The organism is Neorhizobium sp. NCHU2750 (assembly GCF_003597675.1).
Classification (GTDB): Bacteria; Pseudomonadota; Alphaproteobacteria; order Rhizobiales; family Rhizobiaceae; genus Neorhizobium.
On the sequence record NZ_CP030827.1, the window covers coordinates 3905344 to 3962792 of the forward strand.

A 57449-nucleotide genomic window follows, 5' to 3' on the forward strand; every position below is an offset into this window, starting at 1 on the left:
CGGATCGGACCTTCCACCGTGTCGCCGGTCTTCAGCGAGAAGCGGCGGATCTGCGAGGGAGAAATATAGATGTCGTCCGGGCCCGGAAGGTAGTTCGCGTTGGCCGAACGAAGGAAGCCGAAACCGTCCTGCAGAACTTCGACGACGCCCTCGCCAATGATCTCCACATCCTGACTTGCCAGAACCTTCAGGATTGCAAACATCAGCTCCTGCTTGCGCATCGTGCTGGCGTTTTCGACCTCCAGCGACTCTGCGAAGGTCAGCAAATCAGTCGGAGATTTGCTCTTGAGTTCTTGAAGCTTCATTTCAGCCATGAAGGGGAGACCACTTAAGAAAAATAAAGGGAAAGATGGGCGTGTGGGTGAGAAGTTCGCTACCGCGGAGACATATCCGGGGACAACGACAGGTTACACGCATGCCACGAGATGGAGGTGGCGAGAAAATAGCGATTCCCCAATCAGCCCGCAAGGGGCATCTGAATAAAAAGCGCAATACCTCTCAGAACGGCTTCACGATGACGAGGATGACGATGACAATCATCAGGATCGTCGGCACCTCGTTCCATATTCTCCAATAGCTTGCCGCCCCGCGCGGGCGGTCTGCGGCAAAATCGCGGACTGCACGGCTGAAGAACATATGCACCGCTGTCAGCCCCACCACCATAGCAATCTTGAGATGCAGCCAACCGCCTTGGAAACCGTAGATGTCCCACGCGAGATAGAGCCCCAGAACCCAGCTGACCATCATGGCGGGGTTCATGATCACCTTCAGGAGCCGCCGTTCCATCATCTTGAAGGTTTCCGACCGGTCCGATCCTATCTCCGCATCGGTGTGATAGATGAACAGTCGCGGCAGATACAGCAGCCCCGCCATCCAGGACATCACCGCAATCACGTGAAACGCCTTCACGTAGAGGAAGAAATCGTCCGGCTGAAGCACATAGGTGCCCCCAAGGATCAGCAGGAATACCGCAAGCGCAATGAAAGCCCGCGTCTTCGCCTTCGCGCCGGCATCCTTTGGCCCCGATCCGTCATGCGGTGACATCGGCCTGCCCCCTGACGCGCCTGACAAGAGCTGCAACATTCTCCGGATCCGCCTCCGGCGTGATGCCGTGGCCGAGGTTGAAGATCAGCGGACCGTGACCGAGAGCCTGAAGGATCGCATCGATGCCATCGGTCAAAGCCCGGCCGCCCGCCACAACCCGCATCGGATCGAGATTACCCTGAACCGGGCCTTCCTTCTGCAGCTCGACCGCAAAGGACAGAGGCACGCTCCAGTCGAGCCCGATCGCATCCGCGCCGGTCTTCTGCCGATAATGGCGCAGGTTCATCCCCGCGCCCTTGGCAAAGGCGATGATACGCGCCTGAGGCCGCTGGCTGCGGACGATCTCGATCATCCTGGCAACCGGCTTGATCGCGAAGTCTTCGAACTCCTCCTCTCCGAGCACGCCTGCCCACGAATCGAAGATCTGCACCGCATCGGCACCGGCGTCGATCTGGGCGATCAGATATTCGGCGGAGATTTCTGCAAGAAAAGCCAGCAGATATTCAAGTGTTGCCCGATCGCGATAGCCGAACAGACGTGCAGGCGCCTGATCCGGTGTGCCATGACCGGCAATCATATAGGTTGCTACCGTCCAGGGCGCCCCGCAGAAGCCGAGCAGCGCCGTTTCCGGAGGGAGTTCATCTCTCAAGCGCCGAACCGTCTCTATGACCGGTGACAGATGCTTCAGCGCGCCATCGTTTTTCAAGGCTCGGATACCCGCCGCGTCGATCGGGTCCATCTGAGGCCCTTCGCCGGGCGTAAAACGCACATTCCGCTTCAGTGCATCCGGTATGACCAGAATATCCGAAAACAGGATGGCCGCATCGAAACCGTAACGCCTGATCGGCTGGAGCGTAACCTCGACTGCCAGATCAGGCCTGTAACAGAGATCGAGGAAACCGCCTGCCTCTGCGCGCGTTGCCCTGTATTCCGGCAGGTAACGTCCTGCCTGCCTCATGAGCCAGAGAGGTGGCGGCGTTATCGTCTTGCCCTCGAGCACCTCAACGATCTTGCGTCGCATGGCTACCAATATCGATCCCTCATATAAAAAATCTAATTTCTAAAAGGTTTCTATTTCTTAGACTCGGTGGGTATCAAGGATTAAAGTCGGTTCACAGATTAACCAGTCGCCGTTGCGCTTCGTGGATGTGATCGCATAATCTCCAGAGCAGAGCGGGGATTATGCTTTGAGGATCGAATTTTCCTTTTGAATTCAGCCTCATAGGCGAGAGGTCGATCAACGATTTTTGATGAACAACATGTGGATAACTTTGGACGCCATGATCTTTATCCACGCAAATCACATCCGGCTCGTTCAGCAATCTGATCAAATGCTCGCTGTGGAGAACTCGGCAGTTTTCCAAGGCCCGATCCCCGGCGGACGGAACTCCGGTCGCCTGTCCCGACTTATCAACAGACGGTAAAGAATAGCGTGGAGAACCGGAAAAATTTCTTCCACTTGCACCTGGTTTCTGACTCGACAGGGGAGACCTTGATCTCGGCCGGCAGGGCCGCGGCGGCACAGTTTCAGAACAGCTATGCCCTCGAACATGTGTATCCGCTGATCAGAAACCGCAAACAGTTGGCAAAGGTGCTGGACGCGATCGATGCCGAACCCGGCATCGTCCTCTACACCATTGTCGATCAGGATCTTGCGTCGCTGATCGATTTGCGCTGCCGTGAAATGGGGGTTCCCTGTGTCAGCGTCCTTGAACCCGTGATCACGCTGTTTCAGGCCTTCCTCGGCGCGCCGTCACGCCGTCGCGTCGGTGCCCAGCATGCGCTGAACGAAGAATATTTTGCCCGCATCGAGGCGCTGAACTTCGCCATGGATCACGACGATGGCCAGATGCCGGAAACCTACGACGAAGCCGACGTGGTGCTGATCGGGATCAGTCGCACATCCAAGACGCCCACCAGCATCTATCTCGCCAATCGTGGTATCAAGACTGCGAATATCCCGATCGTACCCGGGGTCGAATTGCCTGCTTCGCTTTATCTCGCAACCCGTCCGCTGATCGTCGGCCTGATCGCCACCACCGATCGCATTTCCCAGGTACGCGAAAACCGCGAGCTCGGCAGCTCCCAGGGCCTCGATCGCAATACCTATACGGACCGGGCCAGCATCAACGAGGAATTGAAATACGCGAGATCGCTATGTGCCCGTAACAACTGGCCGATCATCGATGTATCAAGGCGCTCCATCGAGGAGACGGCAGCGGCGATTCTTGCGCTGCGTCCAAGGCTCAGATAAGCGGATCATCATCACAATCTGGAGATGGTAGCCGACGTGTCCCTTGTTCTTGCCTCGTCCAGCCCGTTTAGGCGCATGCTCATGGAAAACGCCGGCCTGAAATTCGAATGGCAGGCGGCCGAAATCGACGAGCGGACAATCGAAGCTTCGATAGAGGAAAGAAGCCCCGATAAGGTGGCTATCGTGCTGGCCGGTGCCAAGGCGCTGGATGTCTCTCGCCACTTTCCGTCTGCACTCGTCATCGGTTCAGACCAGACGATGTCGCTCGGCGATCGGGTCTATCACAAGGCGGCGGACAGGGCAGGCGCGAAGGATACGCTGATGTCGCTCTCCGGACGTACCCATCGCCTGAACAGCGCGGTGGTCATCGCCCGCGATGGACAGATTATCTGGGAACATGTGTCCCATGCGCTGTTGACTGCCCGCGTCTTCAATGAGGATTTTGTCGAACGCTATCTCGATCGCGTCGGCGACAAGGCCTTGACCAGCGTCGGTGCCTACCAGCTGGAAGGGGAGGGCATCCAGCTGTTCTCGTCCATCGACGGGGATTATTTTACAATCCTCGGCCTGCCCATGCTGCCTCTCCTGGCGGAACTGCGTAATCTGCGAGCGATCGATGCCTGACTCTCACCGTATAAATGCCCCGGCAGCCTTCGTGACCGGCTGGCCGATCAAGCATTCCCGTTCGCCGATCATTCATGGTTATTGGCTGAAACACTATGGGCTTCAGGGAAGCTACGATCCCGTTGCCGTGACGCCCGAGGATTTCGCATGCTTCATCACATCCCTGAAGGAAGGCACTTCGGGTTTTGTCGGCGGAAATGTCACGATCCCCCACAAGGAGGCCGCCTGCCTTCTCGCCGACCATCTCGACGAACTGGCCAGCGAAATTGGCGCAGCCAACACGCTATGGCGCGAGGATGGAAGGATTTACGCCACCAACACGGATGGCTACGGCTTCGTGTCCAATCTCGACCATCAGGTTCCCGGCTGGGACAAGGCGGATCGGGCGGTCATCCTTGGTGCCGGCGGTGCAAGCCGGGCAGTCGTCCAGTCGGTTCGCGACCGCGGTGTGAAAGAGATTCATATCGTCAATCGCACCATGCCGCGTGCGAGGGAACTGGCAGACCGGTTCGGCAAGAGCATCCACGCCCATGGTCTACCCGCGCTGGCCGAGGTCGTGCAGGGCGCCGGCCTGTTCATCAACACAACCTCGCTCGGCATGGACGGGCTTGAATCGATCGACATCGATTTCTCGGAAATGGCCACAGGCGCACTGGTGACGGATATCGTCTATGTGCCGCTGGAGACGCCGATCCTCAGACAGGCACGGGAGCAGGGTTATGCAACCGCCGACGGTTTGGGAATGCTTTTGCATCAGGCCGTTCCTGGGTTTGAAAAATGGTTCGGCACGCGCCCCGAGGTCGATGAAACGCTACGTCAGCTTATCGTCGACGATATCAAGGTAGAGCCATGATCCTGATTGGTCTGACCGGCTCCATAGGCATGGGCAAGTCGACCACGGCCGGCATGTTCAAGGCGCTCGGCATACCGGTCAATGATTCCGATGCCGTTGTGCACGATCTCTACCGGACCGATGCGGTTGAGCCGGTCGGCTCAGCCTTTCCGGGAACGGTCCGAGACGGCGAAATCGATCGCGCCGAACTGTCGCGCCAGCTTGTCGATCGACCGGGTGGTTTCAAGCTCTTGGAATCCATCGTCCATCCTCTGGTCCGCGAGCGCGAGAGACGGTTCATCGCGGCGCAGCGTGCCGCGGGCGCCGATATTGTCGTTCTCGACATACCGCTGCTTTTCGAGACCGGGAGCGAGGATCGCGTGGACACTATTGTCGTCGTGACCTGCGATCCACAGATACAGAGGCAGCGTGTTCTTGCCAGGCCGGGCATGAGCGAGGAAAAATTCCGGCTGATCCTCGATCGCCAGATGCCTGATTCGCAAAAGCGGGCCCGCGCAGATTTCCTGATCGACACCGGCCACGGCCTCGAAGCGGCAAAGCAGCGGGTGGAAGAGATTATCGGCCTTCTGCGGTCGGGACTACGGAGCGAGAGAAATGCGTGAAATCATTTTCGATACGGAAACCACCGGTCTTGAATCTAAGCAGGACAGGGTGATCGAAATCGGTGGTGTGGAACTGGTGAACCATTTCCCCACCGGCAGGACGCTGCATCTCTATATCAATCCTGGCGACCGCAAGATTCATCCGGACGCCTTGGCTGTGCACGGCATCACCGAGGAATTCCTCAAGGACAAACCGCCATTTGCTGCGGTTGCCCAGGAGATCATAGATTTTTTCGACGGGGCGAAGTGGGTGGCGCATAACGCCAACTTCGACATGGGCTTCATCAATGCGGAGTTTGACCGGTTGGGTCTGCCGCCGGTATCCGCCGAGCATGTGGTCGATACGCTGGCTTTGGCCCGCCGCAAGCATCCGATGGGCCCGAATTCCCTCGATGCGCTCTGCCGCCGCTACGGCATCGACAACGCACACCGTACCAAGCACGGCGCGCTTCTCGACTCCGAGCTTCTCGCGGAAGTCTATATCGAGATGAATGGCGGCCGTCAGGCCGCATTGGGCCTGGTTGGCACAGAGCAGGCTGTCGTTGAAACCGAAGCGGAAGAGGATGTGGTTGTCAGCAGCCACATTCGGCCGCGGGCATTGCCGAGCCGACTGAAGGAGGATGATCGGGCTGCCCATGCGGCGATGCTTGCCTCGATGAAGGGCAAGGCAATCTGGCAGAAATACAGGCCCGAAGACGGCTGAACCGAAGGGGCTTGATCAGCCCGCCATCGGTAGAGAACAAGAAAAAGCCCCGCGGTTTAGGCGGGGCTTTTTTCGTCTTGTCAGCTGTTGAGCGGCTGAACCTGGGCGCGGGTCTGTTCCTCGGCCATGCGCTGAGAAAACATCTGCGCGAAATCGATCGGGTCGATCATCAGCGGCGGGAAGCCGCCATTGCGGGTCACGTCTGCGACGATCTGGCGCGCGAACGGGAACAGCAGGCGCGGGCATTCGATGAACAGAACTGGCAGCATGTGTTCCTGCGGGAAACCGGTGATGCGGAACACGCCACCATAGACGAGCTCGGTGGCGAAAACCACCTTGTCGCCATCCTTGGCTTCGGCGTTCAACGACAGAACGACGTCGAAATCGTTTTCGGACAGCGGGTTGGCGTTGACGTTGACACCGATATTGATGTTCGGAGCCTTGTCACGCGCCTGCAAAGAGCGCGGTGCACCCGGATTTTCGAAGGAAAGGTCCTTGGTATATTGGGCGAGAATGTTGATCGAAGGGCTCGCCGACTGCGTGTTTTCGTCTGCCATGGAATATCCTCAGGACTTGTGCGTTGAGGCCGTCTAACATCTCGCCTATTCGCTTACAACCCGTATGGTCTTGCACGTCAGTCGCGATCTCGATCGATCCCTTTCGACCAGGGTGAGGATGGCTTGCCGTTGGACGTCCGGTGAAACTCGCCTTCATCGAGATCCACGACCTTGTCTGCGCCGCCGGATGAGCCTTTCGGTGGTTCCGACCCATTGTCCGGGCCGCGCCGGCGACCGGTGCGACTGGCCGAGCCGATTATCACGATGCGCCGGCCGATGATCGTCCAGAGAAAACGCCGGACGAATGGGACGAATAGCGCGAGGCCGATGAGATCGGTCAGGAAACCGGGCAGAAGCAACAATATTCCAGCCACCACGATCATCGCGCCATCGATCAGGGAACTCGGTGGCACCTGCCCCTGCTGGCTTTGCTGGGAAAGTGTCCTCAAAAGATGAAGGCCCTGGCTGCGCATCAGGAAGGCACCGAGCAGACTGGTGAGAATGACGAGGGCCAGCGTCCATCCGACGCCGATCACGCTGCCGACGAGAACGAAGCCGGCAATTTCGGCCAGCGGCCAGGCGAGCAATATGACAAGAGCAAAAATCGGGCGCATGATCCAATCATCGATGAACGGGGCAGCTTCTCGGTCTCACACCTTCTCTATTTGAAGATGCCTTAATGCAGACTATATGATGAAGAGCATTCAACTTTTAAACGGTAACCGCGGGTTAAGATGGGCTCCAACGACTTCATTACACTCTTTTTCCTTGTCGCCGCTGTCCTGATTTTTCTGCAACTGCGCAGTGTTCTGGGCCGGCGGACGGGAAACGAGAAACCGCCATTCGATTCCTATAGCCCGCGGGATGTGGCTAAAAGCCCCGTGCCGGCAACGGATGACGGAAAGGTCGTGACCCTGCCGCGTCGCGATACCCCGGAAGACGACCCGCGTTTTGCCGATGCCGACGCCATGGCTCAGCCGGGCAGCGATCTCAACGAATCGCTGAAGGCGTTGATCAGGTCCGACGCCTCCTTCAACCCGAAGGAATTCTTGAACGGCGCCAAGATGGCTTATGAAATGATCGTGATGGCTTTTGCCGATGGCGATCGCAAGACGCTGAAGGGCCTTCTGTCCAAGGAAGTGTTCGACGGATTCGAGGCCGCCATCCGCGAGCGTGAAACGCGGGGCGAGGTGGTCAAGTCCACTTTCGTCGGCATCGACAAGGCAGCGATCACCCAGGCCGGGCTCAAGCAGTCCGAGGCGCAGGTTACCGTTCGTATCGTCAGCCAGCTGATTTCCGCCACCTTCGACAAGGCCGGCAAGCTGATCGACGGTGACCAGGAAACGGTAGCCGAAGTGACCGACATCTGGACCTTTGCGCGCGATGTCCGCTCGAAGGATCCGAACTGGAAACTGATCGCCACCGAATCCGAACAATGACCCCTTCGTCGCCCGGTTGCCGCCTGCATCAAGTATCCTTTGGCGATCTTCCGGGTTGGGAGAATGACGATCCGCGCCCGCTCTTTGCGGCGATGTCGCGATGTCTTGTCCATATCCGCGATGTGAAACCCTATAAGACTGGAGCACTGGGCCTCTCGTCCGAAGATCTCCAGGCGCTTCTGGAGCAAGCAGAAGCGAGCGCGCCAACCACCGCGGAGGAGGCCCGCGCCTTTTTCGAGGTAAGTTGCACGCCGTTCCGGATTGTCAGGACGGATGGCGGCCAGAGCATGGTCACCGCCTTTTACGAGCCGGAAGTCGATGTTGCCGCAAAGCCGGATGCTACCTTTGCGCACCCTTTCTATTTCCGGCCGGATGACCTGATCGATCTAGACGACGGCAACCGGCCGGCGGATTTGGACTCCGGCTACATGTTTGGCCGAAGCGGGCCGTCAGGGATAGAGGCCTATCCCGATCGGCGGGCGATCGACGAGGGTTATCTCGCCGGACAAGGGCTGGAAATCGCCTGGGCGCGTTCGAAAGTGGACGTCTTTTTCACCCATGTCCAAGGCGCCGCAAGGCTTCGCTATCCTGACGGAACCATCCGCAGGATCACCTATGCCGCCAAGGCAGGTCATCCGTTTTCACCCATCGGCAAGCTTTTGATCGACCGGGGCGAAATCGCACGGGAAAATATCTCGATGCAGTCCATCCGCAAATGGCTTGCTGAGAATCCGGCTAAGGTTGATGAGGTCCTTTGGCATAACCGGTCCTATATCTTCTTCCGCGATGCCGATGTTTCGGACGAAAACCTTGGCCCGGTGGCGGCTGCAAAGGTGCCGCTGGTCGCCGGCCGCTCTCTCGCGGTCGACCGCCTGATCCACACATTCGGCTATCCGTTTTTCGTCCATTCTCAGACGCTGACACATCTTGATGGCGGCGCGCCGTTTTCACGGCTGATGCTTGCTCTCGATACGGGATCTGCCATCGTCGGCCCGAGCCGCGGCGATATCTTTACCGGCTCGGGATATGAAGCCGGCGAACTGGCGGGCACGGTCAGGAACGAGGCGGAGTTCTTTCTGCTGATGCCCAAGGCGGCAGGGCGCGGGTACGGACCATGAGCGGCGGGCGAAAACTCAATCCGGAAGAAAGGATTCTGTGGGGCAAGGTTGCCAGGTCCACCCGCGCCTTTGCCGACCGAAAGCGCGACCTGTTGGAATTCGAGGTTGAGGAGGCTGAGAGCCTCGCCAAGGTTCAGTCTGCGCCGCCACCGAAGGAAGTTGCTGCAAGGCAGGCTCCGGAACAGATGCCGGCCACAAGGAAGGCGAGCGGTCTTCATCATCCTCTGGAACGGCCGACGCAGCGCAAGTTGGCGAAAGGCAAGCTGTCGATCGATGCGCGACTCGACCTGCACGGCATGTTCCAGTCCGAAGCGCATGATCTGCTGCTCGATTTCATTTACCGGGCACATGAGCGCGGCCTCCGCCACGTGCTCGTCATTACCGGCAAGGGCAGTTCCATGGGAAGCGACGGTGCCTTGCGCCGTGCCGTGCCCCTGTGGTTTTCCAAGGCCGAATTCCGCTTTCTGATCTCGTCCTATGAATGGGCAGCACGTCATCATGGCGGCGAGGGCGCGCTTTACGTACGGCTGTCGCGTGGCGAAAGGGCAGGGTTGTGACGCCCTTTGGCGAGGCGATGCGCGAGCTGCGGCGGCGCAAGGGCGTGACCCAGCGCGCGCTCGCCCAGGCGATCGGGGTGACGCCGGCCTATCTGTCGGCACTCGAACACGGACGCCGCGGACGCCCGACCTTCGAGCTTCTCCAGCGCATCGCAGGCTATTTCAACATCATCTGGGACGAGGCCGAAGACCTGTTTCGCCTTGCCGATGCGTCAGACCCGCGTGTGGTAGTGGACACGGCAGGTCTTCCTCCGGAATACACCCTGTTCGCCAACGAATTGTCCAAACGGATTCGCACTTTGGCACCGGACGTGGTAGAAGATCTCACCAAACTCTTGAAGCGCTCACAATAGCCGCATTTTTCTCGGAAACATCCACGGCTTTCGCAGCCATTTGGGCCTGCCCAACCTTTAGGGTCAGCCCGGGATTTCCTATATTCGAACCGGAAACAGCGGTGATTCGCGCGTCACTGAAAAAGAACCAACCTGGAAGAAACTGAATGACCGATCTACCCGCCAGCGAAAACGGTGCGAGTGCAGAATATGGTGCCGATTCGATCAAGGTGTTGAAGGGCCTGGATGCGGTTCGCAAACGGCCCGGCATGTATATCGGTGATACCGATGATGGTTCCGGTCTTCACCACATGGTCTATGAGGTGGTCGACAACGCCATCGACGAGGCCCTTGCCGGCCATGCCGATATCGTCACCGTCACCCTTAATCCCGATGGCTCCGTCAGCGTGACCGATAACGGTCGCGGCATCCCGACCGACATCCACAAGGAAGAGGGCGTTTCGGCGGCCGAGGTCATCATGACCCAGCTGCATGCCGGCGGCAAGTTCGACCAGAATTCCTATAAGGTTTCGGGCGGTCTCCACGGCGTCGGCGTTTCCGTCGTCAATGCGCTGTCGGTCTGGCTGAAGCTGAAGATCCGCCGCAATGGCAAGGTCCACGAAATCGACTTCACCCATGGGGTGGCTGATGCGCCGCTGAAGGTGATCGGCGATTACGAGGGCCGTTCGGGCACGGAAGTCACCTTCCTGGCCAGCCCAGAAACCTTCACCATGACCGAGTATGATTACAACACGCTCGAGCATCGCCTGCGCGAACTGGCCTTCCTGAATTCCGGCGTCAGAATCCGGCTCACGGATCGGCGCAAGCCGGACATCAAGGAAGAGGAAATGGTCTATGACGGTGGCCTCGAAGCCTTCGTCCAGTATCTCGACCGATCCAAGAAGCCGCTCGTCGAAAAGCCTGTCGCCATCAAGGGCGAGAAGGATGGCATGACGGTTGAAGTGGCGATGTGGTGGAATGACAGCTACCACGAGAATGTTCTCTGCTTTACCAACAACATCCCGCAGCGCGATGGCGGCACTCACATGGCCGGTTTTCGTGGGGCATTGACGCGTCAGATAACCTCCTATGCTGATACGTCCGGTATCATGAAGCGCGAAAAGGTCTCGCTGACCGGTGATGATTGCCGCGAAGGTCTTACTGCAGTTCTTTCGGTCAAGGTTCCCGACCCGAAATTCTCCTCGCAGACCAAGGACAAACTGGTTTCCTCGGAAGTTCGCCCGGTTGTGGAAAGCCTTGTCAATGAAGCGCTCAGCTCGTGGCTTGAAGAGCATCCGAATGAGGCAAAGGTCCTGGTCGGCAAGGTTGTCGAGGCCGCTGTCGCCCGTGAAGCGGCCCGCAAGGCGCGTGAGCTGACCCGCCGCAAGGGCGTGCTGGATATCGCATCGCTGCCCGGCAAGCTCGCCGATTGCTCCGAGCGCGATCCGTCCAAGTCCGAAGTCTTCCTCGTCGAGGGCGACTCGGCAGGCGGTTCGGCCAAGCAGGGCCGTTCGCGTGAAAACCAGGCGATCCTGCCGCTGCGCGGCAAGATCCTCAATGTCGAGCGTGCGCGCTTTGACAAGATGCTGTCCAGCCAGGAAATCGGCACGCTGATCACCGCACTCGGCACATCGATCGGCAAGGATGAGTTCAACGCCGACAAGCTGCGCTATCACAAGATCATCATCATGACGGACGCTGACGTGGACGGGGCGCATATTCGCACGCTTCTTCTCACCTTCTTCTTCCGCCAGATGCCGGAACTCATCGAACGCGGCCACATCTACATCGCCCAACCGCCGCTCTATAAGGTAGCCCGCGGCAAGTCGGTGCAGTACCTCAAGAACGAGGCGGCTCTCGAGGAATACCTGATCACCATGGGTATCGAAGAAGCGACCCTGACGCTCGGCTCCGGTGAAGTTCGTGCCGGCGAAGACATGCGCGAAGTCATCCACGATGCCCAGCGCCTTCGCTCGCTCGTCGATGGACTGCATTCGCGTTACAACCGCTCTATCATCGAACAGGCTGCCATTGCCGGTGCGCTCAATCCGGATCTGACCGACAACCGCGAGCGCGCCCAGCAGACGGCCGACGAAGTCGCGAGGCGCCTTGACATGATCGCCGAGGAGACGGAGCGCGGCTGGAGCGGCCATGTGACGGATGAAGGCGGCCTGCGTTTCGAGCGCATGGTGCGTGGCGTCCGCGAAGTGGCCTTCATCGATAACGCGCTGATCGGCTCCACCGACGCCCGCTATATCGACCAGTTGTCCGGCCGCTTGCAGGAGATCTACTCGACCTCTCCCATTCTTGCCCGCAAGGATGGCCAGCAGGAAATCTCCGGGCCGCGCGCACTTCTGGACGCTATTTTCGCAGCCGGCCGCAAGGGCTTGTCGATGCAGCGCTACAAGGGGCTCGGGGAAATGAATGCCGAGCAGCTCTGGGAAACGACGCTCGATCCGAACGTTCGCTCGCTGCTCCAGGTCAAGGTCACGGACGCGACCGATGCCGACGGCCTTTTCTCTCGCCTGATGGGCGACGAAGTCGAGCCGCGCCGCGAGTTCATCCAGGATAACGCCTTGAGCGTCGCCAACCTCGATATCTGAGGCGCCGATCCGTCATTTACCGCATGCAAAACGGGGCCATATGGCCCCGTTGTCATATCCGGCTAACGATTCACGTGAAGTCGGCCATTTCAGTCGGTTGTATCAGGCCTCGCCGCTGAATTTTCCTTCGAATGCAATCTCGGCTACTGCCTTGCGCCCACTCGGCACCTCGCGCTCACGAAGTTCCTCTGGAAGCGTTGCCTTGTCCGCCATCCGCCCGATGGCTGCCGCCGCCTCGACGCGAAATCCATCCGGCAATCCGAGAACCTCGACGGCCTTCTCCTTGTCGAACCCCTCCATTCCATGGGCGTGATAACCGAGTTTCATGGCTTGGGCGATGACCGAGAACCAGGCCGAGCCCGTATCGAAGGAATGGGTATAGGCGGGCTTGTGCTCGCCGTTGGAGGCGACTCGATAGCTTTTCGATACGATGACGATCAGTGCGGCTGAATTCCTGGCCCATCGCTGATTTCCGGCAACCAGCAGATCGAGAATGGTGTCAAAGGCGGGCGTTCCCCTCAGGCCATAGATGAAGCGCCATGGCTGGTTGTTGCCGGACGAGGGCGCCCAATGGGCGGCGTCCAATATGGTCAGCATGACGTCCCGGTCGATACGTTCATCGGTGAAGGCGCGAGGCGACCAGCGATCGAGGAAGAATGCGTCTATCGGATACTCGGATGTTCTGGAATTGCTGCTGGTCATCGCCGGCTCCTTCTTTTGTGAAGGGGAAGATAGCTCTTGAGGCGTGCTTGGCAATCGTCGTGGCGTCCGCCGTTGGTGACAAGGCAGTTTGGGTAGGTCATAGATGGCATAGGAGAGGGAGCCATGACCGATGTCGTGCCTCCCGGGAGCTTTCAATGGCAGGAGGAGAGGGCCATGAAGGGCAGCTCGATCATGTTCTATCAGCTTTACGAGTTGAACCACGCTGCGCTGGCGCCTTTTCGCGCCGGTGCGGAGGCATTGCGCTTCGTTGCCGGCAATCCGCTCAACCCGCTCTCGCAGACCGTTCTGGGCAGAACACTCACCGCCAGCCTCGAGGTCTTCGAGCGGGCAACGCGACGCTACGCAAAGCCCGCCTTCGGACTGACCGAGACGGTGGTCGACGGCGAGGAAATCGTTGTCGTAGAAGAAGTGGCCTGGTCGAAACCCTTCTGCAACCTGCTGCATTTCAAGCGCGATCTACCTGAGGGCAGACCGCTTGATCAGAGGATCCTTCTGGTCGCACCCATGTCCGGTCACTACGCGACATTGCTGCGCGGCACCGTCGAGGCCTTGCTGCCATATGCCGATATCTACATCACCGATTGGGTGGATGCGCGCATGGTACCGGTCACCGAGGGTAATTTCGATCTGGACGATTATATCGATTACGTCATTGAAATGCTGCACCAGTTGGGTGCCGGTGCGCATGTGATCGGCGTCTGCCAGCCGTCGGTGCCGGTTCTGGCGGCCATCGCGGTGATGGAAAAGCGGGGCGATCCCGCACTGCCCGCTTCCATGATCCTGATGGGCGGGCCGATCGACACGCGCAAGAATCCGACCGCTGTCAACAAGCTCGCCAAGGAACATTCGCTCGACTGGTTCAGAGACAATGTCATCATGACGGTGCCGTTCCCGCAGCCCGGATTCATGCGGCCTGTCTATCCGGGTTTCCTGCAGCTCTCGGGTTTCATGTCGATGAATCTCGACCGACACGTGGTGGCGCATCGCGAATTCTTCGAACATCTCGTCAAGCATGACGGGGAATCCGCAGAGAGGCATCGTGATTTCTACGATGAATATCTGGCCGTCATGGACCTGACGGAGGAGTTCTACCTGCAGACGGTTGATACCGTCTTCATCCGCCATGCTCTCCCCCAGGGTGAGATGCTGCATCGCGGCGTGCCGGTGAATACAGCCGCGATACGCCATGTCGCACTGATGACCGTCGAGGGAGAGAATGACGACATTTCGGGGCTCGGCCAGACAGAGGCGGCACACGCCATCTGCCCGAATGTTCCCGATGCGCTGCGCCTCCATTATGTGCAACCGGATGTAGGCCATTACGGCGTATTCAATGGCTCGCGTTTTCGTCGGGAGATTGCACCGCGGATAGTGGAGTTCACGCGGCTGCATGGCGGTGCCCGCCAGGCAGAAAAGCCGGCGGCAAAGCCGCGGCCTGCAAGGAAAAGAACCCCAAAGAAGCCAGGTTGAGCGGAATTATTCACGTCTTTTCAGTGTCTTCACCGATTTAATCTTCGATCTTCTTGAAGGGCGATCGGGGTGTCACCAAATCGATTCCGTCGGGTTGGCGTGCGGCCGCCCGCTGCAACCTTAAGGGTGACCCATGAACCAGTCTGCATTGATCCGTCCCGGTTGGACACCGGCCACCATTGCTCTCATGGTGCTCGGTTTCGTCGTATTCTGGCCTCTCGGCCTGGCAATGCTTGCCTACATCATCTTCGGTGACCGGCTGCAGGGCTTCAAGGCAGATGCTGGCGGTCCCGCTAAATGGTTTTCAAACTGCCGCAAGGCGGGCCAGAGTTACAGGACGCCGTTCTCCACCGGTAACATGGCATTCGATGAATGGCGCCGGGCCGAACTCGACCGGATCGAGGAGGAGCGGCGCAAGCTCGATCAGATGCGCGAGGACTTCGACAGCTATATGCGCGAGCTGCGCAGGGCGAAGGATCAGGAAGAGTTCGATCGTTTCATGCGCGAGCGGAAGAACAGGCCCTCGGGCGACCAGCCGGTTGTCGATCTCTGATTTTCGGCGAAATTTGATCGGAAAGGAGCTGGTGCCTTGACGGCATCGGCTTTTTTCGTGCCGGAAATCCGGGGAATCGGGTAAGGATGAAATATGTTCGCGCTCCTCAAGAAGCCTGTCCGCCGCTCCGCCAGACCACTCGAAACGGTCAAGCGCACCCTTGATGTCGGCGATCGCACCATGCCGCTGACAATCAAGGAAAACAGCCGCGCGACCCGCATCACCCTGCGGATCGAACCCGGTGGCCGGGCGCTCAATCTCACCATCCCTGTCGGGCTTCGCCACGTCGAGGTGGATGACTTTCTGGCAAGGCACGATGGCTGGCTGAAAACAAAGCTCGCCAAGTTCTCGCTCGACAATCCGATCAGGCCGGGCGGCCGCATCTGCCTGCGCGGTGTCGAGCATCGTATCGAGCATACGGGCTCCTTGCGAGGGGTGACGGAGGCCGTGGTTGTCGACGGTCAGCCGGTGCTGAGGGTGAGCGGGCTTGAGGATCACATGGGTCGGAGAATTTCGACCTTCCTCAAGAAGGAGGCCCGCCGCGAACTCGAGGCGCTCGCGCGTCGGCATGCTGCCTCGATACGCAAGCCCGTTGCCTCGGTCTCGATGAAGGATACCCGCAGCCGCTGGGGATCCTGTTCGTGGGATGGAAACCTGAGCTTTTCCTGGCGCATCGTCATGGCACCGCCCGTCGTCATCGACTATCTGGCAGCGCATGAAGTGGCGCATCTGAAGGAAATGAACCACGGACCGAAATTCTGGGCGCTCTGCAAGGAGCTTTGCCCGAGAATGGAAGAAGCGCGCCGTTGGCTGAAAACTCACGGCTCACAACTTCACGCAATAGATTTCAGCTGATCGGTCTGTTCGATCGGCGCCCGGCTCTTGCTGCCAATCGCCCTCTTACTGCCAGTCGCCGGTCCGCATCGCCCAGTTTTCCTGGCTCGGCACTGCAGCGGAATCGGCCATTGCCATTCCTGCGGCCTGGCGCTTCTGGGCGCTCACACGCGGCCGTGCAGCCGGCACGGGAATGTTCGAACCGCTTTCCAGGCTGGCCTGATAGAGATGGGCCTGCGTGTAGGAAGAGTTCTGCGGTGCCGAATAGGCGGTATCGAAAGCCTCGTCCATGCTGGCGCGCGCGATCGCTGCGGTGATGACCGGTGCAAGCGGCGGCTTGGGCGCAGTTGCAAGCGCCACGGCAGGCTGAGCCCCGACGCGACCTTCGCTTACGCCGGCAACTGTTGCGGTCTGCGCAGGTGCAGCGGTCTGGATGGAGCCGGCGGCGGCCGCAGGCGCTGCCGCAGCAACCTGAGGAGCCGCGGCGGCCATGCTGGCGGCCTCTGCGAGAACCGACGACGACAGGGCAGGGTTCTGCTCCGGATCGTTCGATGCATAGGCGAGAATGTAGCTGTTGACCGGCTTCGGTGCTGCCGTCTCAAGGTTACCGTCTTCGTCACGCTTTTCGTAGAAGACGTTACCACCGGCCGCAGCAACATAATGCATGTTGTTATAAGGGAACTTGTAGCCCTGTGTATGGAAGAACATCGCGTCTTTGACGCCGGGGTGACGTGCACCCTTCAGGACGGCATCGGCCGCCTCGTTAAGATCGGGCGCGGTTGCCTCATCCATCTTGCGGGTCATGACGCCCGGCGCGAACTGGTTCTTCTGGGCAACGACGCCACAGATGGTCGGCGCATACATGCCCGACGTCAGACGGTTCATGATCACGCTGCCGACGGCCAGAAAACCATTTTCGCTGGAGCGCTCGGATTCGAAATACATCGCGCGCTTCAGGCATTCGCGATCTTTGTTCGTATAGCTGTAGACGGTCTTCTGCGGGCCCGTATGGGCAGCAGCCAGCTTGGTCGATTTGGGCGCGGAATCGACCGACGAAACGTTCTGTGTGCTCGTGCACGCCGAGAGAAGGCCCCCAGCGGCCAGGCAAAGTGCTGCTCGCGAAACAGCCACAGTCATCCTCGTCATATTACCCCGCCAAAAAATTCCACAAATCATCGCGGCAGGGAATAAGCTACCTCAATTTGCGCCTTTGATCAATTATCTTTCGCTTGGTGCCAAACTACGGAAATTCCATTTCTTTTCCCGTTGGCTCACATAAAAACTTTCATGAGTGAAAACTCATATATCAGTCATTCACGAAGCGTGAGCGGGTCACGATTCGAACGTTACGAGCCGTTGCTGACTGGTCTGACAATCCGTATTTGAATGGTCGCTCCGACACGAAAATGCCTCGACTCCGCCGAGATTTCATGTCACTCCGCCGTCATGAAACTGGACGTCAAAATCTGTGGCTTGAGTACGGCTGAGGCCGTAGACCGCGCGGTCGCCCGCGGCGCGTCGCATATCGGCTTCATCTTTTTCGAAAAGAGCCCCCGCAACATCGCGCCCGAGATCGCCGGTGAACTGGCCGACAGGGTGCGCGGACGGGTCAAGATCGTTGCGGTAACCGTCGATGCCGGCGATGAAGAGCTTGACGATATCGTCTCGCTGCTGAGGCCGGACATATTGCAATTGCACGGGCACGAGACCCCGGAACGCATTCTTCATATCAAGGCGATTTACGGGCTGCCGGTCATGAAGGTCTTTTCGATCAGGGAGCAGGCGGATCTGGATCGTGTCGATCCCTTTATCGGTGTCGCTGACCGCTTTCTCTTCGATGCCAAGGCGCCGAAAGGATCACAATTGCCCGGCGGTAACGGCGTTTCCTTTGACTGGAGCTTGATGCGTTCGCTTGACGAAGGCGTGGATTACATGCTTTCCGGAGGGCTGAACAAGGATAATGTCGCACTTGCGCTCGCATCGACGCGGGCAACGGGTATCGATGTATCCTCCGGAGTGGAAAGCGCCCCGGGCGTAAAGGACCTTGGAATGATTGACGCGTTTTTCGATGCGGTCGCCGATGCGGCTCCGAAGAAGCGCTGAAGGAGTAGAGAGTGAACGAGACGCCTAAACCCAATTCCTTCCGCTCCGGCCCCGATGAAGATGGCCGTTTCGGCATTTTCGGCGGCCGCTTCGTTGCCGAAACGCTCATGCCGCTGATCCTCGATCTGCAGGCGGAGTGGGAAAAGGCCAAGAGCGATCCGGTCTTCCAGAAGGAAATGGCCGAGCTCGGCACGCATTATATCGGCCGCCCGAGCCCGCTCTATTACGCCGAGCGGCTGACCGAACATCTCGGCGGCGCCAAGATCTATTTCAAGCGCGAAGAGCTGAACCACACCGGTTCGCACAAGATCAACAACTGCATCGGCCAGATCCTGCTGGCCAAGCGCATGGGCAAGACCCGCATCATCGCCGAAACCGGTGCCGGCCAGCATGGCGTGGCCTCTGCCACCGTTGCCGCCCGTTTCGGCCTTCCCTGCGTCGTCTACATGGGTGCGACCGACGTCGAGCGCCAGGCGCCGAATGTCTTCCGCATGAAGCTCCTCGGTGCCGAGGTCAAGCCGGTTACGGCAGGTGCCGGCACGCTGAAGGATGCCATGAACGAGGCGCTGCGTGACTGGGTCACCAATGTCGACGACACCTATTATCTTATCGGCACCGCGGCAGGCCCGCATCCCTATCCGGAAATGGTCCGTGACTTCCAGTCCGTCATCGGCACCGAAGCCCGCGCCCAGATCCTCGAGGCGGAAGGCAAGCTGCCGGACGTGGTCATTGCAGCCGTCGGTGGCGGTTCGAATGCGATCGGCATCTTCCACCCCTTCCTCGATGACGAGAGTGTCAAGATCGTCGGCGTTGAGGCTGGCGGCCACGGCATCGACGGCAATGAACATTGCGCATCGATCACCGCCGGCTCGCCCGGCGTGCTTCATGGCAACCGCACCTATCTCCTGCAGGATGGCGACGGCCAGATCCTCGAAGGCCACTCGATCTCCGCCGGCCTCGATTATCCCGGCATCGGTCCCGAGCACAGCTGGCTGAACGATATCGGCCGTGCAGAATACGTGCCGATCATGGATAACGAAGCGCTCGAAGCCTTCCAGCTTCTGACAAGGCTCGAAGGCATCATCCCGGCGCTGGAACCGAGCCACGCAATTGCCGAAGTCATCAAGCGGGCACCCAAGATGGGCAAGGAGGAGATCATCCTCGTCAACCTGTCCGGTCGCGGCGACAAGGACATCTTCACCGTCGGCAAGATCCTCGGAATGGGGCTGTAATCATGACTTCCAGAATGGATACACGTTTCGCCAAGCTGAAGGCCGAAGGACGGCCGGCGCTGATCACCTATTTCATGGGTGGCGATCCGGATTTCGATACTTCGCTCGGCATTATGAAGGCGCTTCCGGCAGCAGGCGCGGACGTGATCGAACTGGGCATGCCCTTTTCCGATCCGATGGCCGATGGCGTTGCCATCCAGCTTGCCGGCCAACGCGCGTTGAAGGCCGGGCAGACGCTGGCCAAGACGCTGGAGCTCGCCCGCCTCTTCCGCCAGGAAGACAAGGAAACGCCGATCGTGCTGATGGGCTATTACAATCCCATCTATATCTATGGCGTCGACAAATTCCTCGACGACGCGCTCGCATGCGGGATCGATGGCTTGATCGTCGTTGATCTGCCGTCCGAAATGGATGACGAACTCTGCATTCCGGCACTTGCCAAGGGCATCAGCTTCATCCGCCTGACGACGCCGACGACCGACGAAAAGCGTCTGCCGGCGGTGATGAAGCATACGTCCGGCTTCGTCTATTATGTCTCGATGAACGGCATCACCGGGTCGGCTTTGCCGGATCCGTCGCTGATCTCGGGTGCCGTCGCGCGCATCAAGGGCCATACGGATCTTCCCGTCTGCGTCGGCTTCGGCGTCAAGACGGCCGATCATGCAAGGGCAATCGGCGCGGCCGCCGATGGCGTCGTCGTCGGCACGGCGATCGTCGTCCAGGTGGCCGGAAGCCTCACCAAGGATGGTGCGGCGACACCGGATACGATTTCCGCCGTTTCCACCTTTGTCAGCGGTCTTGCAACGGGCGTGCGGTCGGCACGCCTTGCTGCGGCCGAATAACTGGCCCACATAAGGCCCGACACTATCTTATCGGAGTACCCCAAGTGAACTGGATCACCAATTACGTTCGACCGCGCATCAACTCCATGCTGGGTCGTCGCGAAGTTCCGGAAAATCTCTGGATCAAGTGCCCGGAAACGGGCGAGATGGTCTTCCACAAGGACCTGGAAGAGAACAAATGGGTCATTCCGGCCTCCGGCTTCCACATGAAGATGCCGGCCAAGGCACGCCTGAAGGATCTCTTCGACGGCGGCGAATATGAAGCCCTGCCGCAGCCCAAGGTCGCCCAGGACCCGCTGAAATTCCGCGACAGCAAGAAATATGCTGACCGCCTCAAGGACAGCCGTCTGAAGACCGAGCAGGAAGATACGATCCTCTCGGGTCTCGGCACCGTTCACGGCGTCAAGCTCGTGGCCGTCGTGCATGAGTTCAACTTCATCGGTGGTTCGCTCGGCATGGCAGCCGGCGAGGCGATCGTGAAGGCGGCCGAACGCGCGCTCTCTGAAAAATGTGCCCTCATCATCTTCCCGGCTTCTGGCGGTGCCCGCATGCAGGAAGGCATCCTGTCGCTGATGCAGCTGCCGCGCACCACGGTTGCCGTTGACCTGCTCAAGGAAGCCGGTCTTCCCTATATCTGCGTGCTGACCAATCCGACCACCGGCGGCGTCACGGCATCCTATGCGATGCTGGGTGATGTCCATATCGCCGAGCCGGGTGCCGAAATCGGCTTTGCCGGCAAGCGCGTTATCGAGCAGACCCTGCGTGAAAAGCTGCCGGAAGGCTTCCAGACCTCTGAATACCTCCTGGAACACGGCATGGTCGATATGGTCGTCAAGCGTCACGACATTCCGGAGACACTGGCCAGGATCCTTCGCATGCTGATGAAACAGCCCGTGCAGGAAGCTTTGCCGGCACCGGTTGCCGCCATCGCCTGAAACCAGAAGACACCAGTCGGAGCTTCGGGATGTCCATCAAGAACCAGCCCGTAGCAAGCGCGGCCGAGCAGGAAATCGAGCGGCTGATGACCCTTCATCCGAAGGGCTTCGATCTATCGCTCGGCAGGATTACCCGGCTGCTCGAAGCGCTCAGAAACCCGCATCTGAAATTGCCGCCGGTCATTCATGTGGCCGGAACAAACGGGAAAGGCTCCTGCACGGCCTTCTGTCGGGCGCTTCTTGAAGCCGGCGGCTATGCGGTTCACGTTCATACCTCGCCGCATCTGGTCCATTGGCACGAGCGTTTTCGCATCGGCGTGAAGGGCGGTCGCGGCCAGCTGGTTGAAGATGCGCTTCTTGCCGACGCCCTGCGTCGCGTGGCTGCTGCCAATGACGGCCAGACCATTACTGTATTCGAGATTCTCACGGCGGCGACCTTCCTTCTGTTCTCCGAACAGCCGGCCGATGTCGTCGTGCTGGAAGTTGGGCTCGGCGGTCGTTTCGATGCCACCAATGTCATCCCCAAACCCGCCGTCTCGGTCATCATGCCCATCGCGCTCGATCACCAGGCCTATCTTGGCGACCGGGTGGAGCTGATCGCGGCCGAGAAGGCCGGCATCATGAAGCGTCGCCAACCTGTCGTCATCGGCCAGCAGGAATTCGATGCGGCCCGCGAAGTGCTGATTTCCACCGCTGACCGTCTCGATTGCCCGCTTTCCGTCTACGGCCAGGATTTTTCCGCTCACGAGGAATTCGGTCGCCTGATCTATCAGGATGAGGATGGTCTTCACGATCTGCCGCTGCCACGGCTTCCCGGCCGGCATCAATATGCCAATGCCGCGGCCGCCATCCGTGCCGTCAAGGCTGCGGGCTTCACGGTGACCGACGTGATGATGGAAAAGGCGATGATCGGTGTCGAATGGCCGGCACGCCTGCAACGATTGACCGAAGGCAGGTTGCTCGATGCGGCTCCAGCGGGAGCCGAGATCTGGCTGGATGGCGGGCACAATCCCGCCGGTGGCGAGGTCATCGCCGAGGCCATGGCCGCCTGCGAGGAACGCCAGCCGCGCCCGCTCTATCTGATCACGGGCATGATCAATACGAAGGATCCGGTCGGTTATTTCCGCGCCTTCGCCGATCTTGCCGAACATGTCTTCACCATCCGCATCCGTGACAGCGAGGCGGGGCTCGACCCTGTCGTGCTGGCGCATGCAGCCTTCGATGCCGGCCTTGTGGCGGAGCCGGCGGGCTCGGTCGTGGAGGCCCTGCAGGAGATCGATATCCGTCAGATCCCCGATCGGCCGCCACCGCGCATTCTGATTGGCGGTTCGCTCTATTTCGCCGGAAACGTTCTGGCCGACAACGAGACGCCGCCGACCTGACGGGATGATCTTCGGGCCATCTCCTACCCGCTACTCCGTCTTTGCCGAAAACCATCGCCCGCGATTCCCCCTCTGGCCTGCCGGCCATCTCCCCCACAAGGGGAAGAGGACTCGCTTCGCCCGCTTGCCTCGATTGGTCTGCAGCGGAACGGCTGGGTTAAGCCCTCTCCCTTGCGGGGGTCCGAAGGACGGGTTGAGACACGTGTCTCAACCCCGGCGTGGTGAGGTCTTGTTTCATTCGCCTCGCAGAGGGGCGTTATTGAGGAAAAAATCTCTCGCCATCTTCATCCCCGCCCTCAAAACCTGTGCCTACAATCATGCCGTTCCGCTTCGGCTACACCGGTCTGCATTGCCGGCGAGGCGGAGCCGGTGATTCGGAGAAACGCCCTTATGCAAGCGGGACGCCGGGGGCCGCGCAGAAAATGGTCTGCCTCTCCTTGAAGAACGGGGACGTGCGTGTGTCGCACACATACCGGGTCAGTGCCGCAAGGCATCAAACCCGCCGCAGACGGACCGGAGTTGCGCGGAAAAACACACCGAACGGGACACGCCGTGTGTCACTTTATAAAAATTTCATTCGAGGCACCCGATGTGTCCCGGCCGAGATTTTGAAATGCCGAAATTTCAAAACCGCCAAAGGCACCAAGGGAGGACTCTGTCCGTTATTTGGATTGGCGATTATCCCAGAGGGCAGCAAAAAACCCGGCTGGGGACCAGCCGGGTTTTCGGATTCACGTGAAACACTTTGTTAAGCGTTTAGGCAGCGCTGGAAATCCAGGCCGAGAGGGCCGTCTTCGGAGCGGCGCCAACCTTGATGTCCGCCACTTCGCCGCCCTTGAACATGGCAAGCGTCGGGATCGAGCGCACGCCGAACTGGGCGGCCAGTTCCGGGTTCTCGTCGATATTGAGCTTGGCGACCTTGACCTTGCCGGAAAGCTCGGTTGCGATCTCTTCAAGGCTCGGGGCGATCATCTTGCACGGACCGCACCATTCGGCCCAGAAGTCGACGACCACCGGCTCAGCGGAGTTCAGCACTTCGGCCTGGAAATTGTTGGTATCGACTTTCACGGTAGCCATCGGGCTCTCCTTCGATTCGTTTGTTAGTGCAAATGTGAGGACGGCATTGATCCTTTTCAATAACCGTCATGTCACTTTGTTTTGAGCTCCGCAAGCGAACGCGCCATCAGCTCGACAGGTAATGTGATGATCTTCGCCGTCTCGGTATAGACCAGTATGCAGTCGATGATCCTGCCCGGATAGAGGGGGCCAAGGATCTCGCGATAGATCGCCAGCTGCGCCCGGTGCGACAGCGGCACGGCATCCGTCTCGATCGGCGGCACCCGGTTGGTCTTATAGTCGAGGATGATCACCCGGTTGTCGGTTTCCACCAGCCGGTCGATACGTCCGGAAATGGCAAACTCCTGCCCCTCCAGCGCCAGCGTCCCCATGATCGATACTTCCGACTGGCTGCGAGCCGAAAACACCGGAGCGAGGTCCGCATGGGTCAGCACCGCCATGATGCTGGTGACCAGATCATCTCGTTCCCGTTGCGGCCAGAAACGCGCTGCGCGATCGAGATAGCGCTGCGCGGCGGCTTCTCGTTCGGCCTCGGGAAATTCCGTCAGCATCTGCATCATCCGGTGAACGAGCTTGCCCTTCTGCAAGGCAAGGCTTCCAGAGGCCTTCTCGCCGAAGAGTGGCGAGGTGACGATCAGATCATCGGCATCGTCGTCGATCATCGTGCCGGCGCCCGACGGGCTGAGCGGTCGCGGCAGGATCTTCTGCGGCGATAAAGGTTTGAACAGGGCAGGGGGCAGGCTCGGCCTCTCGGCCGCCTCGGCGGCTCCATGCTCCGCCACGGGCACGGTCTTGCCCGCCGAGACCGGCAACCGCCAGCGAAGACCACCCCATTCGCCCTCCGGTCCGCTGAAGGTCGCAGCACTGCAATGATCTTCATCGAGCATCAGGGCGCGCGAAATCAGCGCCTGCCAGCTATCGGGATTGTCCCGCACGCCGCGATAGCCGCAGACGATCAGCCAGTCGGCGGCCCGCGTCATGCCCACATAGAGCAGCCGGCGGTTCTCCTCTTCCGCCGAAATCTTCAGCCGTTCCTCGTCGGCAACCGTCAGCGTGTTGGAAAGACCCTTGCCGGCCAGCCACGCCGGCACCTCGCCGACACTCGTCTTCAGCATCCGGAACTTCGCCACATGCGACGAATTGAAGGCCTTGGAATTGCTGTCGACCAGAAACACGACCGGCGCCTCGAGGCCCTTGGAGGCATGCACGGTCATGATCCGCACCTCGTTGCGGCCGCCATCCTGCTCGCGCTTCACCTCCGGGCTCTCCAGTTCCAGCGTCGAGACGAAGGCCTGCAGGCCGGGCAGGCCCGATGTCTCGTGGTCCAGCGCAAAGGTCAGGAACTCGTCGAGAATATCCCCGGCCTCGGTCCCGAGCCGCGCCAGAAATTTTCGGCGCCCGCCATACTGTCCAAGCAGCCGGGCATAGAGATCATGTGGGCTCAGGGCGCGTGACAGGACAAGCATGTGCTGCAACCGCTCGGTCGCATCGCGGAACCGCAACGGCTGCTCTTCCGCCAGCCGGTTGAGTTCTGCCCAGGCGCTCTCCCCCTCAGGCCGAAGCGCCGCGATCTCGAACACATCCTCTTCGGACAGATTGAAGAGGGGGCTCTTCAACAGCGCCGCAAGCGACAGGTCGTCCTGAGGCAGAAGCAGAAAGCGCCCGAGCGCCAAAAGATCCTGCACGGCGATATGGCTCGTCAGCCGCAAGCGGTCGGCACCGGCCACCGGAATATTGCCGCCGCGTTTCAGCGCTCGTGTCAGCGCATTGACGAAGGCATCGCGCTTGCGCACCAGAACCAGAATGTCGCCCGGCTCGATTGCCCGCTGCTCACCCTTCTCGATGATCGTTTCACGCCCGATCATCTCGCCGATCCGCGCCGCGATCCGGCTTGCGAGGATTGCGACCGGCGCCTTGTCCGGGGTGGAATCGAAGGGGGCGGTCCAGTCCTCTTCCTGTTCGGAAACGTCAGGCGCCACCACGTCCCAGAGATCGACGGCGCCGGCATGGCCCATCCGGTTCGACCGATGCTGCACCGGATCGCCATCGGCGCTCAGCCCCTTGGCATTCTCTGCCACCGAGAAGACCTGGTCGACGGCCGAAAGCACATCGGCTGTGGAGCGGAAGGAGAGGGGAAGCCGGATCGCGTGAAATGCCTGCCCACTGTCGCGAACCTGAACTTGCGTGGCGCTACGCTCCTCGGCAAACCGTTCCGGCCTTGCGCCCTGGAAGGAATAGATCGACTGCTTCTCGTCGCCCACCGCAAAGATCGTCCGCAGCGTTTCACGCGCACTGGCACCGGAATAGAAATCCTCCGCCAGCGACTTGACCACCGTCCACTGGATCGGGCTCGTGTCCTGCGCCTCGTCGACAAGGATATGATCGATGCCCTGGTCGAGCTTGTAATGCACCCAGGCACCGACACTGTCGCGGGTCAGAAGATCGGCCGTGCGGGCAATCAGGTCCTCGAAATCGAGCAGGCTGCGCCGCCGCTTCAGCTCCTCGTAATCCTCGGTCAGACGTTCGGCGAGCGTCAGTGCCGCCTTGGTCGCGACAAACATCCGCACCAGCCGCAGACGATCCCGGCAGGCAAAGACATGGTTGCGGGCCTGATCGATCGCGCTCGCCAACTCCGGCGCGATCTTCACCATGGCGCTGGCAATCAGGCTGCGATCCGCCTTCACCGTGCCCTTGGCGGTGAGGAAGATCGATTCCAGATGCTCGGCCCTCTTGGCAGCCTCCGGCTCCTTCGCCACCACCCTCAGCCCATAGGCCACCTCATGAACGGTGGAACCGCCTTTCTGGTCGGCGAGCGACAGATAGAGATCGAGCGTGATGCCGGAGAGACCGGGAAGCGGCCAATAGCTCTCCGCCACGCTTTCCTCGGTGTCCGCTTCGCCCAAGCCGAGCAGTTGCCTGAGCCGCGGTCCGATCCCACCCTGATGGTCAGCCTCGGCCACGAAGCGGCGGATCGCGGTGCGGTTGGTGACGATATCGGAAAGCAGCGTGTCCAGCCCGAACTCATCACCGAGATCGAGCACATGGGCGAAGGCCTCGGCAAGCTCAGCGTCGCCCTCCGCCGATGTGGCGGTCAACAGAGACCGTCGCGCCTCGGCCAGGAGCGCAGACGCTGCCCGGTCGTCGAGCACGGAAAAATGCCCGGCAACATTGGCCTCTAGCGGAAACTGGTGCAGCAGCGCCTCGCAGAAGGCATGGATGGTCTGGATCTTCAGCCCGCCGGGCGTCTCCAGCGCCTTGGCAAACAGCCGCCTTGCCTCCGCAAGCTTGAACGAATCCGGCTCAGAACCTTCGATAGCCGCGATCCGCTTGCGCAACTCCTCATCGGCAAGCACCGTCCATTCGGAGAGCCGCTGGAACACCCGGTTCGACATTTCGGATGCCGCAGCCTTGGTATAGGTGAGGCAGAGAATGGAGGAGGGGCGGCAGCCCGCAAGCAGCAGACGGATCACCCGCTGGGTCAGGACATGCGTCTTGCCGGATCCGGCATTGGCCGACACCCAGGCGGAACCGGCCGGATCCGAGGCACGCGATTGCTGCACCGTCGTCCAGTCGATCCAGCTCTTCGAATCGTCACTCCTCGGCAGGTCGTCGGTTGCAAGGCCGTCGCTCAAAAGCTCACTCATCGCCATCGGCCTCCCCGTCGTCATCCGCCGTCGACCATTCGGCGACGCGGGCGAGATGATCATACTCGCCGCCGAAATCACCCTGGGCGAAGGGGATCAGCCGCGAGGCAAATCCGGCCTCACCCTTGCGCAGCTTGATGACGAACTTGGTCAGCTGCTCGATCGAATCCTGCGCCAGATCGATCGCCGATTTCGGTTGCCGCTTGGCGGTAGCCGACGATCCCTCGTTATTGACGCGGTCAGTCCGGAACCTGTCTCCCGGCCGCAGCCGCACATAGATGAGGTCACCCGGTTGCTGCACGCCCATCGTCTTGAACGCGCCGGCCTGCAATGCTGCCGCCTCCAGCGCCAGCTGCGGGTCGAGCAGGGAGCGCGCCTGCGAGGCGGTTGGGCTCAGGCCAGTCTTGTAGTCGATAATGTCTGCCTCGCCGCTGCGCTTGAGATCGATCCGATCGGCAATGCCGGTAATCCGAATACCGGCTTCTGCCACCTCGAAGCCGGCACCGGCCTCGGTCACAGTGCTGCGCAGCTCTGGCGCGCGCTTCTCTTCCCAATCGAGAAAGGCCCGCGCCACCTCGCGGAAGCGCGGCCGCCAGACCCGGTCGATATGCGGCGGCAGCTGCTCGGCATCAAAAAGCTCATCGGTGATCCGCGCCATTGATTCACGTGAAACAGGCGTGCCCGGCTTGTGGCCCTCGCGCGTATAGCGGTCGATGATCGCATGGTAGAGCGTGCCGCGTTCGGCCGCCCCCGGATCCTCGTTGAAAGGAGACAGCGGATCGAGCCTCAGCACACGCCGGGCATAGATCGAATAGGGGTCGCGCCGCAGCCGCCCCACTTCGCTGAATGAGTATTTGACCGGCTGCAACTCCGCTGGTGGCCGCGGGGTAGGGCGCTTGGCCCCCGGCTGGTTTTCCCCCTGGTCGATCAGCGATGCCCAGTGCCTGAAATCCTCGCCACGGCTTTTCAGCTCCTCGGCAAACTTTCGGCCGCCCAGTGCCAGAAGCCGCTGCAGCCAGCGCGAGGCAACCGTCGGCGTCGAGCCTTGGCGCAGTGCCCGTGAAAAGATCAGGTTGCGGGTGCCGCAGGCCATCTCGAAGTCATGCGCCAATTGGCCGATCCGCCGCTCGGGTGGCTCCAGCCCCATATCGGTCTTCATCGATCGCGACAGGAACGGGTTGTTGACCGTCTGGCCCGGCCACGATCCTTCGTTGAGACCACCGAGGATCATCGTGTCGACGCTCTGCAGGCGTGCTTCGAGCGTCCCGAAGATGAACACGCGGGGATTGGCAAGCGAACGTGGCTTCACCGCCTCGCCGGTCGTCAGCGCCATGACGATATCGATCCATTGCGGCCCGTCGGCCTCCAGCTGGCCGTCGGTCTCGATCACCTCGGCCAAAAGGCCCGACAGCCGATCGCCGGCCTCGCCCGACCACAGGCCGGCAAGATCGCCGCGTTCGTCGATCGCTATCGCCTCCAGCGCCCGGCCGGTACGAGTGGCCCAGTCCGACAGGGTGAGCTTTGCGGTCAACCCGCGTCCGTCCGCCCGTCGTGCCACGAAGGCACCGACCAAAGGTTCGACCGCCGCCGCAATCCGCCGCGCCACATCACGTGCCGCGTCCTCGGCACCTTCGGGCAGCGAGGCACGCCATTGCGGATTATGCCGGTCGTCGAGGATTGCCTCCAGCTGCGTTTCGAGCAGCGGCTCCAGCGTGGAAATATCCATGTCGCCCACGCCACCGCGCAGCGCCAGCACTTCCAGCGCATCGATCGCGGCGCGCAGATCTTTGGCCGGCAGACCAAGCCGCACCAGCGGATGCTTCAGAAGGCCGACAATCGCCACCGGATCGCCGGGCCGAAGCGTTGCCTCGAGCAGAAGCTGGGTGAGGGTGCCCTGCGGCGATCCGGAAAGCGAGGCACCGGCCGAATCGTCGGCCAGAATGCCGAAGCGCGCAAGCTCGGCGGCAACACGACGGCCAAGCGCGCGGTCCGGCGTGATCAGCGCCGCCTGTGCCACGCCGCCATTGCGCCCCGGCTTTTCCAGCGCCAGCCTGAGCGCGATGGCAATCGCCACCGCTTCCTCCCGCTCGCTCGCCGCCTCGATCAGCGACACATCGGCAAAGGCCTGGCGCAGCCTTTCGGGGTCGGCGTCGTCGCGCCAGCTGTTCCAGCCATCCGTCGCCTTGGCGGGCAAAAGCGCCTGCGAGATCGCCCGACCGCGAAAGTTAAGATCGGCATCGATGGCGCCGATCACCTCGACCTCGCTGCGCGTCACGCCGATCTTCTTCAACAGTCGCGCCAGACCGAATTGCGAATGGCTGCGGCCGGCCGTATCCGGCCTGCCGTCAAATGTCTGTTCGTCGACCATCGCCCATTGCTCGTCCGGCATCGACTGGTCGAGCCCCGGCAGAACCACGGTTCCATTCGGCAGGCGCGAGATCGCCGTAATCAGTTCGGCCGCAGCAGGCACAGATCCGGTCGATCCGGCAACGATCACCGGCCCCTTGTGCCGTTTCTCACTGATTCGCCTGGCTTCGCTGGTGAGGATCGTGGCTCGGTGTTTTGCCGGCGACGAGCGTTTCAGCTCCTCGAGCCGCACCGGCCAGAAGGCACTGGCGATCTTCAAGAACTCGGCGGTCAATTGCCACCAGAGCGCATGGTCTCCGGTCTTGAGGTTTTTCAGATCCGACCAGTCCCGGTCCTCGGTCTCCACCGCATCGATCAGTTCGGCCAGCGCCCGGGCAAGCCAGATCGCATCCGCCGGGCTTGCCGGTGCCACGAGCGGGGATTCGGAATGGATGTCGAGCACGACTTTCGGCAGCTGGTTGCGCCAGGCAAGGATCAGTCGTCCAAGTTCCAGAAGCCGTGCCGTGCCGCCGATCGGCATGGCAAGATCCATCTCTTCCGGTGCCGTCAGATCGAAGAAACCGCTGTCGTCATCGGTTTCGCCAAGCGGCCGGATGACGGGAAGAATGGCAGATCTGCCGCCGAGCAGGTCGACGAATTCCGAGCGCAGCACACGCGCCGAACGGCGGGTCGGTACGAAGATCGTCACGTCCGACAGCGCCATCGGATCGGCCGGGTCGAAGCGGAATGTCTCGTCCAGCGAACCATCGCAGACCGCAGCCGCCAGCGTCTTCAGAAAGGGCGCGCCGGGAGGAATGGTGAAAATGTTGTTCCGCCGTACACCGGACATTGCGATCAGGCCTCCACTGAGTAGCGGGCAATCACCGCTTCCGCCTCGGGCAATGCTTCGGGCGTCCCGACCGTGATCCATTCGCCATTAATCGTCAGGCCGAATAGCCGGCCCGCTGCGATCGCCCTGTCGAAATAGATGTTGAGATTGAAGGCATCGTCCGGCGCGTCATCGAGCAGAGACGATTGCATGACGATCGCGCCAGCATAGACGACCGGGTTGTCGCCGCCGTCGGCGTAGCGAGAAAGCCTGCCATCCGCGTCGAGCTGAAAGTCCTTCTTGCCGTTATGACCGGTGGTGCGGTCGAGCGGCACGCAGAGCAGCGCCATGTCCATCGCCTCGGGATCGAAGAATTCCGCCAGCCGCTCGAGATTGGTCTTCTCTCCGGCTGTCTCGCCGATCCAGAACAGGTCGGCATTCATCACATAGACGAGGCCCGGATCGAGCAGAGCCAGACCCTTCTTCAACCCGCCGCCGGAATTCATCAGCGCGGATCGCTCGTCGGAAATGGTAATGTCGAGGCGGGGATAGGCGGCAAGATGCGCCTCCATCCGGTCGGCGAAATGATGCACGTTGACGACGGCATGGGTCACGCCCGCGTCAGCCAATGCATCGAGCCCGTAGTCGATCATCGGCTTTCCGGCGATCGGCACCAGCGGCTTCGGCATCGTATCGGTGATCGGCCGCAACCGTGTGCCGAGTCCGGCGGCAAGCACCATCGCCTGGGTGATGGGGGCCTTATTCTGGGTCATGGCATGCCGTGTTTTATGATTCGGGAAGCTCTATTCCAGCCCGCGCGCACCAATCACGCAAGGGGGCGAGTGCATCATGGGCAAGCGCCACCGAAAGATGCCGGAGCGTGCGCGGCATATGCTTCAGGTATTGCGGCTTGCCGTCCCGCTCTTTCAGCCGAACCCAGAGGCCGGCAAGCTTGCAGTTTCGCTGCGCCGCCATGATCGCCCAGGCCTTGAGGAAGGCCGGTTCGTCGAAACTGCCGAGCGCCCGGCGCAGCGTCAGATAATCGACCATCATCTGGTCTGCCAGCGGCTTTGGAATATCGACGCGGGCATCCTGCACGATCGACGCCAGATCATAGGCGGTCGGCCCGATCATCGCGTCCTGAAAATCGATCAGCCCGACCCGACGCATACCCGCTTCCTCGGGCCGCCAGATGATGTTGGGCGAATGAAAGTCGCGCAAAAGCAGGTTCGTCTCGGCGCCGGAAAGCTCGGCGATCAGCCCGTCCCAGATCGCAAGATAGTCCTGCCGCTCCTCCTCGCTCGGTTGCGCACCACGCTTCCATGGCAGGTACCAGTCGAGAATGAGCCGGGCTTCCATCTTCATTGCCACCGGATCGAAATCCGGCACATGGTGGATATGACCGTCCTTGAGTGGCAGATCCTGTTGCATCGGATGGCCGTGCAGGAAGGCAAGCGCCACGACGCTCTCGCGATAACGATCCGCAATCGGCCTGCCCTCGTCATCCAGTACGCCATCCGTGCCGAGATTGTCGATCAGCAGAATGCCCTGTTCGTAATCGACAGCGAGAACCTTCGGCGCGACGAGCCCGATGCCGAGCAGATATTCCGAGATCGCCACGAACGGATAGGCGTCCTCGGCGATATGCGCGACCTTGGGGTAGGGCTTGCCGTCGAGTACCGCAGGGCCATCCGGCCGCCGAGGCCAGTCCATCAGGATCAGCGTCTCGCCGGTTTCGGTGGTGATCCGCTCATAGGCCCGCATCGATGCATCGCCGGTCAGAAACCGGCGCTTCGCATGGGCATAACCGTGAAGCGTCAGGAATTCGCGGATCGCCAGAACCCGCCTGATGCGGGCGATCGCTGCCGCCGGTGCCGAAATCGTCGCCCGACGGCCGGCACCTTCATGCTCCAGCTTCAGGACGATCCGGTCCCGCGGCAACAGGCCTTCGGCCATTTCCGGCCATTCGACCAGGCAGATACCCGAGGACAGCGCTTCGTCGAAGCCGAGTTCGTCGAGTTCCGACGCATCGCCAAGCCGGTAGAGATCGAAATGAGCGACGGGCAGGCGCAGGTCATAGGCCTGAACCAGGGTGAAGGTCGGGCTCGGCACGTCGATATCGGCATCGTCGGCAACGGCGCGGATCAGCGCACGGGCCAGCGTCGACTTGCCGGCACCGAGATCGCCCGAAAGTGCGACGCAATCTCCGGCCTTGAGGGCAAGTGCGAGATCCTCGCCGAATTCGATGGTTTGCGCTTCGCCGGCAAGAAAGAAGCTCAGCGTTTCGACGTCTGTCATTCCGCCGCGACCGAGTGGGCCGAGGAGCCGGCCGGGATGCGGCAGGTAACGGTCGTGCCTTCGCCGGCGCGGCTGTCGATCGAGACGTCGCCATTATGCAGATGGACGAAGCTCTCGACGATCGAAAGGCCGAGGCCTGCGCCGCTGCGCTTGCCGTCCTTGGCCTGCGCCCGGAACCGGTCGAACACGGTCTTCAGCATGTCCGGGGGAATGCCGGGGCCGCGGTCGCGCACCGAGAAGAACACATCCGTCTGGTCGCGCCAGCAATTGAGCGTGATGGTCGAGTTTTCCGGCGCGAAATTGGTGGCGTTGGTCAAAAGCTTGATGAGGATCTGTTTCAGCCGCTGCTGGTCGGCGACGATCGTGCCCATGCCGGCCGGGGCGATGATCTCCAGCGTCATGTTGTTGTCCTGCAGCCGGTCGGCGATCTGCATGGCGACGTCGTCGAGCAGGTCTTCGATCGCCAGTTCCGAATAGTTGAGCTGCATGATGCCGGCATCGACGGTCGCGAGATCGAGGATGTCGTTGACGATCGTCAGCAGAACCGAGGACGAGGTCGAGATATGGTCGATATATTCCGCCTGCCGGTCGGTCAGCGGGCCGATGCCGGGCGTCTTTAAGAGATCGGTAAAGCCGATGATATTGGTCAGCGGCGAGCGCAATTCGTAGGAAACGTGCTGGACGAAATCGTTCTTCAGCTCGTCCGCCTTGCGCAGCGCCTCGTTCTTTTCCTTCAGCGCCTTCTCGGCGCGTGCGCTGGCGGTCATGTCGACGAAGGTCAGCATCGTCTGCGCGTTCGGCAGCGGCGTGACGGCGTAGTCGAGGATCAGCCCGGAATAGAGGTCGAGCGTGCCCTGCAGCGTCATCCGCTCGTCGTCGAAGGCTGTCAGGGCCTGCGCAAACCGGCGCCAGCCATCCGGCTCGGCATAGGATGTGGCGCAGGCCGCCTCGATCTTCTTGATATGCGTTCCGGGCTCTGCCTCTTCGGCGGTAATCCCCCAGAGGGCACGGAAGGCAGGGTTCGACAAGCGGATGCGGCCATCGGGACCGAACACCGCCACGCCTTCCGACAGGTGGTCGATCGTTTCGCCCTGGACCCGCACCAGCGTATTGTAGCGGGCTTCGAGATCCACCTGTTCGGTGAGGTTCTCGAACACCCAGGTCGCGCCGCCCTGCGGATGGGCCGTCGCGATCACGCGCAGCGTCTGGCCGTTCGGCAGGTGCCAGGTGTCCGTCTTGGTATCGAGCGACTGGTAGACGGCAAGCGCCGTTTCCTTCCAGTTGCGCCAGTTGAGCTGTTCCGGCAGCTTGCCGTCGCTGCGCAGCCTGTCGAGAAGCTCGCTATTGTCGGGCTTCGATTCCAGGAAGGGCAGGCCGAGGCCCCAGAGCTGCACGAAGGCCTGGTTATAGAATTGCAGCCGGCGCGCATGATCGAAGATCGCCACCGGCGTCGCCAGATGATCGAGCGTCTCGGCGTGGCTCTTCAGCGTGCGCTTCAACTCCTCGCGGATGGTTTCCGCCTCCGAGACGTCGAGCGCCATGCCGGCCGAGCCGTTGATGGTCACCACGTCGACGACGTCGAGGACGGCACGGTTGCCGTGAACGACGGTCGAAAGGCGGTCGTGGAAGGGTGAGGTTACCGTCGCCTGCGCCCGGATCATTTCGCGGCTGACCGTGCCCAGAAGCTCGCGGCCCTCTTCAACGGCCCGCTGCGGGTTCGTCGCATCCACGGCGTCGCCATAGGCATGGTTGACCCAGGCGAGCTTGCCCTGGCCATCTCGCCGCCATGCCGGCTGATCGATTGCATCCAGGAGGGATTCGAACTGCGAGATCGAGCTCGTCAACCGCTCTCGCTCGATCTTCAGTTCGGCCAGTTCGGCGCGCAGATTGTTGAGTGCGAGGAAGCGGACAAAGGCCTTGCCGCCGGAGACGCGCCCCTGGACTTCCAGCAACTCGTCCCGGCCGGTTTCCACCACCATGTCGAAGCTGCGGGCATTGGACCTGAGTTCGTCGATCGCCTTTTCAAGCTCGGCTGCCGAACTTGCCCTCAGCCAGCGTCCGAAGGCGAGGAAATCTCGGTCGGCCTGCGGGGCTCCGGAATCTCCGGGAAGCTGGCCGAGGAATTCCGCCTTCGAAGATCCGCTTTCCCACACGACGATGCGGCGGTTCTTGTCGGCGATCAGGGCCTCGTATTTGGAAATCTGCTGCTGCGCATCCGACAGCGCGCTGCGCATTTCCTGGCTTTCGACCTCCATGTTGCCGCGCTGGCGAACCAGCCAGACGGCAGACAGGAGAGCCGCGCCAAGCGCGCCGAGAACCAGCGCCGAGACGATCATTTCAGCCGATGAAAACAGGCGGGAAGCGCCGGATCCCTGCGCCCATGCAGCGCTTGGCAGTGCAATCAGCGCAGTCGCGGACAGAAGAAAACGGAAGGCCTTCGGCAGACGCACGAAAGCAGCCTTGCCCCGCCGATTGCCGCCACGGAGCCGATTTCGGGCACTTTCGCCCGCGCCAAGAATTGGATCGGCCTGTTTGAGCAGGCTCGTTTTTCTTACCACCATATCCGGTGTGTCTCCGTCCAATTGCCGCTCATCGACAAGACATACCACGTCGTACCTTGCCCGAAGCCGAAGCCCCGAAAGGTCGAATCAAGTCCCAAAACAATACGTGTTCGACCGGTAGGCGGGAAGGGATCGCGGCAAAAAAGAAGCCCCGACCTTTTGTCAAGGTCGGGGCTACAAGATGTTGTGGATTAACCGGCTAGCAATTAGTAGCGGTAGTGGTCTGCCTTGAACGGACCCTGGGCCGACACGCCGATATAGGCAGCCTGTTCGTCGGAAAGGGTCGTCAGCTTCACGCCGAGCTTGTCGAGGTGCAGGCGTGCGACCTTCTCGTCGAGATGCTTCGGCAGGATGTAGACCTCGTTCTTGTATTCACCTTCCTTGGTGAACAGTTCGATCTGGGCCAGCGTCTGGTTGGTGAACGATGCCGACATCACGAAGGACGGGTGGCCGGTGGCGTTGCCGAGGTTCAAGAGGCGGCCTTCCGACAGAAGGATCATGCGGTTGCCCTTGGGGAACTCGATCATGTCGACCTGCGGCTTGACGTTGGTCCACTTGAGGTTCTTCAGAGCCGCAACCTGGATCTCGTTGTCGAAGTGGCCGATATTGCCGACGATCGCCATGTCCTTCATCTCGCGCATGTGCTCGATGCGGATGACGTCCTTGTTGCCGGTCGTGGTGATGAAGATGTCGGCAGACGAGACGACGTCTTCCAGCGTGACGACTTCAAAACCGTCCATGGCAGCCTGCAGCGCGCAGATCGGGTCGACTTCGGTGACCTTGACGCGGGCGCCGGCGCCCTGCAGCGAAGCGGCCGAACCCTTGCCGACGTCGCCATAGCCGCAGACGACTGCAACCTTGCCGGCCATCATCACGTCGGTACCGCGGCGAATGCCGTCGACCAGCGATTCCTTGCAGCCGTACTTGTTGTCGAACTTCGACTTGGTGACCGAATCGTTGACGTTGATTGCCGGGAAGGGCAGGAGGCCCTTCTTGGAGAGTTCATACAGACGATGAACGCCGGTCGTCGTTTCTTCGGTGACGCCCTTGATCGCGTCGCGCTGCTTGGTGAACCAGCCAGGCGAAGCCTTGAGGCGCTTCTTGATCTGCGCGAACAGGATCTCTTCTTCTTCCGAACCCGGATTGGAGAGCACGTCCTCGCCGGCTTCGGCGCGGGCGCCGAGCAGGATGTACATGGTGGCATCGCCGCCATCGTCGAGGATCATGTTGGACGTGCCGCCGTCGGTCCACTGGAAGATCTTGTCGGTATATTCCCAGTATTCGGTCAACGATTCACCCTTGACGGCGAAGACCGGGATACCGGCGGCAGCGATTGCGGCAGCGGCATGGTCCTGGGTGGAGAAGATGTTGCAGGATGCCCAGCGGATGTCGGCGCCGAGTTCCTTCAGCGTCTCGATCAGAACGGCGGTCTGGATCGTCATGTGCAGTGAGCCGGAAATGCGGGCGCCCTTGAGCGGCTTGGACGTACCGAATTCCGCGCGGCAGGACATCAGGCCCGGCATTTCGGTCTCGGCGATGTCCAGTTCCTTGCGGCCATAGGCTGCAAGGTTGATATCCGCGACGATAAAGTCTTTTTCACTGCTCATAAAGCTCTCCAGATCTCGTTGCACGACCAACATGGCCCGCCACGCGCAAAGGGCGGCGGCAGGCAAACTGGCTCGCGGTGTAGCAGGACTCACGCCCGCATGCAACGCAGATATAAAGAGGTCTTTATATGTTTATATCGATTGGCCCAACGGAGGCCCGGGTCAGGCCTCTTCGCCGAACTTGTTGGCGATCAGGCCTTCCAGCGCTTCCAGCGCCTCGGCGGCCTGCGGCCCTTCGGCCACCACATCGATGCAAGAGCCCGTGCTGGCGGCAAGCATCATCAGGCCCATGATCGATGTGCCGCCGACGCTCATGCCATCTTTGGAGACGATGATCGTCGCGTCGAAGCTTTCGACCATCTGGACGAATTTGGCGGAGGCCCGGGCATGCAGCCCGCGCTTGTTGACGATCAGCAGTTGGCGGGAAAGAGCAGACATCCGGTTCAGGCCTATTTGCCGCTCAGAACGCGGCTTGCGACGTTGATATATTTGCGCCCGGCATCCGATGCCTCGACAAGTGCCTTTTCCATGTCGTCATCGCCACGCACGCCGGCAAGCTTGATCAGCATCGGAAGGTTCATGCCGGCGATCACTTCGGTCTTGCCGCTTTCCATCACCGAAATCGAAAGGTTGGATGGAGTGCCGCCGAACATGTCGGTCAGGATGATCACGCCGCTACCGGCATTGGCGCGACCGACGGCATCAAGAATATCCTGCCGCCGCTGATCCATATCGTCCTCGGGACCGATGCAGACAGTTTCGATGAATTTCTGAGGTCCGACGACATGCTCGACGGCGTGCCGGAATTCCTCAGCCAGCTTGCCATGGGTGACAAGCACCAGTCCGATCATGAAAATACGTCCCCTGATTTCAAAACTCGCGGCCCATATCGCAACGCACTGGCGCCGTCCAGCGGCGGGATGCCATCTTCGCCAACTGGAATTGAAGTTCAAGTTAAAAAATCAGGCAATAGAGTCACCAAATTGATGCTTGTGCACGCCAGGAGGGCATCATCGCGCCGATGACCGCAAGCGGATCGGTTGCCGTATTGGCAAGCCGGATCATCGGCAGCACGCCGATACCGGCAAGCTGAAACCGCTCGTCCTCCGGCGGAAGACGCTCCGTGTCGGCCAGCGAAACCACCTTGATCGCGAGGTCGAGAGGAGCCGTTTCGACATGCTCCATATGAACGATGCCGCTGCCCCTTATTTCCATCAAGCCGGCAATCGCGGCCGGGCAGGAGGCAAATATTCTGCCGTCCCGGCCGTCGACCAGTACCTGATCGTCCGCCACCAGGGCCGCTGCAACATTATGCCGGCGGGCGATGGCGAGACAGGAAAGAGCGGCCATCGACTTGCCGATCCCGGAAGGGCCGATGAAAAGCAGGCCGCGGCCATCCACGACGATGGCAGTCGCATGGATATTGCGGATCGCGCCTGTCACGGAGCGTTGCCTGCGGGCAGCGAGAGCGTGAAGCGTGCGCCGATCAGTTCCTGCGACTTGCCATGCAGGTTTTCAGCCCTGAGGCTGCCGCCATGGGCCTCGGCGATCTGCCGGCTGATCGACAGGCCGAGACCGGAATTCTGCCCGAAGCTCTCGCCGTCCGGCCTGTCCGTATAGAACCGCTCGAAGATCCGGTCGATATTTTCAGCCTGGATGCCCGGACCGTTGTCATCGACGGTGATCACTACTTTGTCCTTGGCCCGGACGAGACGGATCGACAGCCTGCCGCCTTTTTCGGGAACGAAGGAGCGGGCATTCTCGATCAGGTTCGTGATTATCTGCCCGAGACGCAGATCGTGCCCGTTGACCATGTAGATATTGCGGTCGCCCGTCTTGTGTTCGCCCGCCTTGTGCTCGATCGAAAGGTCGATTTCCACCGGTTTGCGCCCGGTTCTGATTTGCTTGGAAATGTCGACGAGGTTCGACAGCAGCGTCTCCATGTCGACGGGCGACGAATCCGTGCGGGCGAGTTCCGCATCCAGCCGCGACGCATCGGAAATGTCGCTGATCAGCCGGTCGAGACGTCTTACGTCATGAAAGATGATATCCGTCAGCCGCTGTTTCGATTCATCCGACTTGGCAAGCGGCAGCGTCTCGACCGCACTTCTGAGCGACGTCAGCGGGTTCTTCAGCTCATGGCTGACATCCGCAGCGAAACTCTCGATTGCGTCGATGCGGTCGTAAAGCGCGTTGGTCATGTCGCGCACCGCAATGGAAAGGTTGCCGATCTCATCCTGTCGGTAGGAGAAGTCGGGGATTTCCTCGCGCTGCTTGGCGCCCCTCCGCACCCGGATCGCCGCTGCCGAAAGCCGGCGCAGCGGATTGGCGATCGTCGACGACAGAAGCAGCGACAGCACCACATTGACCAGTGTCGCGACGCCGAACACGCGCATGATCGCCAGGCGCTCGGCATGCACGATCTTGTCGATGTCGCCGGCTTGGGTGGAGAGCAGAAGCACGCCGAGAACGGCGCGAAAACGCTGGACCGGGACCGCGACGGAAACGATGAGTTCCCCCCGCTCGGTAATGCGCACCAGCGCGCCGCGCACGCCGGTCAATGCGTTCATCACTTCCGGATAGATCGATCCGTCGCCGCCCGGTGCTTCCTTGTAGATCGGCAGGTTGCCCGGCTGCAGCAGCCGGTTGAACATGCCCGACATCCATTCGCTCCAGGTCTGCGTCTCGTTTTCCACCGGCGGCAGGTCGTAGCGGAGAACCTGACCGCGGGAATAGAGATGGCGCGAATCGAGCAGCAGATTGGCATCGGCATCAAAAAGCCGTGCGCGCGTCCGTGTCGGTGAAATCAGCCGGCGCAGCACCGGCGCAACCCGCTCCGGATCGATCGGGAAATCGAGGTCCTCGTCGTTCGGCACCGGCGTGATGCTTTGCCCGGCCTGCAGTTCGAGAAGCTTTTCCGGGTCGATGGTGATCGAGTTTGTATCGACCGAGGCGGAAGCGGAAATCGCCGCCGCGATGATTTCGCCCTGCGTCAGCAGGCTTTCGACGCGGGCATCGATCAGGCCTTCGCGGAACTGGTTGAGATAGAGGATGCCCGCCACCAGCACCACGGTTGCCGCGATGTTGAAGAACAGGATGCGCCGGGTGAGGCTCGAAAATACCGCGTGGCCGAACAGGCGCCGGATGATGGTGAAGACATGCGGCAGGTGTCGGCGAGCGCTGCGCTTCGCCGGTCCCGATTCCGTTGGCTGGTTTTCGAGCAGTCTGTCTGCCACGTTCAATCCTTCTACCGGGCCAGTCTATCGCCGACCCGGTCGTGGCTTCAAGTTAACCTGTTGTAACCCTTCGCTCAGGCTGCTTCGCGGAAGCGATAGCCGACGCCATAGAGCGTTTCGATCATGTCGAAATCGGTGTCAACCATCTTGAACTTCTTGCGAAGCCGCTTGATGTGGCTGTCGATCGTGCGGTCGTCGACATAGACCTGCTCGTCATAGGCGGCATCCATCAGCGCGTCGCGGCTCTTCACGACGCCCGGCCGCTGCGCCAGCGAATGGAGGATGAGGAATTCGGTCACCGTCAGAGTAACGGGCTCGCCCTTCCAGGTGCAGGTATGGCGTTCCTGGTCCATCAGAAGCTGCCCACGCTCCAGGGTACGGGCTGCCTGCTGGTCAGGTGTCGGCTTGGCGCCCGGCACCTGGAGGTCCCGTGTGCCGGCGCGGCGAAGGATAGCCTTGACCCGCTCCACCAGCAGGCGCTGCGAGAACGGCTTGGTGATGAAGTCGTCGGCGCCCATCTTAAGGCCGAACAGTTCGTCGATCTCCTCGTCCTTGGAGGTGAGGAAAATCACCGGAAGGTCGGATTTCTGCCTCAGCCGGCGCAACAGTTCCATACCGTCCATGCGCGGCATCTTGATGTCGAAAATGGCCAGTTGAGGCGGCCGGGCCACCAGTCCGTCCAGTGCCGAAGCGCCGTCCGTATAGGTTTCGACCTTGTAGCCCTCCGCCTCGAGCGCGATCGACACCGAGGTCAAGATGTTCCGGTCGTCGTCTACGAGCGCGATTGTTTGCATACCGTCCGTCTCCATTGCCATTTCGTGCGCATCTCCTGGAATGACTTCTGCCAATTCCCAGCCCTCGCCATGCGCTTCATGAGGAGAAAGGTGGAACAAATTGTGGCAAAGTTAAAGGGGCGGCGGGTGACCTATCGTCATGAACGGGCATTTCCAGGCCGTGAAACTGCCCTTTATCAAGCGCATTAAAACGCTCCATAAACCGATTTAAACAGAAATAGATTTCTTTAAATCGATTAATTTATTGATATCGTTGATCTATTTTCAAATGGCGGCTTGCTGTTTTAAAAAACAGTCACTAGCTTCCCCGCCATCGGCCAATCGTATCAAGTTAGACGGAGGTAGGCGCGTATGGAGCAGCTTGGACTTTACAATCCGGCAAACGGACTGGCGGCGATCGGCCTGGATCAGGTTTCCCGGGTCAGCTACAACCTCTCCGAGGTCGAGCTTTACGAAGAGGCAATTCGTCGGGGCGAGGCGGATCTGACGGCCGACGGCGCGCTGCGCGCGGTCACCGGCCAGCATACCGGCCGGTCGCCGAAGGATAAGTTCGTCGTGCGCGACGCTGCCACCGAAGACAAGATCTGGTGGGATAACAACAAGCCCATGTCGCCGGAACATTTCGCGCTGCTGAAGGCCGACATGCTGGCCCATGCCGCGGGCAGGGAGCTTTACGTGCAGGATCTCGTCGGCGGAGCCGATGAAGCCAACGCCCTGCCGACCCGCGTCATTACCGAATATGCCTGGCATGCCCTGTTCATCCGCAATCTCCTGATCCGGCCGAAGCGCGACACGCTATCGACCTTCCAGCAGAAGCTCACGATCATCAACTTGCCGAGCTTCAAAGCCGATCCCGAGCGCCATGGTTGCCGGACCGAAACCGTCATCGCCTGCGATCTCGAAGCCGGCCTCGTGCTGATCGGCGGCACTTCCTATGCCGGCGAGAACAAGAAGTCGGTCTTCACCGCCCTCAACTATCTTCTGCCCGCCAAGGGCGTCATGCCGATGCATTGCTCGGCAAATGTCGGCAAGGATGGCGATACCGCCGTCTTCTTCGGCCTGTCCGGCACCGGCAAGACGACGCTATCGGCCGACCCGGCTCGTACCCTTATCGGCGATGACGAGCATGGCTGGGGCGAAACCGGTGTCTTCAACTTCGAAGGTGGCTGCTATGCCAAGGCGATCAAGCTCTCGGCCGAAGCCGAGCCGGAAATCTATGCCGCGACCCGTCGTTTCGGCACGGTCTTGGAAAACGTCGTGCTCGACGAAAACCGCGTGCCGGATTTCGACGACAACTCGCTGACGGAAAACACCCGCAGCGCCTACCCGCTGCATTTCATCCCGAACGCATCGGAAACCGGTCTCGCACCGCACCCGAAGACGATCATCATGCTGACTGCGGATGCTTTCGGCGTCATGCCGCCGATCGCCAAGCTGACGCCGGAACAGGCGATGTACCACTTCCTCTCCGGCTACACCGCCAAGGTTGCCGGCACCGAAAAGGGCGTGACGGAGCCGGAAGCCACCTTCTCCACCTGCTTCGGCGCCCCCTTCATGCCGCGCCATCCGGCCGAATACGGCAACCTGCTGAAGGACCTGATCGCCAGGCACGGCGTCGATTGCTGGCTGGTCAATACCGGCTGGACCGGCGGCGCCTATGGCACCGGCCGCCGCATGCCGATCAAGGCCACCCGTGCCCTGCTGACCTCTGCCTTGAACGGCAGCCTGAAGAATGCCGAGTTCCGCACCGATGCCAATTTCGGCTTCGCGGTTCCGGTCTCTGTTGACGGTGTCGAAACCGCGATCCTCGATCCGCGTTCGACCTGGGCCGATGGTCTGGCCTACGATAACCAGGCCGCCAAGCTCGTTTCGATGTTCATCAAGAACTTCGAGAAGTTCGAGGCCCATGTCGACAGCAAGGTGAAGGACGCTGCGCCTGGATTGCTGATCGCGGCTGAATAACCGCAAAACGTGTGATTCACGTGGAACCATCGGTCGGGACACCCTGACCGGTGGTTTTCTTTTGTCCGGCTTTGTGGGAAAGATGCCCGCCAGTCGCCAGCGCGCTATGCGTCCGTTCGGACGCACGAAGCACGATGCTGCAGAACCAGAGACCAATGGCCAGCAACCCGCTCATCATCAACAGCCGCATCACCATCGCTGCATGGGAACTGACCGAGCAGTTCGTGCTGGCGGGCGGCCCTGGCGGCCAAAACGTCAACAAGGTCTCGACTGCCGTCCAGCTGTTCTTCGACCTCGCAAACTCTCCCTCGCTGCCCGAGCGCGTCAAGGCAAATGCCTTGAAGCTTGCCGGAAAACGGGTGTCGAAGGAGGGCGTGCTGATGATAGAGGCCAGCCGCTCCCGCAGCCAGGAGCGCAATCGCGAGGAAGCGCGCGAAAAGCTGAAGGAACTGATCCTCGAAGCTGCCAAGCCGCCGCCGCCGGTTCGCAAGGCAACCAAGCCGACCAAGGGCTCGGTGGAGCGGCGTCTGAAGGCGAAATCCGGCCGCTCCGACGTCAAGAAGATGCGCGGCAAGCCGACTGGCGATTGAGTTCGCCGGCGAGGGAACGGGGGTAGAGTTATGGCAGCCTTGCCGAATGGGATCCGCCACCTGCCATCCTATCTGGACCGGCCGGCGCAGGAACGTCTGGTGGAAGCGATCCGAAAGGTCGTGTCTGAGGCGCCGCTTTACGTTCCCGCCATGCCCGGCACCGGCAAGCCGATGTCTGTCAGGATGACCAACTGCGGGTCGCTGGGATGGGTCACCGACAAGCAGCGCGGTTACCGCTATCAGCCGACGCACCCGGTGACCGGTAAGCCATGGCCCGCCATTCCGGCGCAACTGATCGAACTATGGGAAAGTCTGGCCGGCTATCCGAAGGAGCCGCAAGCCTGCCTGGTGAATTTCTATTCCGACGACGCAAGGATGGGCCTGCATCAGGACAGGGACGAGCAGGACCTTGCCGCCCCCGTCCTCTCCATCTCTCTCGGCAACACCTGCCTCTTCCGCGTCGGCGGCCTCGATCGCATGGACAGGACAGGCTCCTTCAAGCTGCAGAGCGGCGATATCGTGCTGCTTGGCGGTCAGGGAAGGCTCGCCTTCCACGGCGTCGACAAGATCTATCCCGCCACCTCCACGCTCCTGAAGAATGGCGGCCGGATCAATCTGACGTTAAGACGGGTCACTTAAGCCCGCCAAATCCCCTCAAAGCTTCCTCAGCGAAACCGTCTCGATGAAGTGATTGCGGCCCTTGCCGAGGATGATGTCGGCGCGGGGGCGGGTGGGCAGGATGTTTTGCCGCAGGTTCTTCAGGTTGATGTTTTCCCAAAGCCCTTCGGCAACCGCCCGTGCTGCCTCCTCGTCGATCGCGGCATATTTCTTGAAGAAGGATGTCGGGTCGCGGAAGGCGGTTTCGCGCAGCTTCATGAAGCGCTGCACATACCAGTGATGGATATGCTCCTCGGCGGCATCGATATAGATCGAGAAGTCGAAGAAGTCCGAAACGATCGGTACGATCTTTCCATCCGCCGGCAATGCCCGCGATTGCAGCACATTGATGCCTTCGAAGATCAGGATATCCGGGCGGTCGACCAGCGTATAGTCATCGGGCAGCACGTCATAGGTCAGGTGCGAGTAGCGCGGCGCCTTCACATTCGGCTCGCCGGCCTTGATCGCCGAGAGGAAGCGCAGGATCTGGCCGATATCGTAGCTTTCCGGAAAGCCCTTGCGTTGCATCATATCTTCGCGCTGAAGCACGGCATTGGGATAGAGGAAGCCGTCGGTGGTGATCAGGTCGACCTTGGGGCTCGAAGGCCAGCGGGCCATCAACTCCTTCAGCACGCGTGCCGTCGTCGATTTGCCCACCGCAACCGATCCGGCAATGCCGATGATGAAGGGCGTTTTCGAGCCGTCCGGCAGGCTCAGGAACCTGTTGCGCTGGCGGAACAGCCGCTGGGACGCCTCCACATGGGTCGAAAGCAGGCGCGACAGCGACAGGTAGATGCGCCTGACCTCGTCGAGATTAATCGGATCGTCCAGCGAGCGCAGGCGCGAGATCTCGTCCGCCGTCAGGGTCAGCGGCGTATCGGCCCGAAACCGCGCCCACTCATCCGCCGTGAAACGATGATAAGGCGAATAATATCCGGCTATCGGATTTGCTTCCGGCTCTTCGGCGGGCTTCGGTGCGCTGCTCATGATTTTGGCCGGCTCGCCTTTTCCTGCAGGCCGGATTGGTTCGTCCTGCGTTGAAGTTCGTCCAGCACATCCTGTAGTGGAATGCTGGCAATATTCAATACGACTAACAGGTGATAGAGCAGGTCAGCGCTTTCCGACGTCAGCTCTTTTCTGTCCTGCGCCAGGGCTGCGATCACCGTTTCGACGGCTTCCTCGCCAAGTTTCTTGGCAGCCTTGGTCTGTCCTGCCGCGGCAAGCTTGGCCGTCCAGGATTCGTCGGGCGAGGCCTTTGCACGGGTTGCAACGATCTGCTCCAGATCCTTAAGAGTGAATTCGCTCAACTCGGCCTCCTCAGTCCAGCCGCATGGCAATGCCGTGGTCGGCCATATAGCGCTTGGCTTCGCCGACCGTATAGGTGCCGAAATGGAAAATCGATGCGGCAAGAACAGCGGTGGCATGTCCCTGCGCAATGCCGGCGACGAGGTCGTCGAGATTGCCGACGCCACCCGAGGCGATGACCGGAACGCGAACCATGTCGGCGATCGTGCGCGTCAGTTCCAGGTCGTAGCCGACCTTGGTTCCATCGCGATCCATCGAGGTGACGAGCAGCTCGCCGGCACCGCGGTCCACCATCTTGCGGGCAAATTCCACGGCATCGATACCGGTCGGCGTGCGCCCGCCATGGGTGAAGATCTCCCACCGGTTCGCTTCCCCGGCGGCCGACACCTTCTTGGCGTCGATCGACACGACGATGCACTGGTTGCCGAACTTATCGGCGGCTTCCGCGACGAAATCCGGATTGTTCACCGCCGCCGAGTTGATCGACACCTTGTCGGCTCCGGCCAGCAGCAGCTTGCGGATATCAGCGACAGCCCGCACGCCGCCACCGACGGTGAGCGGCATGAAGCAATGCTCTGCCGTGCGTGCCACGACGTCGAAAATCGTCTCGCGATTGTCGGAAGAGGCGGTGATGTCGAGGAAGCAGAGTTCGTCGGCACCGGCGAGATCATAGGCCTTGGCAGCCTCCACCGGATCACCGGCATCGATCAGGTCGACGAAATTGACGCCCTTGACGACGCGGCCGTCCTTCACGTCGAGGCAGGGAATGACGCGGGCTTTGAGTGTCATCGGACGGCCGCCTTTCTTGTTTGCGTGTCCTCGCCGCTGCGCGGCTGCGGGCAACGCGGCCAACCCTTCACGTCGAGGCAGGGAATGACACGAGCCTTGAGGGTCATGCTGCACGACCTTTCTGCGCGTTGATCAGCGCCAGTGCCTCGGCAGGGTCGATGCGACCATCGTAAAGTGCCCGACCGGAAATCGCGCCTTCGAGGCGTGCGGCGTCCGGCTCCAGCATGCGTTTTATGTCATCGAGTGAGGCCAGCCCGCCGGACGCGATGACGGGAATGGAAACCGCATCGGCGAGATCCAGCGTCGAGGCCCAGTTGATGCCGGCCAGGATGCCGTCACGGTCGATATCCGTATAAATGATTGCCGAAACCCCGGCGCCTTCGAATTTCTTCGCAAGTTCGATCACGCCGAGCTCCGAGGCTTCCGCCCAGCCCTCGACCGCCACCTTGCCGCCCTTGGCATCGATGCCGACAGCGACCTTGCCTGGAAATTGCTTGCAGGCCTCGATGACGAGCGCCGGATCGCGCACGGCGACGGTACCCAGGATGACGCGGGAAAGGCCTCGGCTGAGCCAGCTGTCGATATGCTCCAGCGTGCGGATGCCGCCGCCGAGCTGAACCGGGTTCTTCGTGGCCTTCAGGATCGCGTCGACCGCATCGCCATTGACGCTCTCGCCGGCGAATGCACCGTTGAGGTCGACCACATGCAGCCATTCGAAGCCCTGGTCCTCGAAGGCTTTCGCCTGCGCGGCCGGGTCCGGATTGTAGACTGTGGCCTGCTCCATGTCGCCGAGCTTGAGGCGCACGCACTGGCCGTCTTTCAGATCGATAGCCGGAAAAAGGATCATTCTTTCTAGTCCTGTCGAGAGCGCGAGCCTTAGGGCTTCCAACGCAGAAAATTGGAAATCAGAGCCAGGCCGAGCTTCTGGCTCTTTTCCGGATGGAACTGCGAGCCCGCCATGTTGTCGCGTCCGACAAAGGCCGTCATTGCGCCGCCGTAATCGGTCGTGGCGATCACCTCGGCCGGATTTTCTGCGGCAAGATGGTAGGAATGGACGAAATAGGCATGCAGCCCGTCCGGTCCGGTGGGAATGCCGTCAAACAACGGGTGAGGGGTGCTGAGCGTCAGCGTGTTCCAGCCGATCTGCGGGATCTTAAGTTCCGGGTCCGACGGCGTCATTTCCTTCACGTCGCCTTGGATCCAGCCGAAACCGTCCGTCACCGTCTTCTCGAGCCCGTGCGAGGACATCAGCTGCATGCCGACGCAGATGCCGAGAAAGGGACGCGCCTTGTTTTCGACGGTCTCGACCAGCGCCTCATGCATGCCGGAAACGGCATCGAGACCAGCCCGGCAATCGGCATAGGCGCCGACGCCCGGCAGCACGACGCGGTCAGCCGCGGCAACCACCTCCGGTCTGTCGGTAAGCTCGATGGAGGCTTCGATGCCGGCCTCACGTGCCGCCCGTTCGAAAGCCTTGGTGGCCGAGCGCAGATTGCCCGAGCCGTAGTCGATGATTGCGACGCGCATCAGCGTCCTCCGTGATCGAAAAGTCCGAGAGCCGGACCCTGCCAACCGGTCGCGGCCGGCGGCTGTGTTGTGTTTTTCGCCCAGTCGGCCGGGGATGGCAGCGGCGAGGCGGTCGGCTCGGGCAGGCTGGAGAAATAGATTTCCTCGGCCGTCTGCCGGTCGACGGTGGTGATGATGTCCTCGAGTGTCCAGCCGCGGCGAATGAGGGAGTTGCCGTAATGGTTGCGGCCTTCGAGTGCAACAAGAAGACTGGTTGCGATGCCGAGCAGCGTTCCTGCCAGCCACAGGCCGGATATGCCGAGCAGCACGCCGCTCGCCGCCTGCAGCAGGAAGATCACGAGGCCGGCCACCCACAGCCGATGCCAGATCAACCAGATCCATGGAAACAGAAGGGCAGTCCACGAAAACCCGTCGGGCAGGATGAGCGTGGATCGGTGGTCCTTTTCGGCTCCACCCGGCGGTATCAGAACGAGATAGCTTCTCAAGGATGATCTCCCGGAAGCGTCAGGCAAGCGTTCCCTTGGTGGAGGGAACGCGGTTGGCCTGTCGCGGATCGATTTCTGTCGCGGTGCGCAGCACGCGCGCCACGGATTTGAAGCAGGTCTCGGCGATATGATGATTGTTGGCGCCGTAATGGTTGAGAATATGCAGGGTGATCCCGGCATTCTGCGCCAGCGCCTGGAAGAATTCGCGCACCAGTTCGGTGTCGAACGTGCCGATCTTCGGAGCCGAGAACGCCACGTTCCAGACCAGGAAGGGCCGGCCCGAAACGTCGATCGCAGCCTTGGTCATCGTCTCGTCCATGGCGAGATCCAGCGAGGCATAACGGGTGATACCGCGCCGGTCGCCGAGCGCCTTGGAAATCGCCTGGCCGATCGCAATCCCGGTATCCTCGACCGTATGATGATCATCGATATGCAGGTCGCCCTTCACGTCGATCTCCATGTCGATCAGCGAATGTCGCGAAAGCTGGTCGAGCATATGGTCGAAAAAGCCGACGCCCGTCGAAATCTTCGCCGTGCCGGTACCGTCGAGATTGACGGTGACCGAGACGGAAGTCTCGTTGGTCTTGCGGGAAACGCTTCCCACGCGTGCGGCTGTGGTTTCGCCCATAGGGGTCTGCTCCAATTCTGATTGCCGCTCCTTATCAGCAGGTCGGCGAAATATCCAGCAAAAGCACGGGGCTTTGCGACAGCTTGTCGAGGCGGCGAGGTGGGCGTGGCGATGAGATTGTATTCGGCGGTCGGCCACTTACATAGGGGTCAACACGGTCCCGGCAAAGCCCGTTTGGGTTTGGCGGGATGCTGCAATCCAAAGGCCCGCTTTCAAAGGGGCAGACAGGTGTATTGATGACAACAATTATTACAGTGAGAAAGGCCGGCAAGGTCGTCATGGCCGGTGATGGCCAGGTCTCGCTCGGCCAGACCGTCATGAAGGGCAATGCGCGGAAAGTGCGCCGCATCGGCAAGGGTGGCGAAGTCATCGCCGGTTTCGCCGGCGCCACGGCGGATGCCTTCACGCTTCTCGACCGGCTTGAAAAGAAGCTCGAACAATATCCCGGCCAGCTGATGCGCGCCGCCGTCGAACTCGCCAAGGACTGGCGCACCGACAAATATCTGCGCAATCTCGAAGCCATGATGCTGGTTGCCGACAAGACGACGACGCTGGCGATCACCGGTAACGGAGATGTTCTCGAGCCCGAACATGGCGCGATCGCCATCGGCTCCGGTGGCAACTACGCTTTCGCCGCCGCCCGCGCCATGATGGACAGTGACAAGTCGGCCGAGGAGGTCGCCCGCCAGGCACTCGATATCGCCGCCGATATCTGCGTTTATACCAACCACAATCTCATCGTCGAAACGCTCGACGCCGAGTAACCCATTCAATTCCTGAAAAGGGTCCCGCGGACCGGGCCGAAATGGCCGGCCGCAACGGGAAGGCCAAGAGGATCAAATGACCAATTTTTCTCCAAGAGAAATCGTTTCCGAACTCGATCGCCACATTATCGGCCAGCATGATGCCAAGCGGGCTGTGGCGATCGCGCTGCGCAACCGCTGGCGCCGCCATCAGCTCGACGAGAGCCTGCGCGACGAAGTGATGCCGAAGAACATCCTGATGATCGGCCCGACCGGCGTCGGTAAGACGGAAATCTCCCGTCGCCTCGCCAAGCTCGCTGGCGCTCCCTTCATCAAGGTCGAAGCCACCAAGTTCACCGAGGTCGGTTATGTCGGCCGCGATGTCGAGCAGATTATCCGCGACCTCGTCGAGATCGGCATCGGCCTAGTGCGCGAAAAGAAGCGCTCCGAGGTTGAGGCCAAGGCGCATCAGAGCGCCGAAGAGCGCGTACTCGACGCGCTGGTCGGCTCGACCGCGTCGCCCGCAACTCGCGACAGCTTCCGCAAGAAGCTCCGTGCCGGCGAGCTGGACGACAAGGAAATCGAGATCGAAGTGGCCGATAGCGGCTCCGGCATGCCCGGCGGTTTCGAAATCCCCGGCATGCCGGGTGCCAATATCGGCGTGCTCAACCTTTCCGACATGTTCGGAAAGGCTATGGGCGGCCGCACGAAGAAGGTGAAGACCACAGTCTCGAAGTCCTATGGCGAACTCATCCGCGATGAGTCCGACAAGTTGATCGACAACGAGGTCATCCAGCGCGAGGCAGTGCGTGCGGTCGAAAACGATGGCATCGTCTTTCTCGACGAGATCGACAAGATCGCCGCTCGCAATGGCGCCATGGGTGCCGGTGTTTCACGTGAAGGCGTCCAGCGCGACCTGCTGCCGCTCGTCGAAGGCACGACGGTTTCGACCAAGTATGGCCCGGTCAAGACGGATCACATCCTCTTCATCGCCTCCGGTGCCTTCCATGTCGCCAAGCCCTCGGATCTTCTGCCGGAACTCCAGGGCCGCCTGCCGATCCGTGTCGAGCTTCGGCCGCTGACCAAGGAGGATTTCCGCCGCATCCTGACGGAAACCGAAGCGAGCCTCATCCGCCAGTACAAGGCGCTGATGGGAACGGAAGATCTGTCGCTGGAATTCACCGAGGATGCCATCGATGCCCTGGCGGACGTTGCAGTCCATCTGAACTCGACGGTCGAGAATATCGGCGCCCGTCGTCTACAGACGGTGATGGAACGTGTGCTGGACGAGATCTCGTTTACCGCACCGGATCAGGGCGGCACGTGGATCACGATCGACGCCGATTATGTCCGCAGGCATGTGGGCGATCTGGCCGCCGATACCGACCTCTCGCGCTACATCCTCTAACCCGTTCAAGTGGCAGCCGGGCAACGTCCGGCTGCCACTAATCGTGCGATTGACGCTATTTTGAACGTCTTTCTCTCGACATTACAGCATGTCTTCACGTAAGGGTGGCGCGCTTTCGCGTATAGCGGGGGCGGCTCCATGATTTGACTTGTCACAGCCCCTGGAGCCGAAACTGGCGCTGGCCAAATGCTGGGACACGGAAATCTTGAAACGCATCCTGATCGCATTGCTGTTAACAACCGCCTGGGCGGTGTCGTCCTCGGCCCCCGTGGCTGCCATGACGATCGTGCCGGAAGGCAATCGCAACGCTGAGCAGCCCAAGATCCCGGGTGCCTCCGTTCGTCGCACCCGCGCCGGCCGCACCACGTTTGACGACAAGTATGACAAGGTCATCGAGCTTCTGTCCTCCGACCATGCGCTGATCGCCAAGATCAAATCGACGGCAGCCGCCTATGACATCGATCCGGTCCACATCATCGGCGCGATCGTCGGCGAACATACCTATAATGTCGATGCCTATGACCGGCTGCAGACCTATTACATAAAGGCGGCCGCCTATGCCGGAGAGCGTTTCCGCTTCGCCTATGACGATGAAGGCATCGACCAGTTCATCGCCCGCCCGCAGTTTCAGAAATGCGCCGAATATACCGATTCCTACCGCCTTTGGACCTGTCGCGAAAACGTCTGGGACAAGTCGTTCCGTGGCCAGAAGGTCGATGGCAAGTCATTCCCTGATAATCGCTTCAGCGCCGTCTTCTTCCAGCCGTTCTATGCCGGCCAGACCTTTGGCCTCGGTCAGCTCAATCCGCTGACCGCGCTGATGTTCTCCGACATGGTCGCCAAGGTTTCCGGCTATCCGAAGCTGGATGAAAACAAGGCGGCGGATGTCTATGACGCGATCATGGATCCGGACAAATCGCTTGCCTATATGGCAGCCACGATCCGCCGCTCGATCGATGACTACAAGACGATCGCCGATGTCGATATTTCCCACAATCCCGGCATTACCGCGACGCTCTACAATACCGGTGGCTCGGCCGAACGTGCGGCTGCCCTGAAAGCCCGCGGCGGCCTGCCGGAGGAAAATTATTACGGCTGGCTCGTCAACGATAAGATCGCTCAGTTGAAATCGCTGCTCTAAGGCCTGATATCTTTCCAATCAGGAACTGAAGAGGAGGGTGGTTGATGGACATGCGTCCTGACCCCTTTGTGCCGCCGGCCCCGATACCGCACACCCAACCGCTGTCGCGTTGGGGCATCATATCGACGGCACTCCGCAATCCGCTGGAGCTCTGGGGCCAGATGTCCTTCACGCTTCCCTGGATCGATACGAAATTCTTCAAGGAGCGCACCCTGATCGTCAACGATCCGGGTCTCATCCGCCACGTACTCGTCGACAACGCGTCCAATTACGAGATGGCGGAAGTGCGTCAGCTGATCCTGAGACCGATCCTGCGCGATGGCCTGCTGACCGCCGAAGGTCCCGTCTGGAAGCGTTCGCGTAAGGCCATGGCGCCTGTCTTCACGCCTCGCCATGCCCGCGGTTTTGCCGGCCAGATGCTGGCGAAATCCGAGGAATATGTCGCAAAATACGATGCGGGCGCGGCCGATGGCACGGTGCACGACATCTCCGTCGACATGACCGAGCTGACCTATGCGCTGCTCGCCGAAACGCTCTTTTCCGGCGAGATCGCCGGCGAAAAGGACAGCGTTGCCAACGATGTCGACAGCCTGTTGCACCGCATGGGCCGCGTCGATCCGATGGATCTGATGCGTGCGCCGCCCTGGGTGCCGCGCATCACCCGCATCGGCGGCCGCAAGGTGCTCGACAAGTTCCGCAGCATCGTTTCCGACACCATGCTCATGCGCCGAAAGCGCATGCAGGAGACACCGGACGACGTGCCGCAGGATTTCCTCACCCTGCTGCTGCAGCTCGAAGGTCCGGAGGGTCTCTCCATGGCGGAGATCGAGGACAATATCCTCACCTTCATCGGCGCCGGCCATGAAACGACGGCGCGGGCGCTCGCCTGGACCCTCTATTGCGTCTCCCATTCGCCGCATGTCCGCGACGAGATGGAGCGCGAGATCGACCGCGTTCTGGCAAGCGGTGCCGAACCGGTGGAATGGCTGGAACTGATGCCCTGGGTGCGCGCCGCCTTCGAGGAGGCACTCAGGCTCTATCCGCCGGCACCGTCGTTGAACCGCGCCGCCATCAAGGATGATCGCTGGACGAGCCCGAGCGGCGAGACAGTCGAGATCGAGGCCGGGGTGACCATCCTCGTCATGCCCTGGACGCTGCATCGCCACGAGCTTTACTGGGAAAAGCCGCGTGCCTTCATGCCGGAACGCTTCCTGCCGGAAAACCGCGGCAGGATCGGCCGCTTTCAATATCTGCCCTTCGGCGCCGGCCCGCGCACCTGTATCGGCGCCACCTTCGCCATGCAGGAAGCGGTCATTGCGCTCGCCGTGATGATGAAGCGCTATCGTTTCGACAGCCTGCCGGATACCGAAGTCTGGCCGGTGCAGAAACTGACGACCCAGCCGCGCGACGGCATGCCGATGCGCGTCAGCCTGAGAACCTGAAGGTACTGGAAAATCGGGAGCCTGAGGGCGACAGGGAATGTCTCTGTCGGTCGATTGATCGTGCCGTGCCTTAAGTTATTGATTGCTCGATAAGCGTTCGGGAATTGTCGCGTGGCTTCACCTCTTCTCCTCGGCATTGATACCGGCGGCACCTACACCGATGCCGTTCTGTTTCGTGAAGACCTGGGCGTCATCGCGAAGGCCAAGTCGCTCACCACCCGGCGTGACCTGTCGCAAGGCGTGGCCGGTGCCGTCAGCGCAGCGCTTGAAAAGGGCGCGGTTTCCGCCGCCGATATTGCCATGGTCTCGCTGTCGACGACACTCGCCACCAATGCACTGGTGGAAGGGCAGGGCGGCCGCGCCGCACTCATCATGATCGGTTTCGGCCCGGACGATCTCGTCCGCGCCGGCCTGTCGGATGCGCTGGGAACCGATCCGGTCATCTTTCTGCCTGGTGGCCACGATGTGCATGGCAATGAAACGCCGCTCGACATGGCGACACTCGAAGCCGATCTACCGGCTCTTGGCTCCACCGTTTCGTCCTTCGCTGTCGCAGGCTATTTCGCCGTACGGAATCCGGCTCACGAAATCCGGGTGAGGGATCGCATCCGGGCGCTCAGCCACAAGCCGGTCACCTGCAGTCATGAACTCTCCTCCCGGCTTGGCGGTCCGCGCCGAGCGCTGACGACGCTTCTCAATGCAAGGCTGGTTTCGATCATCGACCGGCTGATCGGCTCGACCGAGGATTTTCTGAAACGATCCGGCATTGATGCGCCGCTGATGGTCGTGCGTGGCGATGGCGCCCTGATGTCGGCATCAGAAGCGCGCCTGCGGCCGATCGAGACCATCCTCTCCGGCCCCGCCGCAAGCCTGGTCGGCGCCCGATATCTCACCGGCCTCGACAATGCCGTGGTCTCCGATATCGGCGGCACGACAACCGACGTCGCCATCCTCCAGGATGGAAGGCCGAAGCTTGCCCCCGATGGTGCCAATGTCGGCGGCCACGACACCATGGTCGAGGCCGTGGCGATGCGCACCTATGGCCTCGGCGGTGATTCGGAAGTCCATGTCGACGAGCGCGGACTTGAAGCGAGAATCACGCTTGGGCCCCGCAGGCTTCTGCCACTCAGCCTTCTGGCCGCAAGCCACGAAGCCTTTGTCATGGAGGTTCTGGAACAGCAGTTTCGCGCGCCCCATCCCGGCCGCCACGATGGACGTTTCGTCATCCGCATTGCTGCCCCCGGCGCAGATCACGGTCTCCAGCCACAGGAACACGCGCTTCTGGTACGAATTGGCACCGAGCCCGTGGCACTCACCGCCCTGCTGACGATGAATTCACAGAAAGCCGTCCTCGACAGGCTGGTCGGGCGCGGCACTGTGCAACTGAGTGGTATCACGCCATCCGATGCTCTCCATGTGCTTGGGCGCCAGGGGCAATGGAATGGCAAGGCCGCTCGGCTCGGCCTGCAGATCGCTGCTCGAAGGAAAAACGGCGCCGGCCGCGAGATTGCCGGATCCGCCGATGAACTCGCCAAAATCATCGTTGACCGTCTGACCCGCCAGTCGGCCGAGGCGATCCTGTCGGCCTGCCTTGCCGAGGACGGGGCAGGGGCGATCGATCCTGCCGTCTCGCTGGCAGTCGATCGTGCCCTGAAGCGCAGCCCGGGCATTGCGCGCTTTTCACTGGCGCTCGACCGGCCGCTTGTCGGCCTTGGGGCCTCCGCACCGGTCTACTACCCGGCAATCGCCGACATGCTGGGAGCCGGATCGATCATTCCAGCCGATGCCGATGTGGCCAATGCGATTGGTGCTGTGGTCGGGCAGATCAGGGTTACCTGCACCGTGACCGTGACCTCGCCGGAACAGGGGCTCTATGTCATTGCAGGTAGCGGCGAAACCATAATGGTGGCCGGCGAATCACATGCGCTTGATATGGCGCGGCAAAGGGCGCACGCGGCGGCACGTGAAAAAGCCGGCCTGGAGGGCGCGGGCGATGTTCTCGTGACACTCGAGGAAGAGATTGCCGCGCCCGAGATCGAGGGCGAGAGAAGGCTGGTCGAGGCACGCATCACCGCCTTCGCGACAGGCCGGCCGAGGATGACCCACTCCTGAGGCTGCCGTCGCGACACGGTGCCGACGCAGTCAGTCAGGCGTGATCTGCTTCGGCTTTTGGCGGATTGACACCTGTCATGTGCCGCGCAATGTGATCCCGAATAACAGGGTGTGAAAAGGGAGTAGCCGCATGGCCCGCATGGATGTCGCCGGTCTTCAGATATCAGATTTTCTTTACCGGTTTTTGGTTGACGAGGCGCTTCCTGGTACGGGGGTTGATGCGTCTGCGTTCTTTGCGGGCTTTTCGGGTATCGTGCACGACCTTGCCCCGAAGAACCGGGCGCTGCTGGCAAAGCGTGATGCCTTCCAGGAGACGCTCGACGACTGGTATCGGCAGAACGGCGCGCCGAGCGATCTGGTCGCTTATGAGGCCTTTTTGCGTGAGATCGGCTACCTGCTTCCCGAGGGTGAGGACTTCAAGGTCTCGACCGAAAATGTCGATCCGGAGATTGCCCAGATCGCCGGACCGCAGCTGGTCGTGCCGGTGATGAATGCCCGCTATGCGCTGAATGCCGCCAATGCCCGCTGGGGCTCGCTCTACGATGCGCTCTACGGCACCGATGCGATCCCCGAGACCGATGGCGCCGAGAAGGGTAAAGCCTACAATCCTGTCCGCGGCGCCAGGGTCATCGCCTGGGTGCGCGACTTCCTCGATCAGTCGGCACCGCTTGCCGGCGGGCGCTGGAAGGACGTGGCCGCACTTCGCATCGACAATGCCGCACTCTTCGTGACGATGGCGGATGGCGCGGTAACCGGGCTTGTCGATCCCTCGCAATTTGCCGGCTATCTCGGAGAGGCCGCCGCACCGAAGCAGGTGCTTCTGACGAAGAACAGGCTGCATGTCGAGATCGTCATCGACAGGACGACCGAGATCGGCAGCACCGATGCGGCCGGCATTGCCGATGTCAGGGCCGAATCGGCGATCACCACGATCATGGACTGCGAGGATTCGGTGGCCGCGGTGGATGCGAAGGATAAGGTCACCGTCTACCGCAACTGGCTCGGCCTGATGAAGGGCGACCTGACGGAAGAGGTGTCGAAGGGAGACAGGAGCTTCACCCGCAGGCTCAATCCCGATCTGAACTACATGGCCCCCGACGGTTCGTCCTTCAAGCTCAAGTGCCGCTCGCTGATGCTGGTGCGCAATGTCGGTCACCTGATGACCAATCCGGCCATTCTCGATCGCGACGGAAACGAAGTACCTGAAGGCATCATGGATGCGATGGTGACGGCGCTGATCGCCATCCACGATATCGGCCGCCCCGCAGGTCCGGCCGGCCGGCGCCAGAATTCCGCGACCGGTTCGATCTACGTGGTCAAGCCGAAGATGCATGGGCCGGAAGAGGTCGCCTTCGCCGCCGAGATCTTCTCGCGCGTTGAACAGGTCCTCGGCCTGTCGAGACATGCGATGAAGATGGGCATCATGGACGAGGAGCGCCGCACGACGGTGAACCTCAAGGAAGCGATCCGTGCGGCTAGTGATCGTGTTGTCTTCATCAATACCGGCT

Annotated in this window: 53 protein-coding genes (2 of these 53 only partly in view); 27 read left to right on the top strand and 26 right to left on the bottom strand. The window is 61.0% G+C overall.

Features of this window, described 5'->3' with window-relative positions:
* The 3 genes from rho to hemE all read right to left on the bottom strand — a co-directional run.
* On the bottom strand, positions 1 to 314 hold the 5' end (the start) of the coding sequence (gene rho, locus NCHU2750_RS18780; protein ID WP_119942076.1) for a transcription termination factor Rho. The gene continues 952 nt to the left of window position 1, outside the view; only the first 314 of its 1266 coding nucleotides appear in the window; its start codon is at positions 312 to 314; its stop codon lies beyond the left edge, outside the window.
* 184 nt (positions 315 to 498) lie between these two features.
* Positions 499 to 1044, bottom strand: coding sequence for a protoporphyrinogen oxidase HemJ (gene hemJ / locus NCHU2750_RS18785; RefSeq protein ID WP_119942078.1), 546 nt, complete (start codon positions 1042 to 1044; stop codon positions 499 to 501).
* Positions 1031 to 2065, bottom strand: coding sequence for a uroporphyrinogen decarboxylase (gene hemE / locus NCHU2750_RS18790; RefSeq protein ID WP_502703804.1), 1035 nt, complete (start codon positions 2063 to 2065; stop codon positions 1031 to 1033). Before hemE ends, hemJ begins: the two co-directional genes overlap by 14 nt.
* Positions 2066 to 2476: 411 nt before the next feature.
* On the opposite strand from hemE, the gene NCHU2750_RS18795 reads away from it, so the two are divergent.
* From NCHU2750_RS18795 to dnaQ, 5 genes are all read left to right on the top strand, one after another.
* Positions 2477 to 3298 (top strand): pyruvate, water dikinase regulatory protein, encoded by an 822-nt coding sequence (locus NCHU2750_RS18795; RefSeq protein ID WP_119942082.1) that lies wholly within the window; start codon positions 2477 to 2479, stop codon positions 3296 to 3298.
* Positions 3299 to 3379: 81 nt separating this feature from the next.
* Positions 3380 to 3922: a Maf-like protein gene (locus tag NCHU2750_RS18800; protein ID WP_349509020.1), complete on the top strand. Its 543-nt coding sequence runs from the start codon at positions 3380 to 3382 to the stop codon at positions 3920 to 3922.
* Complete coding sequence (locus tag NCHU2750_RS18805) at positions 3915 to 4775, top strand: shikimate dehydrogenase (RefSeq protein ID WP_119942086.1); 861 nt, start codon at positions 3915 to 3917, stop codon at positions 4773 to 4775. Before NCHU2750_RS18800 ends, NCHU2750_RS18805 begins: the two co-directional genes overlap by 8 nt.
* The gene (gene coaE, locus NCHU2750_RS18810) at positions 4772 to 5377 is read left to right on the top strand and encodes a dephospho-CoA kinase (RefSeq protein WP_119942088.1); all 606 of its coding nucleotides are present in this window, start codon (positions 4772 to 4774) and stop codon (positions 5375 to 5377) included. Before NCHU2750_RS18805 ends, coaE begins: the two co-directional genes overlap by 4 nt.
* The gene (gene dnaQ, locus NCHU2750_RS18815; RefSeq protein WP_119942090.1) at positions 5370 to 6080 is read left to right on the top strand and encodes a DNA polymerase III subunit epsilon; all 711 of its coding nucleotides are present in this window, start codon (positions 5370 to 5372) and stop codon (positions 6078 to 6080) included. Before coaE ends, dnaQ begins: the two co-directional genes overlap by 8 nt.
* Before the next feature lie 80 nt (positions 6081 to 6160).
* Here the strand turns inward: dnaQ and secB are convergent, their stop codons facing one another.
* Positions 6161 to 6637 carry a protein-export chaperone SecB gene (gene secB, locus NCHU2750_RS18820; RefSeq protein ID WP_119942092.1) on the bottom strand — a complete coding sequence of 159 codons (477 nt, stop codon included), beginning with the start codon at positions 6635 to 6637 and terminating at the stop codon, positions 6161 to 6163.
* Between the two features lie 77 nt (positions 6638 to 6714).
* On the bottom strand, positions 6715 to 7251 hold the full coding sequence (locus NCHU2750_RS18825) for an FxsA family protein (protein ID WP_119942094.1): 537 nt from the start codon (positions 7249 to 7251) through the stop codon (positions 6715 to 6717).
* 120 nt (positions 7252 to 7371) lie between these two features.
* Between NCHU2750_RS18825 and NCHU2750_RS18830 the strand changes: the two genes are divergently transcribed.
* The 5 genes from NCHU2750_RS18830 (at position 7372) to gyrB (ending at position 12686) form a co-directional block, all read left to right on the top strand.
* Positions 7372 to 8076, top strand: a complete 705-nt coding sequence (locus NCHU2750_RS18830; protein ID WP_119942096.1) for a Tim44/TimA family putative adaptor protein — start codon at positions 7372 to 7374, stop codon at positions 8074 to 8076.
* Positions 8073 to 9194, top strand: coding sequence for a murein transglycosylase A (gene mltA, locus NCHU2750_RS18835; protein WP_119942098.1), 1122 nt, complete (start codon positions 8073 to 8075; stop codon positions 9192 to 9194). Before NCHU2750_RS18830 ends, mltA begins: the two co-directional genes overlap by 4 nt.
* The gene (locus tag NCHU2750_RS18840) at positions 9191 to 9751 is read left to right on the top strand and encodes a Smr/MutS family protein (RefSeq protein ID WP_119942100.1); all 561 of its coding nucleotides are present in this window, start codon (positions 9191 to 9193) and stop codon (positions 9749 to 9751) included. Before mltA ends, NCHU2750_RS18840 begins: the two co-directional genes overlap by 4 nt.
* Positions 9748 to 10104, top strand: coding sequence for a helix-turn-helix domain-containing protein (locus NCHU2750_RS18845; protein WP_119942102.1), 357 nt, complete (start codon positions 9748 to 9750; stop codon positions 10102 to 10104). The genes NCHU2750_RS18840 and NCHU2750_RS18845 overlap by 4 nt, the downstream gene beginning before the upstream one ends.
* Positions 10105 to 10250: 146 nt before the next feature.
* Positions 10251 to 12686 carry a DNA topoisomerase (ATP-hydrolyzing) subunit B gene (gene gyrB, locus NCHU2750_RS18850; protein ID WP_119942104.1) on the top strand — a complete coding sequence of 812 codons (2436 nt, stop codon included), beginning with the start codon at positions 10251 to 10253 and terminating at the stop codon, positions 12684 to 12686.
* Positions 12687 to 12788: 102 nt separating this feature from the next.
* On the opposite strand, the gene NCHU2750_RS18855 is transcribed toward gyrB, so the two are convergent.
* Complete coding sequence (locus NCHU2750_RS18855; protein ID WP_119942106.1) at positions 12789 to 13388, bottom strand: nitroreductase family protein; 600 nt, start codon at positions 13386 to 13388, stop codon at positions 12789 to 12791.
* A gap of 192 nt (positions 13389 to 13580) precedes the next feature.
* Here NCHU2750_RS18855 and NCHU2750_RS18860 point away from each other — a divergent pair, with 192 nt between their 5' ends.
* The 3 genes from NCHU2750_RS18860 to NCHU2750_RS18870 all read left to right on the top strand — a co-directional run bounded on the left by NCHU2750_RS18860 (position 13581) and on the right by NCHU2750_RS18870 (position 16287).
* Complete coding sequence (locus NCHU2750_RS18860) at positions 13581 to 14879, top strand: polyhydroxyalkanoate depolymerase (RefSeq protein WP_119943531.1); 1299 nt, start codon at positions 13581 to 13583, stop codon at positions 14877 to 14879.
* Between the two features lie 133 nt (positions 14880 to 15012).
* Positions 15013 to 15432 (top strand): DUF2852 domain-containing protein, encoded by a 420-nt coding sequence (locus NCHU2750_RS18865; protein WP_119942108.1) that lies wholly within the window; start codon positions 15013 to 15015, stop codon positions 15430 to 15432.
* A 93-nt stretch (positions 15433 to 15525) separates the two neighbouring features.
* A complete protein-coding gene (locus NCHU2750_RS18870; RefSeq protein WP_119942110.1) occupies positions 15526 to 16287 on the top strand; it encodes a M48 family metallopeptidase in 762 nt (253 codons plus the stop codon).
* 45 nt (positions 16288 to 16332) lie between these two features.
* Here the strand turns inward: NCHU2750_RS18870 and NCHU2750_RS18875 are convergent, their stop codons facing one another.
* Positions 16333 to 17412 (bottom strand): cell wall hydrolase, encoded by a 1080-nt coding sequence (locus tag NCHU2750_RS18875; protein ID WP_502703805.1) that lies wholly within the window; start codon positions 17410 to 17412, stop codon positions 16333 to 16335.
* Between the two features lie 300 nt (positions 17413 to 17712).
* On the opposite strand from NCHU2750_RS18875, the gene NCHU2750_RS18880 reads away from it, so the two are divergent.
* Genes NCHU2750_RS18880 through NCHU2750_RS18900 form a run of 5 tightly spaced genes read left to right on the top strand, consistent with a single transcriptional unit; the run spans position 17713 to position 22760 of the window.
* Positions 17713 to 18369, top strand: coding sequence for a phosphoribosylanthranilate isomerase (locus NCHU2750_RS18880; RefSeq protein ID WP_119942114.1), 657 nt, complete (start codon positions 17713 to 17715; stop codon positions 18367 to 18369).
* Between the two features lie 11 nt (positions 18370 to 18380).
* Positions 18381 to 19601, top strand: coding sequence for a tryptophan synthase subunit beta (gene trpB, locus NCHU2750_RS18885; protein WP_119942116.1), 1221 nt, complete (start codon positions 18381 to 18383; stop codon positions 19599 to 19601).
* 2 nt (positions 19602 to 19603) lie between these two features.
* Positions 19604 to 20443, top strand: coding sequence for a tryptophan synthase subunit alpha (gene trpA, locus NCHU2750_RS18890; protein ID WP_119942118.1), 840 nt, complete (start codon positions 19604 to 19606; stop codon positions 20441 to 20443).
* Positions 20444 to 20487: 44 nt separating this feature from the next.
* Positions 20488 to 21378, top strand: coding sequence for an acetyl-CoA carboxylase, carboxyltransferase subunit beta (gene accD, locus NCHU2750_RS18895; RefSeq protein ID WP_119942120.1), 891 nt, complete (start codon positions 20488 to 20490; stop codon positions 21376 to 21378).
* Positions 21379 to 21407: 29 nt separating this feature from the next.
* The gene (locus NCHU2750_RS18900) at positions 21408 to 22760 is read left to right on the top strand and encodes a bifunctional folylpolyglutamate synthase/dihydrofolate synthase (protein ID WP_245480286.1); all 1353 of its coding nucleotides are present in this window, start codon (positions 21408 to 21410) and stop codon (positions 22758 to 22760) included.
* A 756-nt stretch (positions 22761 to 23516) separates the two neighbouring features.
* Here the strand turns inward: NCHU2750_RS18900 and trxA are convergent.
* From trxA to NCHU2750_RS18960, 12 genes are all read right to left on the bottom strand, one after another.
* Positions 23517 to 23837: a thioredoxin gene (gene trxA, locus NCHU2750_RS18905; protein WP_119942122.1), complete on the bottom strand. Its 321-nt coding sequence runs from the start codon at positions 23835 to 23837 to the stop codon at positions 23517 to 23519.
* A gap of 71 nt (positions 23838 to 23908) precedes the next feature.
* The gene (gene addA, locus NCHU2750_RS18910) at positions 23909 to 27469 is read right to left on the bottom strand and encodes a double-strand break repair helicase AddA (protein WP_502703857.1); all 3561 of its coding nucleotides are present in this window, start codon (positions 27467 to 27469) and stop codon (positions 23909 to 23911) included.
* A gap of 4 nt (positions 27470 to 27473) precedes the next feature.
* Positions 27474 to 30677: a double-strand break repair protein AddB gene (addB, locus tag NCHU2750_RS18915; RefSeq protein ID WP_119942124.1), complete on the bottom strand. Its 3204-nt coding sequence runs from the start codon at positions 30675 to 30677 to the stop codon at positions 27474 to 27476.
* Positions 30678 to 30682: 5 nt separating this feature from the next.
* Positions 30683 to 31429: a nucleotidyltransferase family protein gene (locus NCHU2750_RS18920; protein WP_119942126.1), complete on the bottom strand. Its 747-nt coding sequence runs from the start codon at positions 31427 to 31429 to the stop codon at positions 30683 to 30685.
* 13 nt (positions 31430 to 31442) lie between these two features.
* Positions 31443 to 32954 (bottom strand): tRNA (adenosine(37)-N6)-threonylcarbamoyltransferase complex ATPase subunit type 1 TsaE, encoded by a 1512-nt coding sequence (gene tsaE / locus NCHU2750_RS18925; protein WP_119942128.1) that lies wholly within the window; start codon positions 32952 to 32954, stop codon positions 31443 to 31445.
* Entirely contained in the window at positions 32951 to 35515 is a 2565-nt protein-coding gene (locus NCHU2750_RS18930) for a sensor histidine kinase (RefSeq protein ID WP_119942130.1), read from the bottom strand. The genes tsaE and NCHU2750_RS18930 overlap by 4 nt, the downstream gene beginning before the upstream one ends.
* A 206-nt stretch (positions 35516 to 35721) precedes the next feature.
* Positions 35722 to 37122, bottom strand: coding sequence for an adenosylhomocysteinase (gene ahcY / locus NCHU2750_RS18935; RefSeq protein ID WP_119942132.1), 1401 nt, complete (start codon positions 37120 to 37122; stop codon positions 35722 to 35724).
* A gap of 162 nt (positions 37123 to 37284) precedes the next feature.
* On the bottom strand, positions 37285 to 37560 hold the full coding sequence (locus NCHU2750_RS18940) for an HPr family phosphocarrier protein (RefSeq protein ID WP_119942134.1): 276 nt from the start codon (positions 37558 to 37560) through the stop codon (positions 37285 to 37287).
* A gap of 11 nt (positions 37561 to 37571) precedes the next feature.
* Positions 37572 to 37973, bottom strand: a complete 402-nt coding sequence (locus tag NCHU2750_RS18945; protein WP_119942136.1) for a PTS sugar transporter subunit IIA — start codon at positions 37971 to 37973, stop codon at positions 37572 to 37574.
* A 124-nt stretch (positions 37974 to 38097) separates the two neighbouring features.
* Complete coding sequence (locus tag NCHU2750_RS18950) at positions 38098 to 38565, bottom strand: HPr kinase/phosphorylase (RefSeq protein ID WP_119942138.1); 468 nt, start codon at positions 38563 to 38565, stop codon at positions 38098 to 38100.
* Positions 38562 to 40346 carry a sensor histidine kinase gene (locus NCHU2750_RS18955; protein WP_502703858.1) on the bottom strand — a complete coding sequence of 595 codons (1785 nt, stop codon included), beginning with the start codon at positions 40344 to 40346 and terminating at the stop codon, positions 38562 to 38564. The genes NCHU2750_RS18950 and NCHU2750_RS18955 overlap by 4 nt, the downstream gene beginning before the upstream one ends.
* Positions 40347 to 40432: 86 nt before the next feature.
* Entirely contained in the window at positions 40433 to 41152 is a 720-nt protein-coding gene (locus NCHU2750_RS18960; RefSeq protein WP_119943537.1) for a response regulator transcription factor, read from the bottom strand.
* A 351-nt stretch (positions 41153 to 41503) separates the two neighbouring features.
* On the opposite strand from NCHU2750_RS18960, the gene NCHU2750_RS18965 reads away from it, so the two are divergent.
* The 3 genes from NCHU2750_RS18965 to NCHU2750_RS18975 all read left to right on the top strand — a co-directional run bounded on the left by NCHU2750_RS18965 (position 41504) and on the right by NCHU2750_RS18975 (position 44343).
* Positions 41504 to 43114 carry a phosphoenolpyruvate carboxykinase gene (locus NCHU2750_RS18965; RefSeq protein WP_119942140.1) on the top strand — a complete coding sequence of 537 codons (1611 nt, stop codon included), beginning with the start codon at positions 41504 to 41506 and terminating at the stop codon, positions 43112 to 43114.
* A gap of 155 nt (positions 43115 to 43269) precedes the next feature.
* A complete protein-coding gene (arfB, locus tag NCHU2750_RS18970; RefSeq protein ID WP_119942142.1) occupies positions 43270 to 43704 on the top strand; it encodes an alternative ribosome rescue aminoacyl-tRNA hydrolase ArfB in 435 nt (144 codons plus the stop codon).
* A gap of 30 nt (positions 43705 to 43734) precedes the next feature.
* Positions 43735 to 44343 (top strand): alpha-ketoglutarate-dependent dioxygenase AlkB family protein, encoded by a 609-nt coding sequence (locus NCHU2750_RS18975; protein ID WP_119942144.1) that lies wholly within the window; start codon positions 43735 to 43737, stop codon positions 44341 to 44343.
* 15 nt (positions 44344 to 44358) lie between these two features.
* Here NCHU2750_RS18975 and coaA read toward each other — a convergent pair whose 3' ends face one another.
* From coaA to hisB, 7 genes are all read right to left on the bottom strand, one after another.
* Positions 44359 to 45348 carry a type I pantothenate kinase gene (gene coaA, locus NCHU2750_RS18980; protein WP_119942146.1) on the bottom strand — a complete coding sequence of 330 codons (990 nt, stop codon included), beginning with the start codon at positions 45346 to 45348 and terminating at the stop codon, positions 44359 to 44361.
* Positions 45345 to 45668 carry a phosphoribosyl-ATP diphosphatase gene (locus NCHU2750_RS18985; RefSeq protein WP_119942148.1) on the bottom strand — a complete coding sequence of 108 codons (324 nt, stop codon included), beginning with the start codon at positions 45666 to 45668 and terminating at the stop codon, positions 45345 to 45347. The genes coaA and NCHU2750_RS18985 overlap by 4 nt, the downstream gene beginning before the upstream one ends.
* A gap of 10 nt (positions 45669 to 45678) precedes the next feature.
* Positions 45679 to 46455, bottom strand: a complete 777-nt coding sequence (gene hisF, locus NCHU2750_RS18990) for an imidazole glycerol phosphate synthase subunit HisF (protein WP_119942149.1) — start codon at positions 46453 to 46455, stop codon at positions 45679 to 45681.
* 103 nt (positions 46456 to 46558) lie between these two features.
* Positions 46559 to 47302, bottom strand: a complete 744-nt coding sequence (hisA, locus tag NCHU2750_RS18995) for a 1-(5-phosphoribosyl)-5-[(5-phosphoribosylamino)methylideneamino]imidazole-4-carboxamide isomerase (RefSeq protein ID WP_119942150.1) — start codon at positions 47300 to 47302, stop codon at positions 46559 to 46561.
* 29 nt (positions 47303 to 47331) lie between these two features.
* Positions 47332 to 47982 carry an imidazole glycerol phosphate synthase subunit HisH gene (gene hisH / locus NCHU2750_RS19000; protein ID WP_119942152.1) on the bottom strand — a complete coding sequence of 217 codons (651 nt, stop codon included), beginning with the start codon at positions 47980 to 47982 and terminating at the stop codon, positions 47332 to 47334.
* Complete coding sequence (locus NCHU2750_RS19005; protein WP_162939679.1) at positions 47982 to 48467, bottom strand: DUF2628 domain-containing protein; 486 nt, start codon at positions 48465 to 48467, stop codon at positions 47982 to 47984. The genes hisH and NCHU2750_RS19005 overlap by 1 nt, the downstream gene beginning before the upstream one ends.
* A gap of 19 nt (positions 48468 to 48486) precedes the next feature.
* Entirely contained in the window at positions 48487 to 49095 is a 609-nt protein-coding gene (hisB, locus tag NCHU2750_RS19010; RefSeq protein ID WP_119942156.1) for an imidazoleglycerol-phosphate dehydratase HisB, read from the bottom strand.
* A 236-nt stretch (positions 49096 to 49331) separates the two neighbouring features.
* Here hisB and hslV point away from each other — a divergent pair, with 236 nt between their 5' ends.
* From hslV to NCHU2750_RS19040, 6 genes are all read left to right on the top strand, one after another.
* Positions 49332 to 49859 (top strand): ATP-dependent protease subunit HslV, encoded by a 528-nt coding sequence (gene hslV / locus NCHU2750_RS19015; RefSeq protein ID WP_119943539.1) that lies wholly within the window; start codon positions 49332 to 49334, stop codon positions 49857 to 49859.
* A gap of 76 nt (positions 49860 to 49935) precedes the next feature.
* Complete coding sequence (gene hslU / locus NCHU2750_RS19020) at positions 49936 to 51246, top strand: ATP-dependent protease ATPase subunit HslU (RefSeq protein WP_119942158.1); 1311 nt, start codon at positions 49936 to 49938, stop codon at positions 51244 to 51246.
* Positions 51247 to 51451: 205 nt separating this feature from the next.
* The gene (locus tag NCHU2750_RS19025; protein ID WP_162939726.1) at positions 51452 to 52387 is read left to right on the top strand and encodes a DUF1402 family protein; all 936 of its coding nucleotides are present in this window, start codon (positions 51452 to 51454) and stop codon (positions 52385 to 52387) included.
* A 44-nt stretch (positions 52388 to 52431) separates the two neighbouring features.
* Positions 52432 to 53829: a cytochrome P450 gene (locus NCHU2750_RS19030; RefSeq protein ID WP_119942160.1), complete on the top strand. Its 1398-nt coding sequence runs from the start codon at positions 52432 to 52434 to the stop codon at positions 53827 to 53829.
* 111 nt (positions 53830 to 53940) lie between these two features.
* On the top strand, positions 53941 to 55941 hold the full coding sequence (locus NCHU2750_RS19035) for a hydantoinase/oxoprolinase N-terminal domain-containing protein (protein ID WP_119942162.1): 2001 nt from the start codon (positions 53941 to 53943) through the stop codon (positions 55939 to 55941).
* 130 nt (positions 55942 to 56071) lie between these two features.
* Positions 56072 to 57449, top strand: the 5' portion of a protein-coding gene (locus tag NCHU2750_RS19040; protein ID WP_119942164.1) for a malate synthase G. The gene runs 803 nt beyond the window's last position; 1378 of the gene's 2181 nt are visible here — the first part of the coding sequence; its start codon is at positions 56072 to 56074; the stop codon falls past the right edge of the window.

Excerpts from the sequence above, each read along its gene's own strand:
- hemJ (WP_119942078.1), bottom strand. The coding sequence starts at position 1,044 with ATGTCACCGCATGACGGATCGGGGCCAAAGGATGCCGGCGCGAAGGCG.
- hemE (WP_502703804.1), bottom strand. The coding sequence starts at position 2,065 with ATGCGACGCAAGATCGTTGAGGTGCTCGAGGGCAAGACGATAACGCCG.
- NCHU2750_RS18800 (WP_349509020.1), top strand. The coding sequence starts at position 3,380 with ATGGAAAACGCCGGCCTGAAATTCGAATGGCAGGCGGCCGAAATCGAC.
- NCHU2750_RS18805 (WP_119942086.1), top strand. The coding sequence starts at position 3,915 with ATGCCTGACTCTCACCGTATAAATGCCCCGGCAGCCTTCGTGACCGGC.
- coaE (WP_119942088.1), top strand. The coding sequence starts at position 4,772 with ATGATCCTGATTGGTCTGACCGGCTCCATAGGCATGGGCAAGTCGACC.
- dnaQ (WP_119942090.1), top strand. The coding sequence starts at position 5,370 with ATGCGTGAAATCATTTTCGATACGGAAACCACCGGTCTTGAATCTAAG.
- secB (WP_119942092.1), bottom strand. The coding sequence starts at position 6,637 with ATGGCAGACGAAAACACGCAGTCGGCGAGCCCTTCGATCAACATTCTC.
- NCHU2750_RS18825 (WP_119942094.1), bottom strand. The coding sequence starts at position 7,251 with ATGCGCCCGATTTTTGCTCTTGTCATATTGCTCGCCTGGCCGCTGGCC.
- NCHU2750_RS18830 (WP_119942096.1), top strand. The coding sequence starts at position 7,372 with ATGGGCTCCAACGACTTCATTACACTCTTTTTCCTTGTCGCCGCTGTC.
- mltA (WP_119942098.1), top strand. The coding sequence starts at position 8,073 with ATGACCCCTTCGTCGCCCGGTTGCCGCCTGCATCAAGTATCCTTTGGC.
- NCHU2750_RS18840 (WP_119942100.1), top strand. The coding sequence starts at position 9,191 with ATGAGCGGCGGGCGAAAACTCAATCCGGAAGAAAGGATTCTGTGGGGC.
- gyrB (WP_119942104.1), top strand. The coding sequence starts at position 10,251 with ATGACCGATCTACCCGCCAGCGAAAACGGTGCGAGTGCAGAATATGGT.
- NCHU2750_RS18855 (WP_119942106.1), bottom strand. The coding sequence starts at position 13,388 with ATGACCAGCAGCAATTCCAGAACATCCGAGTATCCGATAGACGCATTC.
- NCHU2750_RS18860 (WP_119943531.1), top strand. The coding sequence starts at position 13,581 with ATGTTCTATCAGCTTTACGAGTTGAACCACGCTGCGCTGGCGCCTTTT.
- NCHU2750_RS18865 (WP_119942108.1), top strand. The coding sequence starts at position 15,013 with ATGAACCAGTCTGCATTGATCCGTCCCGGTTGGACACCGGCCACCATT.
- NCHU2750_RS18870 (WP_119942110.1), top strand. The coding sequence starts at position 15,526 with ATGTTCGCGCTCCTCAAGAAGCCTGTCCGCCGCTCCGCCAGACCACTC.
- NCHU2750_RS18875 (WP_502703805.1), bottom strand. The coding sequence starts at position 17,412 with ATGACGAGGATGACTGTGGCTGTTTCGCGAGCAGCACTTTGCCTGGCC.
- NCHU2750_RS18880 (WP_119942114.1), top strand. The coding sequence starts at position 17,713 with ATGAAACTGGACGTCAAAATCTGTGGCTTGAGTACGGCTGAGGCCGTA.
- trpA (WP_119942118.1), top strand. The coding sequence starts at position 19,604 with ATGACTTCCAGAATGGATACACGTTTCGCCAAGCTGAAGGCCGAAGGA.
- NCHU2750_RS18900 (WP_245480286.1), top strand. The coding sequence starts at position 21,408 with ATGTCCATCAAGAACCAGCCCGTAGCAAGCGCGGCCGAGCAGGAAATC.
- trxA (WP_119942122.1), bottom strand. The coding sequence starts at position 23,837 with ATGGCTACCGTGAAAGTCGATACCAACAATTTCCAGGCCGAAGTGCTG.
- addB (WP_119942124.1), bottom strand. The coding sequence starts at position 30,677 with ATGTCCGGTGTACGGCGGAACAACATTTTCACCATTCCTCCCGGCGCG.
- NCHU2750_RS18920 (WP_119942126.1), bottom strand. The coding sequence starts at position 31,429 with ATGACCCAGAATAAGGCCCCCATCACCCAGGCGATGGTGCTTGCCGCC.
- tsaE (WP_119942128.1), bottom strand. The coding sequence starts at position 32,954 with ATGACAGACGTCGAAACGCTGAGCTTCTTTCTTGCCGGCGAAGCGCAA.
- NCHU2750_RS18930 (WP_119942130.1), bottom strand. The coding sequence starts at position 35,515 with ATGGTGGTAAGAAAAACGAGCCTGCTCAAACAGGCCGATCCAATTCTT.
- ahcY (WP_119942132.1), bottom strand. The coding sequence starts at position 37,122 with ATGAGCAGTGAAAAAGACTTTATCGTCGCGGATATCAACCTTGCAGCC.
- NCHU2750_RS18940 (WP_119942134.1), bottom strand. The coding sequence starts at position 37,560 with ATGTCTGCTCTTTCCCGCCAACTGCTGATCGTCAACAAGCGCGGGCTG.
- NCHU2750_RS18945 (WP_119942136.1), bottom strand. The coding sequence starts at position 37,973 with ATGATCGGACTGGTGCTTGTCACCCATGGCAAGCTGGCTGAGGAATTC.
- NCHU2750_RS18960 (WP_119943537.1), bottom strand. The coding sequence starts at position 41,152 with ATGCAAACAATCGCGCTCGTAGACGACGACCGGAACATCTTGACCTCG.
- NCHU2750_RS18965 (WP_119942140.1), top strand. The coding sequence starts at position 41,504 with ATGGAGCAGCTTGGACTTTACAATCCGGCAAACGGACTGGCGGCGATC.
- arfB (WP_119942142.1), top strand. The coding sequence starts at position 43,270 with ATGGCCAGCAACCCGCTCATCATCAACAGCCGCATCACCATCGCTGCA.
- NCHU2750_RS18975 (WP_119942144.1), top strand. The coding sequence starts at position 43,735 with ATGGCAGCCTTGCCGAATGGGATCCGCCACCTGCCATCCTATCTGGAC.
- coaA (WP_119942146.1), bottom strand. The coding sequence starts at position 45,348 with ATGAGCAGCGCACCGAAGCCCGCCGAAGAGCCGGAAGCAAATCCGATA.
- hisF (WP_119942149.1), bottom strand. The coding sequence starts at position 46,455 with ATGACACTCAAAGCCCGCGTCATTCCCTGCCTCGACGTGAAGGACGGC.
- hisA (WP_119942150.1), bottom strand. The coding sequence starts at position 47,302 with ATGATCCTTTTTCCGGCTATCGATCTGAAAGACGGCCAGTGCGTGCGC.
- hisH (WP_119942152.1), bottom strand. The coding sequence starts at position 47,982 with ATGCGCGTCGCAATCATCGACTACGGCTCGGGCAATCTGCGCTCGGCC.
- hisB (WP_119942156.1), bottom strand. The coding sequence starts at position 49,095 with ATGGGCGAAACCACAGCCGCACGCGTGGGAAGCGTTTCCCGCAAGACC.
- hslV (WP_119943539.1), top strand. The coding sequence starts at position 49,332 with ATGACAACAATTATTACAGTGAGAAAGGCCGGCAAGGTCGTCATGGCC.
- hslU (WP_119942158.1), top strand. The coding sequence starts at position 49,936 with ATGACCAATTTTTCTCCAAGAGAAATCGTTTCCGAACTCGATCGCCAC.
- NCHU2750_RS19030 (WP_119942160.1), top strand. The coding sequence starts at position 52,432 with ATGGACATGCGTCCTGACCCCTTTGTGCCGCCGGCCCCGATACCGCAC.